The 54,957-nt window shown below is 66.7% G+C and carries 57 protein-coding genes and 1 pseudogene (1 of these 58 only partly in view); 14 read left to right on the top strand and 44 right to left on the bottom strand.

Annotated features, from left to right (window positions below; all coding sequences use genetic code 11):
• On the top strand, positions 1-799 hold the 3' portion of the coding sequence (locus IB228_RS16645) for a class III extradiol ring-cleavage dioxygenase (RefSeq protein ID WP_225562509.1). 11 nt of this gene lie to the left of the window's left edge; 799 of the gene's 810 nt are visible here — the last part of the coding sequence; its start codon lies beyond the left edge, outside the window; the stop codon is at positions 797-799.
• A gap of 33 nt (positions 800-832) precedes the next feature.
• On the opposite strand, the gene IB228_RS16640 is transcribed toward IB228_RS16645, so the two are convergent.
• Positions 833-1,762 carry a LysR family transcriptional regulator gene (locus IB228_RS16640; protein WP_192199256.1) on the bottom strand — a complete coding sequence of 310 codons (930 nt, stop codon included), beginning with the start codon at positions 1,760-1,762 and terminating at the stop codon, positions 833-835.
• Between the two features lie 127 nt (positions 1,763-1,889).
• Here IB228_RS16640 and IB228_RS16635 point away from each other — a divergent pair, with 127 nt between their 5' ends.
• The 4 genes from IB228_RS16635 to IB228_RS16620 are packed head-to-tail and all read left to right on the top strand — an operon-like array spanning position 1,890 to position 5,856.
• On the top strand, positions 1,890-3,086 hold the full coding sequence (locus IB228_RS16635) for an MFS transporter (RefSeq protein ID WP_192199438.1): 1,197 nt from the start codon (positions 1,890-1,892) through the stop codon (positions 3,084-3,086).
• Between the two features lie 46 nt (positions 3,087-3,132).
• Positions 3,133-4,164, top strand: a complete 1,032-nt coding sequence (locus tag IB228_RS16630) for an aldo/keto reductase (protein WP_183638602.1) — start codon at positions 3,133-3,135, stop codon at positions 4,162-4,164.
• Between the two features lie 38 nt (positions 4,165-4,202).
• Complete coding sequence (locus tag IB228_RS16625; protein ID WP_192199255.1) at positions 4,203-5,222, top strand: zinc-binding alcohol dehydrogenase family protein; 1,020 nt, start codon at positions 4,203-4,205, stop codon at positions 5,220-5,222.
• A 4-nt stretch (positions 5,223-5,226) separates the two neighbouring features.
• Positions 5,227-5,856, top strand: a complete 630-nt coding sequence (locus IB228_RS16620; protein WP_192199254.1) for a LysE family translocator — start codon at positions 5,227-5,229, stop codon at positions 5,854-5,856.
• Positions 5,857-5,868: 12 nt separating this feature from the next.
• Here the strand turns inward: IB228_RS16620 and IB228_RS16615 are convergent, their stop codons facing one another.
• Genes IB228_RS16615 through IB228_RS16605 form a run of 3 tightly spaced genes read right to left on the bottom strand, consistent with a single transcriptional unit; the run spans position 5,869 to position 10,797 of the window.
• A complete protein-coding gene (locus IB228_RS16615) occupies positions 5,869-8,676 on the bottom strand; it encodes an AAA family ATPase (protein ID WP_192199253.1) in 2,808 nt (935 codons plus the stop codon).
• Positions 8,669-9,436, bottom strand: a complete 768-nt coding sequence (locus IB228_RS16610; protein WP_192199252.1) for a hypothetical protein — start codon at positions 9,434-9,436, stop codon at positions 8,669-8,671. The genes IB228_RS16615 and IB228_RS16610 overlap by 8 nt, the downstream gene beginning before the upstream one ends.
• The gene (locus IB228_RS16605) at positions 9,433-10,797 is read right to left on the bottom strand and encodes a hypothetical protein (RefSeq protein ID WP_192199251.1); all 1,365 of its coding nucleotides are present in this window, start codon (positions 10,795-10,797) and stop codon (positions 9,433-9,435) included. The genes IB228_RS16610 and IB228_RS16605 overlap by 4 nt, the downstream gene beginning before the upstream one ends.
• 179 nt (positions 10,798-10,976) lie before the next feature.
• On the opposite strand from IB228_RS16605, the gene IB228_RS16600 reads away from it, so the two are divergent.
• From IB228_RS16600 to IB228_RS16590, 3 genes are all read left to right on the top strand, one after another.
• On the top strand, positions 10,977-13,019 hold the full coding sequence (locus tag IB228_RS16600) for an NADPH-dependent 2,4-dienoyl-CoA reductase (RefSeq protein ID WP_192199250.1): 2,043 nt from the start codon (positions 10,977-10,979) through the stop codon (positions 13,017-13,019).
• Positions 13,020-13,469: 450 nt separating this feature from the next.
• Positions 13,470-13,934, top strand: a complete 465-nt coding sequence (locus IB228_RS16595) for a cell wall hydrolase (RefSeq protein ID WP_192199249.1) — start codon at positions 13,470-13,472, stop codon at positions 13,932-13,934.
• Between the two features lie 145 nt (positions 13,935-14,079).
• The gene (locus IB228_RS16590; protein ID WP_183638620.1) at positions 14,080-14,691 is read left to right on the top strand and encodes a glutathione S-transferase N-terminal domain-containing protein; all 612 of its coding nucleotides are present in this window, start codon (positions 14,080-14,082) and stop codon (positions 14,689-14,691) included.
• A gap of 103 nt (positions 14,692-14,794) precedes the next feature.
• Here IB228_RS16590 and prpF read toward each other — a convergent pair whose 3' ends face one another.
• The 5 genes from prpF to prpB form a co-directional block, all read right to left on the bottom strand.
• Positions 14,795-15,988, bottom strand: coding sequence for a 2-methylaconitate cis-trans isomerase PrpF (gene prpF, locus IB228_RS16585; RefSeq protein ID WP_192199248.1), 1,194 nt, complete (start codon positions 15,986-15,988; stop codon positions 14,795-14,797).
• Positions 15,989-16,006: 18 nt separating this feature from the next.
• Positions 16,007-16,465: an SRPBCC family protein gene (locus tag IB228_RS16580; protein WP_225562524.1), complete on the bottom strand. Its 459-nt coding sequence runs from the start codon at positions 16,463-16,465 to the stop codon at positions 16,007-16,009.
• Between the two features lie 58 nt (positions 16,466-16,523).
• Positions 16,524-19,133: a Fe/S-dependent 2-methylisocitrate dehydratase AcnD gene (gene acnD, locus IB228_RS16575; protein ID WP_192199246.1), complete on the bottom strand. Its 2,610-nt coding sequence runs from the start codon at positions 19,131-19,133 to the stop codon at positions 16,524-16,526.
• Positions 19,134-19,229: 96 nt separating this feature from the next.
• Entirely contained in the window at positions 19,230-20,384 is a 1,155-nt protein-coding gene (gene prpC, locus IB228_RS16570; protein ID WP_141455913.1) for a 2-methylcitrate synthase, read from the bottom strand.
• A 91-nt stretch (positions 20,385-20,475) separates the two neighbouring features.
• On the bottom strand, positions 20,476-21,363 hold the full coding sequence (prpB, locus tag IB228_RS16565; RefSeq protein WP_192199245.1) for a methylisocitrate lyase: 888 nt from the start codon (positions 21,361-21,363) through the stop codon (positions 20,476-20,478).
• Between the two features lie 145 nt (positions 21,364-21,508).
• Here prpB and IB228_RS16560 point away from each other — a divergent pair, with 145 nt between their 5' ends.
• Positions 21,509-22,726 carry a citrate synthase family protein gene (locus IB228_RS16560; protein ID WP_192199244.1) on the top strand — a complete coding sequence of 406 codons (1,218 nt, stop codon included), beginning with the start codon at positions 21,509-21,511 and terminating at the stop codon, positions 22,724-22,726.
• Positions 22,727-22,733: 7 nt separating this feature from the next.
• Here the strand turns inward: IB228_RS16560 and prpE are convergent, their stop codons facing one another.
• On the bottom strand, positions 22,734-24,635 hold the full coding sequence (gene prpE, locus IB228_RS16555; RefSeq protein ID WP_192199243.1) for a propionate--CoA ligase: 1,902 nt from the start codon (positions 24,633-24,635) through the stop codon (positions 22,734-22,736).
• Between the two features lie 226 nt (positions 24,636-24,861).
• On the opposite strand from prpE, the gene IB228_RS16550 reads away from it, so the two are divergent.
• A complete protein-coding gene (locus tag IB228_RS16550) occupies positions 24,862-26,325 on the top strand; it encodes a hypothetical protein (protein WP_192199242.1) in 1,464 nt (487 codons plus the stop codon).
• Here IB228_RS16550 and IB228_RS16545 read toward each other — a convergent pair.
• The 4 genes from IB228_RS16545 to IB228_RS16530 form a co-directional block, all read right to left on the bottom strand.
• Positions 26,261-27,205 carry a glycosyltransferase gene (locus IB228_RS16545; protein ID WP_183638641.1) on the bottom strand — a complete coding sequence of 315 codons (945 nt, stop codon included), beginning with the start codon at positions 27,203-27,205 and terminating at the stop codon, positions 26,261-26,263. The genes IB228_RS16550 and IB228_RS16545 overlap by 65 nt on opposite strands.
• Positions 27,206-27,225: 20 nt before the next feature.
• The gene (locus IB228_RS16540; protein ID WP_183638645.1) at positions 27,226-28,212 is read right to left on the bottom strand and encodes a malate dehydrogenase; all 987 of its coding nucleotides are present in this window, start codon (positions 28,210-28,212) and stop codon (positions 27,226-27,228) included.
• Positions 28,213-28,244: 32 nt separating this feature from the next.
• Positions 28,245-29,444, bottom strand: a complete 1,200-nt coding sequence (locus IB228_RS16535; protein WP_192199241.1) for a pyridoxal phosphate-dependent aminotransferase — start codon at positions 29,442-29,444, stop codon at positions 28,245-28,247.
• Positions 29,445-29,616: 172 nt separating this feature from the next.
• Complete coding sequence (locus tag IB228_RS16530; protein WP_183638651.1) at positions 29,617-30,111, bottom strand: peptidylprolyl isomerase; 495 nt, start codon at positions 30,109-30,111, stop codon at positions 29,617-29,619.
• Positions 30,112-30,314: 203 nt separating this feature from the next.
• Here IB228_RS16530 and typA point away from each other — a divergent pair, with 203 nt between their 5' ends.
• From typA to IB228_RS16510, 4 genes are all read left to right on the top strand, one after another.
• Positions 30,315-32,144: a translational GTPase TypA gene (typA, locus tag IB228_RS16525; protein ID WP_192199240.1), complete on the top strand. Its 1,830-nt coding sequence runs from the start codon at positions 30,315-30,317 to the stop codon at positions 32,142-32,144.
• 10 nt (positions 32,145-32,154) lie between these two features.
• The gene (locus IB228_RS16520) at positions 32,155-32,625 is read left to right on the top strand and encodes a DUF2127 domain-containing protein (RefSeq protein WP_192199239.1); all 471 of its coding nucleotides are present in this window, start codon (positions 32,155-32,157) and stop codon (positions 32,623-32,625) included.
• A 53-nt stretch (positions 32,626-32,678) separates the two neighbouring features.
• Positions 32,679-34,292, top strand: a complete 1,614-nt coding sequence (locus IB228_RS16515) for an amidase (RefSeq protein ID WP_192199238.1) — start codon at positions 32,679-32,681, stop codon at positions 34,290-34,292.
• A 91-nt stretch (positions 34,293-34,383) separates the two neighbouring features.
• Positions 34,384-37,914, top strand: coding sequence for an EAL domain-containing protein (locus tag IB228_RS16510; protein WP_192199237.1), 3,531 nt, complete (start codon positions 34,384-34,386; stop codon positions 37,912-37,914).
• Between the two features lie 7 nt (positions 37,915-37,921).
• On the opposite strand, the gene IB228_RS16505 is transcribed toward IB228_RS16510, so the two are convergent.
• The 30 genes and pseudogenes from IB228_RS16505 to IB228_RS16360 all read right to left on the bottom strand — a co-directional run.
• Positions 37,922-39,316 carry a 3-deoxy-7-phosphoheptulonate synthase class II gene (locus tag IB228_RS16505; RefSeq protein WP_192199236.1) on the bottom strand — a complete coding sequence of 465 codons (1,395 nt, stop codon included), beginning with the start codon at positions 39,314-39,316 and terminating at the stop codon, positions 37,922-37,924.
• A gap of 55 nt (positions 39,317-39,371) precedes the next feature.
• On the bottom strand, positions 39,372-39,887 hold the full coding sequence (locus tag IB228_RS16500; protein ID WP_183638666.1) for a disulfide bond formation protein B: 516 nt from the start codon (positions 39,885-39,887) through the stop codon (positions 39,372-39,374).
• A gap of 215 nt (positions 39,888-40,102) precedes the next feature.
• Complete coding sequence (gene rplQ, locus IB228_RS16495; RefSeq protein ID WP_183638668.1) at positions 40,103-40,474, bottom strand: 50S ribosomal protein L17; 372 nt, start codon at positions 40,472-40,474, stop codon at positions 40,103-40,105.
• A gap of 204 nt (positions 40,475-40,678) precedes the next feature.
• The gene (rpoA, locus tag IB228_RS16490) at positions 40,679-41,677 is read right to left on the bottom strand and encodes a DNA-directed RNA polymerase subunit alpha (RefSeq protein WP_141455898.1); all 999 of its coding nucleotides are present in this window, start codon (positions 41,675-41,677) and stop codon (positions 40,679-40,681) included.
• A gap of 54 nt (positions 41,678-41,731) precedes the next feature.
• Positions 41,732-42,358 carry a 30S ribosomal protein S4 gene (gene rpsD, locus IB228_RS16485; protein ID WP_141455897.1) on the bottom strand — a complete coding sequence of 209 codons (627 nt, stop codon included), beginning with the start codon at positions 42,356-42,358 and terminating at the stop codon, positions 41,732-41,734.
• Between the two features lie 14 nt (positions 42,359-42,372).
• On the bottom strand, positions 42,373-42,765 hold the full coding sequence (gene rpsK / locus IB228_RS16480) for a 30S ribosomal protein S11 (protein WP_055941307.1): 393 nt from the start codon (positions 42,763-42,765) through the stop codon (positions 42,373-42,375).
• Between the two features lie 12 nt (positions 42,766-42,777).
• Positions 42,778-43,134, bottom strand: a complete 357-nt coding sequence (gene rpsM / locus IB228_RS16475) for a 30S ribosomal protein S13 (protein WP_055943298.1) — start codon at positions 43,132-43,134, stop codon at positions 42,778-42,780.
• A gap of 354 nt (positions 43,135-43,488) precedes the next feature.
• Positions 43,489-44,841: a preprotein translocase subunit SecY gene (gene secY / locus IB228_RS16470; RefSeq protein WP_183638670.1), complete on the bottom strand. Its 1,353-nt coding sequence runs from the start codon at positions 44,839-44,841 to the stop codon at positions 43,489-43,491.
• A gap of 7 nt (positions 44,842-44,848) precedes the next feature.
• Positions 44,849-45,292 carry a 50S ribosomal protein L15 gene (gene rplO, locus IB228_RS16465; RefSeq protein WP_181444278.1) on the bottom strand — a complete coding sequence of 148 codons (444 nt, stop codon included), beginning with the start codon at positions 45,290-45,292 and terminating at the stop codon, positions 44,849-44,851.
• Positions 45,292-45,483 carry a 50S ribosomal protein L30 gene (rpmD, locus tag IB228_RS16460; protein WP_055941302.1) on the bottom strand — a complete coding sequence of 64 codons (192 nt, stop codon included), beginning with the start codon at positions 45,481-45,483 and terminating at the stop codon, positions 45,292-45,294. The genes rplO and rpmD overlap by 1 nt, the downstream gene beginning before the upstream one ends.
• Positions 45,476-46,018 carry a 30S ribosomal protein S5 gene (gene rpsE / locus IB228_RS16455; RefSeq protein WP_141455894.1) on the bottom strand — a complete coding sequence of 181 codons (543 nt, stop codon included), beginning with the start codon at positions 46,016-46,018 and terminating at the stop codon, positions 45,476-45,478. The genes rpmD and rpsE overlap by 8 nt, the downstream gene beginning before the upstream one ends.
• 153 nt (positions 46,019-46,171) lie before the next feature.
• Positions 46,172-46,528 carry a 50S ribosomal protein L18 gene (gene rplR / locus IB228_RS16450; RefSeq protein ID WP_183638672.1) on the bottom strand — a complete coding sequence of 119 codons (357 nt, stop codon included), beginning with the start codon at positions 46,526-46,528 and terminating at the stop codon, positions 46,172-46,174.
• A gap of 29 nt (positions 46,529-46,557) precedes the next feature.
• On the bottom strand, positions 46,558-47,085 hold the full coding sequence (gene rplF, locus IB228_RS16445) for a 50S ribosomal protein L6 (protein WP_183638674.1): 528 nt from the start codon (positions 47,083-47,085) through the stop codon (positions 46,558-46,560).
• Positions 47,086-47,097: 12 nt separating this feature from the next.
• Positions 47,098-47,496, bottom strand: a complete 399-nt coding sequence (rpsH, locus tag IB228_RS16440) for a 30S ribosomal protein S8 (protein WP_141455891.1) — start codon at positions 47,494-47,496, stop codon at positions 47,098-47,100.
• Between the two features lie 198 nt (positions 47,497-47,694).
• Positions 47,695-48,000 carry a 30S ribosomal protein S14 gene (rpsN, locus tag IB228_RS16435; protein ID WP_183638676.1) on the bottom strand — a complete coding sequence of 102 codons (306 nt, stop codon included), beginning with the start codon at positions 47,998-48,000 and terminating at the stop codon, positions 47,695-47,697.
• 20 nt (positions 48,001-48,020) lie between these two features.
• A complete protein-coding gene (gene rplE, locus IB228_RS16430; RefSeq protein WP_141455889.1) occupies positions 48,021-48,563 on the bottom strand; it encodes a 50S ribosomal protein L5 in 543 nt (180 codons plus the stop codon).
• An 11-nt stretch (positions 48,564-48,574) separates the two neighbouring features.
• Positions 48,575-48,892 carry a 50S ribosomal protein L24 gene (gene rplX / locus IB228_RS16425; RefSeq protein WP_141455888.1) on the bottom strand — a complete coding sequence of 106 codons (318 nt, stop codon included), beginning with the start codon at positions 48,890-48,892 and terminating at the stop codon, positions 48,575-48,577.
• Between the two features lie 15 nt (positions 48,893-48,907).
• Entirely contained in the window at positions 48,908-49,276 is a 369-nt protein-coding gene (rplN, locus tag IB228_RS16420) for a 50S ribosomal protein L14 (RefSeq protein ID WP_013535986.1), read from the bottom strand.
• Positions 49,277-49,291: 15 nt separating this feature from the next.
• Positions 49,292-49,558, bottom strand: coding sequence for a 30S ribosomal protein S17 (gene rpsQ / locus IB228_RS16415; protein ID WP_183638678.1), 267 nt, complete (start codon positions 49,556-49,558; stop codon positions 49,292-49,294).
• A gap of 12 nt (positions 49,559-49,570) precedes the next feature.
• Positions 49,571-49,756, bottom strand: a complete 186-nt coding sequence (gene rpmC, locus IB228_RS16410; protein ID WP_141455886.1) for a 50S ribosomal protein L29 — start codon at positions 49,754-49,756, stop codon at positions 49,571-49,573.
• The gene (gene rplP, locus IB228_RS16405; RefSeq protein WP_183638680.1) at positions 49,756-50,169 is read right to left on the bottom strand and encodes a 50S ribosomal protein L16; all 414 of its coding nucleotides are present in this window, start codon (positions 50,167-50,169) and stop codon (positions 49,756-49,758) included. The genes rpmC and rplP overlap by 1 nt, the downstream gene beginning before the upstream one ends.
• 2 nt (positions 50,170-50,171) lie before the next feature.
• The gene (rpsC, locus tag IB228_RS16400) at positions 50,172-50,906 is read right to left on the bottom strand and encodes a 30S ribosomal protein S3 (RefSeq protein ID WP_141455884.1); all 735 of its coding nucleotides are present in this window, start codon (positions 50,904-50,906) and stop codon (positions 50,172-50,174) included.
• Between the two features lie 2 nt (positions 50,907-50,908).
• Complete coding sequence (gene rplV, locus IB228_RS16395) at positions 50,909-51,244, bottom strand: 50S ribosomal protein L22 (RefSeq protein ID WP_079724420.1); 336 nt, start codon at positions 51,242-51,244, stop codon at positions 50,909-50,911.
• Between the two features lie 12 nt (positions 51,245-51,256).
• The gene (gene rpsS, locus IB228_RS16390; protein ID WP_183638682.1) at positions 51,257-51,532 is read right to left on the bottom strand and encodes a 30S ribosomal protein S19; all 276 of its coding nucleotides are present in this window, start codon (positions 51,530-51,532) and stop codon (positions 51,257-51,259) included.
• 6 nt (positions 51,533-51,538) lie between these two features.
• A complete protein-coding gene (gene rplB / locus IB228_RS16385) occupies positions 51,539-52,366 on the bottom strand; it encodes a 50S ribosomal protein L2 (protein ID WP_141455883.1) in 828 nt (275 codons plus the stop codon).
• An 11-nt stretch (positions 52,367-52,377) separates the two neighbouring features.
• Complete coding sequence (rplW, locus tag IB228_RS16380; RefSeq protein WP_141455882.1) at positions 52,378-52,674, bottom strand: 50S ribosomal protein L23; 297 nt, start codon at positions 52,672-52,674, stop codon at positions 52,378-52,380.
• A complete protein-coding gene (gene rplD / locus IB228_RS16375) occupies positions 52,671-53,276 on the bottom strand; it encodes a 50S ribosomal protein L4 (RefSeq protein ID WP_141455881.1) in 606 nt (201 codons plus the stop codon). The genes rplW and rplD overlap by 4 nt, the downstream gene beginning before the upstream one ends.
• 11 nt (positions 53,277-53,287) lie before the next feature.
• The gene (gene rplC / locus IB228_RS16370; protein ID WP_183638685.1) at positions 53,288-53,941 is read right to left on the bottom strand and encodes a 50S ribosomal protein L3; all 654 of its coding nucleotides are present in this window, start codon (positions 53,939-53,941) and stop codon (positions 53,288-53,290) included.
• A gap of 11 nt (positions 53,942-53,952) precedes the next feature.
• Positions 53,953-54,264 carry a 30S ribosomal protein S10 gene (gene rpsJ, locus IB228_RS16365; protein ID WP_022968186.1) on the bottom strand — a complete coding sequence of 104 codons (312 nt, stop codon included), beginning with the start codon at positions 54,262-54,264 and terminating at the stop codon, positions 53,953-53,955.
• Between the two features lie 566 nt (positions 54,265-54,830).
• Positions 54,831-54,957: pseudogene (locus IB228_RS16360) on the bottom strand (elongation factor Tu); the annotation flags it as partial.

Genomic DNA, 54,957 nt, shown 5'->3' with positions numbered 1-54,957 from the left:
CATGGACACTCCCGCCGCGCTTCCCGCCGTCTTCCTTTCCCACGGTTCGCCGATGCTGGCGGTCGAGGACTCGCCCACCGGCCGGTTCCTGGATCGGCTCGGCGAACTGCTGCCGCGTCCCCGCGCCATCGTGGTGGCGTCGGCGCACTTCATGGCGGCGGTTCCGACCGTCACCGCCACCGGCGCGCCCCGCACCATCCACGACTTCGGCGGCTTTCCCGCGCCGCTGTACGAAATCCGCTATCCGGCGCAGGGCTCGCCGTCGCTGGCCGGCACGGTCTTCGAACTGCTGCGCGAGGCCGGCATCGGCGCGCGCCAGGACGATCAGCACGGCATCGATCACGGCGTCTGGGTGCCGCTGCGGCGCATGTATCCGCAGGCGGACATACCGGTCGTGGCGCTGTCGGTGAATCCGGACGGCGACGCCGAGGAGCACTATCGGGTCGGCCGTGCGCTCGCGCCTCTGCGCGCCGATGGCGTGCTGGTGGTCGGCTCCGGCGGTTTCTCGCACAACCTGCGCGCGCTGGACTGGCGCAACCCCGGAGCCGCCGAGTTCCCGTGGGTCGCCGCGTTCACCGACGCGCTGCGCGCGAAACTGGAGGCGGGTGACACCGCCGGCGCGCTGGACTGGCGCGCGCTGCCCGAAGCATTGCGCAACCATCCGACCCAGGAACACCTGTATCCGCTTTACGTCGCCCTTGGCGCGGGTGGCGACGGCGCGCACGGCCGGCTGCTGCATCGCGACGTGGAGATGGCGGGCCTGGCGCTGGACGCCTTCGCCTTCGACACCTGGACCTGAGGCGGCGCCGACCGGCGCGCCCGAACCGGACGTTCAGCCGACCAGCGAGGGAAGTCCCTGCTCCCAGGGCGGGTTCTCGCCGAATCGTGCGGCCAGCAGGTCGATGAACGCGCGCACCCGCGGCGGCACCAGCCGCCGCTGCGGCATCACCGCACTGATCGCGGTGGTGGCCGGCGGGTACATCGGCAACACGACTTCCAGCCGGCCGGCGCGCAGGTCGTCGGCGACATGCCACAGGGAATGCACGGCAATGCCCTCGCCCGCGACCGCCGCGTCGCGCAGCAGTTCGCCGAAGTTGCTTTCGTAGCGTCCGTTCACCCGCACCGCGACCTCCTTGCCCTGCGGATCCTGCAACCGCCATACATCCTGCCGACCCTGGCTGCCGACCAGCAGCAGACATTCGTGCTGCGCCAGTTGTTCCGGATGCAACGGACGCCCGCGCCGCCGCAGATAGTCCGGCGAGGCGCACAGCAGCCGTCGGTTGGGCGCGATGCGGCGTGCGACCAGCCCCGAGTCCTCGAGCGCGCCGATGCGAATCGCCAGATCGAAGCCCTCGCTGACCAGATCGACCACCTGATCGCTCAGGTGCACGGCCATCCGCAGTTTCGGATGCTCGGCCAGGAACGCGGGCAGCAGCGGCGAGACGTACTGCCGTCCGAAGGTCGCCGACAGGGTCACCCGCAGGGTGCCGGCCACCTCGGTGGCGGCTTCGCGCAGGCCGGCGCCCAGCGACTCCAGATCCTCCACCAGCGCCCGGCCCTGCTGGGCCAGCACCGCGCCTTCCGGGGTGGGGTGCAGGCGACGGGTGGTCCGGTGTAGCAGGCGCACGCCCAGTTCGCGCTCCAGCCGCTTCAGCCGCTGGCTGGCAACCGCCACCGACAGGTCCAGGCTGTGCGCCGCCGCGGTGATGGACCCCAGGTCCAGCACGCGCAGGAACAGGGTCAGGTCGCCGACACGGTCCATGATTATCAAATATTCATTGATAGTGATTCGACATATTCGCGCTTTTTCGCAATCTGTGGAAGGTCCAGAGTGCGCACCTTCTCCACCCGGACCCTTCCCCGTGACCGCTGCCGCCCCCCGCTCCCGCATGCCGATCGCGCTGTACGCCCTGACCGCCGGGGCATTCGGCATCGGCACCACCGAATTCGTCATCATGGGCCTGCTGATGCAGGTCGCCACCGATCTGCATGTCTCCATCGCCGCCGCCGGGCTGCTGATCTCCGGCTACGCGCTGGGCGTGTTCGCCGGGGCGCCGCTGCTGACCGCAGCCACCAGCCGGATGCCGCGCAAGGCGGTGCTGGTGGCGCTGATGATCATCTTCACGCTCGGCAACCTGGCCTGCGCGATCGCGCCGGACTACACCACGCTGATGATCGCGCGGGTGATCACTTCGTTGGCGCATGGCACCTTCTTCGGCGTCGGCGCGGTGGTCGCCACCGGGTTGGTGGCCGAGGACCGCAAGGCGTCGGCGATCTCGATCATGTTCACCGGCCTGACCGTGGCGACGCTGCTCGGCGTGCCCGCCGGCGCCTGGCTGGGTTTGCAGTTCGGCTGGCGCGCGACATTCTGGGCGGTGACCGCAATCGGCGTGATCGCCACCATCGTGATCGCCACGCTGGTGCCCTCCGATCGCGGCGACACCGCGCCGATCGCCTTCCGCGAGGAACTGAAGTCGATCGCGCAGCCGCAGGTGCTGCTGGGCCTGCTGATGACGGTGCTGGGCTTCGGCGGCATGTTCACCGTGTACACCTATATCCAGCCGCTGCTCACCCAGATCACCGGCTTCGCCGACGCGGCGGTGTCGCCCATCCTGCTGGTGTTCGGCGTCGGCATGATTGTCGGCAACCTGCTGGGCGGCCGCTTCGCCGATCGGCGCCTGCAACCGGCGCTGCTCGGCACGCTGATCGCGCTGGCGCTGGTGATGGGGCTGATGAGTTTCGCGCTGCACAGCCGCTGGGCGATGGTGCTGTTCACCGGCCTGCTCGGCGCCGCCGCGTTCGCCACGGTCTCGCCGCTGCAGCTGTGGGTGCTGCAGAAGGCTGGCGCCGCGCAGAGCCTGGCCTCCAGCCTCAACATCGGTGCCTTCAATCTGGGCAATGCGATGGGCGCCTGGCTGGGCGGCCTGGTCATCGCCCACGGCGCCGGCCTGTCCGCGCTGACCTGGGTTGGCGCGCTGGTGCCGCTGTCGGCCTTCGTGGTGGCGCTGTGGAGCATCGCGCTGGAGCGCCGCCAGCTTCGCGACGCCGCCACTCCGGCCGCACTGCGCGCCGGCGAGTGCGCCTGACGCACCTCCTACCTTTCCCCTCCCCTTCTCCCTTCTAGGACATTCCATGGAAACCCGTTTTCTCGGCCGTTCCGGCCTCAAAGTCTCCGCGCTCGGCTTCGGTGCCGGCACCTTCGGCGGCAAGGGCCCGCTGTTCAGCGCCTGGGGCAACACCGATGTCGCCGAAGCACGCCGGATGATCGATCTGTCCATCGAAGCCGGCATCAATTTCTTCGACACCGCCGATGTCTATTCCGACGGCGCGTCCGAATCCATCCTCGGCGAAGCGCTGCGCGGCCGCCGCGACCAGGTGATCCTGTCCAGCAAGACCGGGCTGCGGCTGGGCGACGGCGCCAACGACGCCGGCACCTCGCGGCTGCGCCTGCTCAAGGCGGTGGACGCTTCGCTGAAGCGGTTGGATACCGACTACCTGGATCTGCTGCAACTGCATGCCTTCGATGCGATGACGCCGATCGAGGAGACCCTCTCCACCCTCGATGACCTAGTCCGTGCTGGCAAGGTGCGTTATCTCGGCGTCTCCAACTTCTCCGGCTGGCAACTGATGAAATCGCTGGGCATCGCCGAGCGCCACGGTTGGAGCCGCTACGTCGCCAACCAGGCCTACTACTCGCTGATCGGCCGCGACTACGAATGGGAACTGATGCCGCTGGGCCTCGACCAGGGTGTCGGCGCGGTGGTCTGGAGTCCGCTGGGCTGGGGCCGGCTGACCGGCAAGATCCGCCGCGGCCAGCCGCTGCCGGAAACCAGCCGCCTGCACGACACCGCCGCGATCGGTCCGGCGGTGGATCCCGAACGCCTGTACCGCATCGTCGACGTCCTCGATGAAATCGCCGCCGAGACCGGCAAGGCGGTCCCGCAGATCGCCATCAATTGGCTGCTGCAGCGTCCCACCGTGTCGACCGTATTGATCGGCGCACGCAACGAAGAGCAGCTGAAGCAGAACCTCGGCGCGGTCGGCTGGCAGCTCACGCCGGATCAGATCGCCCGCCTTGACGCCGTGAGCGCGACCGAAACGCCGTATCCGTACTATCCCTACTGGCGCGGGCAGTTCGCCGAGCGCAGCCCGCTTCCCGTCTGAATCACTCGCCCGAATCCTCGTCGCAACCGGAGTCCCCCATGAAAGCCGTCGGCCTTACCCGCTACCTGCCCATCGACGATCCGCAATCCCTGCAGGACATCGAACTGCCCAAGCCAGAACCCACCGGCCACGACATCCTGGTGCGGGTGGAAGCGATCTCGGTCAACCCGGTCGATACCAAGGTGCGCGCGCCCAAGCCGCAGCAGGAAGATCCGCCGCGCGTGCTCGGCTACGACGCGGCCGGCGTGGTCGAAGCGGTTGGCGACCAGGTGACCCTGTTCGCGCCCGGCGACGAGGTCTACTACGCCGGCGACATCACCCGTGCCGGAAGCAACGCGCAGTTCCAACTGGTCGACGAGCGCATCGTCGGCCGCAAGCCGGCGACGCTGGACTTCGCCGAGGCCGCGGCGCTGCCGCTGACCACCATCACCGCCTGGGAGCTGCTGTTCCACCGCATGCCCTATTCGATCGACAACGAATGCAACCGCCGCAGCCTGCTGGTCATCGCCGGCGCCGGTGGCGTAGGGTCGATGGCGATCCAACTGGCGCGCCGCGCCGGCTTCACCGTCATCGCCACCGCCTCGCGTCCGGAAACGATCGAATGGTGCCGTTCGCTGGGCGCGCAGCACGTCATCGATCATCGACAGGATCTGGCGCCGCAACTGGCGGCGATCGGGTTTTCACAGGTTGACGCGGTGCTGAACCTGGCCGACACCGACCGCTACTGGACCGCGATTGGCGAAATCATTGCTCCGCTCGGCCATGTCGGCTTGATCGTCGAACCCAGGGGCGAGCTGCGCATCGGCGATCCCTACAAGGCCAAGTCGGTCGGCATCCACTGGGAAATGATGTTCGCGCGCCCGCGCTTCCAGACACCCGATCTGATCGAACAGCACCGGCTGCTCAGCCGCGCCGCCAGCCTGATCGATGCGGGTGAACTGCGCAGCAACCATCGCGAGACATTGGGGCCGATCAACGCCGCCAACCTGCGCGAGGCGCATCGCCGGCTGGAGTCCGGCACCTCCATCGGCAAGCTGGTGCTGGCGGGCTGGGAGTGACGGCATGAGCGCAGGCGCCTGGTGGCTGTTCTGCACGCTGTCACTGATCACCGCCTTCACGCCGGGACCGGCGGTGCTGCTGGCGGTTTCCAATGCCGCCACGCTGGGCGCGCGGCGGGCGCTGATCGGTTCGCTCGGCAATGCGACCGGCGTGTTCGTCGTCGCGGTCACCGCGTTGCTGGGGCTGGGAGCGTTGTTGCAGGCGTCCTCGACCGCGTTCACCGTGCTCAAGATCGCCGGTGCGATGTATCTGGTCTATCTGGGCATCCGCCAATGGCGCAGCCCGCCGCCGTTCGCGGCAGACGCTTCGCTATCGCCGGCCAATGGCGATGCATGGCGGTTGTTCGGCCGGGGCGTGCTGGTGGCGGCGACCAATCCAAAAAGCATCCTGTTCTTCACCGCGCTGCTGCCGCAGTTCATGCAGCCGCAGGCTTCGCCCTGGCGGCAGGGCCTGCTGCTGACCGTCACCTTCGCCGCCTGCACGGTGCTGTCGCACCTGTGCTACGTCGCCGCCGCGCGCCACCTGCGCCGCTGGCTGGGCGGCGCCCGTGGGCGCTGGTGGCAGCGTCTCAGCGGCACGTTGTTCATCGGGCTGGGACTGGGCCTGCTGCGACTGCGCAGGCAGGCCACCTGACGCCGCGTGGACTCAGGCCGCGGCCGCGTCCTGCCCGCGATCGCGCTTGAGCACCGCCACCGGTTCGGCCCAACTGCTGCCGGCGCGCCGCTTGCTGGTCGCCAGCACCAGGTCCGAGGGTTCGAACACGTTGACGTTGTGGGTGATCGGCGTGGTCAGGATGTACTGGGCGTCGGTCGAGCGCAGGAAGCGGCCGACCTTTTCGATGTTGGCCACGTCCAGGTGCGCGAACGGTTCGTCGATGAAGACGAATCCGCCCGGTTGTTCCTCGTCGCGCAGCAGCGCCACCAGCAACAGCAGCGACTTCATCACCTGCTGGCCGCCGGACGCCTCGCCGTCGTCCAGGCCGATCCAGCCCTTGCGATCGAAATCGAAGCGCACGGTCAGGCCCGCCTGCGCCAGCGCGGTGTCCTCGTTGACCAGTTCCGGCATCTCCACGTCGACGCCGATGCCGGACAGCTCGCCCAGCGCGACCAGGTTCTTGCGGTAGCGGCGGACGGTGGCACGCAGCACGTTGATGTAGGCGCCCCGCGCTTCCTCGGTCAACTTGCGCGCGCGGTGCAGGTGCGCCTCGCGTTTGCCGATGGCGGCTTCCAGCCCGGCGTGGTCGGCGGCGAACTTGTCGCGCAGCGCGACGCAGCCGTCGTCCTCCACGTAGGCGCCGCGCGCCAGCCGCTCGTCGATGCGCTCGACTTCGCGACGCACCGCGTTGGCGCTTTCGTATTCGTCGCGTGCGGCCCGCAACGCGGCCACGCCGCGCCACTCCACCGGCATCTGCGCGCGGCGGCGGCGGAAGTCGACGATCCGCTGCACCAGCGCCATCCGCTCCTGCGCGATCTGGTGTTCGCGCTCGCGCAGTTCATTCTGCAGCGCCTTCAGTTCGCCCGCCCGGCTGGCGGCGGCGATGCTCTCGGCCTTGTCCTCGGCGGCCAGGCGATCGAGCTCGGTGCGCACTTCCATCAATGCGGTGGCCGCCTGCTGCGCGGCCTCGGCCAGTTCCGGCAGGCGTTCGGCCGCATCGGCGAACTCGGCCGCGCGCGTCACCAGTTCGTTGCCCGCGCCCAGTCCGAGCAGGCGCGCCTGGCTGGCGTCGACCTGCTGGCCCAACCCGCTCAGTTCTTCCTCGCGCGCATGCGCGCGCTGCTGGAGGGCCGTCAGTTCCGCGCGCAGTTCGGCCAGTTGCGCCTGGCGGGCACCCGCACCGAAGTGATGCGCGTTGCCGCCGATATGACGACCGCCACGCTGTTCGCGCAGATAGCCCTTGGCGGTAATCCAGTCCTGGCCCTTGGGCAGGCGATGGCCGGCCTGCACGTCCTCCACCCGCTGGATCCGATCCAGCTGGCGCGGCAGCCACGCCGGCGGGTCGTCGAGGAAGCGCACCACTTCCAGCAGCGAACCGCGGGTCGGCTTGTCGGCCGGCGCGCGATCGGCGACCAGGAAGTGGCGGTACTGCATCTGCTCGCCCAGTTGCCACGCCGCGGCGGCGTCCTTCGGCGAATCCAGCACCAGCAGATGGCGGTAGGGCGCGAGCACCGCTTCCACCGCCGTCGCCCATTCCGGCTCTGCAATCTCGACCAGTTCGGTCAGCACCTTGTGGCCGATGCCCTTGGCGTCGAGCGCGGCACGGAAGTCGCGTTCGAACGGCTCGGTGACCCGACCGCCGCCGCTGAGCGCGGCGACCTGGGCGGTTATCTCGGCGGCGCGCTGGCGATCGCGCTGGCCTTCCAGTTTCAGCTCGGCCTGGCGCCGGCGGCCCTCCTCGACTTCCCGGCTCAGCGCCTTGACATCGGCGCCCTTGCGTCCACCCTGCAGGCGATCCAGATCGTCGCGTCGCTTGACCAGCATCTCCGCATCGCGCGCATGGTCGCGGGCATGGGTGAACACCGCTTCGGCCTCAGCCTGGCGCGCGCGCACCTCGGCCAGCGCCTGCTGCAAGGTGGTGCGCTGCGCCTGCGCGCCGGCTTCCTGCGCCAGCAACGCGGCGTGCGCATGCCCGCGTTCGCGCAGCGCGCGGCGCAGGCCGGTGAGGCGCGGCCGCGCGCCTTCGATGGTGGCACGCAGATCCGCCAGTTCCACCTTCGGCACGATCTCGGTATGCAGGCGGTTGCGCTGCGACCGCAGCGACAGGCCGTCTTCGAACGAGCGCACATCGGCGCGCGAGGACTCCAGCCGCAGATGGAGTTCCGCCAGGCCCTGCTGGAGCTGGCCGATTTCCTTCTCCACGTCGAATTGTTCGCTGCGCGCGCGCTGGTAGTCGTCCAGCACCGCCTTGTCCTCGAACACGTCGAACACCAGTTGCAGCAATTCGCGCGGCGAAAGCTGGCAGAGTTTGTCGGTGGCGCCCTGCTCCAGGGTCAGCACGCGGCAGATCGCGCGGCTCAGGCCCGCGCCGGCCAGGCGCACCCGGTAGTCGCGCACGCCCAGCCATTCGCCACCCTGCTCCAGCGTCTCGATCGGCACGTCGCCGGGCACGATCTGGTAGTCGCGGGACCAGTCGCCGCCGCGCTTGCGCACCCGGCAGGCAATCGTGACCTGTTCGTCCATGTACGGGAAGAACGCGCGCTTGCCGCGCCGATCGGCGGGATTGCTGACTACCGCGCGCAGCCAGGCATAGGGCTTGCCGTTGTGGCGCAGGTAGGTCTTGTAGTCGCGCGCCATGTCGCGATCATCGATGGCCAGCAGCGTGCGCAGCGCATCCAGCAGGGTGGTCTTGCCGGAGCCGTTGGGACCGACCACGGTGATGATCGAAGCATCCAGCGGCAGCGTGTAGCGCTGCCAGTAATCCCAGTGGACGACTTCCAGCTGACGGAACTCAAACATCGGCCTGCACCTCTTCGTCCAGCGCGCTCTCGTCGAGTGCGTCCTCGCCGGGCACGTCATCGCCCGGCACATTCCCGAACGCATCCACGCCCGCTTCCTCGCCGCGTTCGCGGGCGGCGGCCTGCGACTGCCGCGCTTCCTCGATGACCTGCGACAGCGCGCCGTCCATCACCCGGCTGGCGATGCGCTCGTAGTCGAACGCCAGGTCCAGCAGCGGGCCCTCGTGGATGCGCTCGCGGCGGCGGACGATGAAACCCTGGCGCTGCAGCGCGCCCAGGTTCATCTGCAATCGCCCCTTGCCGCCCAGCTTGTCGCTGAAGTCGGCCAGCAGGGTGCGTTCGTTGATCGGCTCAATCACTTCCGCGCCCACCGGCACCGGCTTGAGTTCGGCGAACATCTGCTCCTGTTCCTGCGCGCGCTCGCCTTCCTGGCGCGCGATCTGGCGCTGGCGCTTGGGCAGCACCAGCAGCGCCCACAGGACCACCAGCAACGCCAGTGCGTCGCGGCCCAGCGACAGGTTGCTGGCCGCCCACGCCTCGGCGTTGCCGAATACCTCGTTCTCCTGCGCGCATGCCACGCCCACCGCCACATGCGCGGCATAGGGATGTTCGAGCAGGCGCAGGCCGGCGGCGGCGAGGCGGCGATCGAGATCGTCGCGCAGCTCGGCGTCGACCAGGACCTGGCGCATGGCGCGGTCCTCGCGCGGCAGCCAGCGCTCGGCCAGCAGCCGCGCGATCAGGGATGCGATGGGGTCACTCATGCGGTCTGGGTCTTCCGTTTCTTCGGTTTGTCTTGCTTGTCTTGCTTGTCTTGTTTGTCTGGCTTGCGCGTGGCGACGGGCATGGCAGGTGTCGGCGCGGATTGCGGCAGCAACTGGCCGCGGCTCATATAGGCGACGCCGGCGCGCTGGACCTCTTCGAACACCGGTTCGACCCGCCACTGCATCGGCAACTGCGCCAGCGACGCGCCCACACCCTGCCGGTTCTCGGCGCCGGCATCGCCGATCAACCCGAGCAGCGACAGCCGGTACGCGCTGAGCGCAAAGCTTTCCTGCGGCACCCAGTCGGCCAGCGGGGCCTCCTGGTCGAGGCCGGCGAGCTGATCCAGCCATTGTTCGGCATGGGCGTAGTCGTTCTGCGCGACCGGGGCCTGGGTATCGCTGGGCGCCTGCTGCGCCGGCGGCAGCGCGGTGCTTTCCTGGCCTTCGCGTTCGCGCTCGACCAGTTCGTACTCGGCCACGTCCAGGGCGATCGGCCCGAGCACGAAGGCCGGCATCGGCGTGCGCACCAGCACGTCGTCGGCCAGTGCGGCCAGCGCGTCGATGTCGCGGGCGCGCAGGAAGCGGTTGACGTCGGAAGAGGACAGTCCGCTCGCGCCCAGGTGCACGCGGTGGCGGTCGAGCTGGTTCAGCGCGCGCTGGAACACCGACGCCTGGCGCAGCAACGCGCTCTGCGCGCGGCCGATCTGCTGGGCCACCCGATGGGTCGCGGTATCCAGATCGCCGTCGGCGGCGATGTCGCGGATCAGTTCGGTGCCCTTCTCCACCCATTGCCAGACCGACTGCAACGTATCGGCGGCACGCTGGATGCGGTGTTCCGAACCGCTCAGCACGGCCTGGTCGAAGTCCTCGCGCAGTTCGTTGAGCCGCGACAGCAGGTGCTGCAGATCGTCGGCGCCGACCCGGCCCACCGCCTGGCCCGCGGCCAGCTGCGCGGTGACGTAGGCCAGTTCGTCGCCTTCGCGGTTGAACTGCAGCAGCATGCCGATCGCCGCCAGCGCCTGGCGCCCGACCGGACTGATGCGGTAGCGCTGGCTGTGCGCTTCCCATAGCAGCAGGCCGTTCTCGCGCAGGCGTCCCAGCACGGTGTCGAACTTGACCGGATCCAGATACGCGAACTGTTCGCGCAGTTCCTGCGGACTCCAGTCCGGCGCCTGCCCGCGCTCGCCGATCGTGCGCAAGACCAGCAGGCGCACCATGACGTTCTCCTCGCCCCCGTGGAACAGGGTCGAGAAGGCCCGCAACTGATCACGGGCGGCAAGCAGGGGGTGGAGGTCCGGCAGATCCGCGGCGGCGATGCCGTCGCGCAGGTAGTCGTGCAGGGGAGGTGATGCGGCGTCCATGACGTCCCGAAAGCCTTGGTCCCCTATGGTCCCCGAGCCGGCCGGACGGGACAACTCTTGCCAAGCGGGCGCGTTCTGTGCCGTGCTTGGGCTTGTCCCGGAGGTGGCGCCAGCACTTGCGCCGGCGCGCTGCCCGGGGCATCGTGTCGCATCCATACGCCAGCGTATCCATCGCCCGCATGACGTCCAGCGCCGCCGCCCTCCCCGCCGAGCACTATCCGCACCTGTTCGCCCCGCTGGATCTGGGTTTCACCCGGGTCCGCAACCGCATCCTGATGGGTTCGATGCACACCGGCCTGGAGGACCGCGCCCGCGACTTCCCGCGGCTGGCCGCCTATTTCGCCGAACGCGCCGCCGGCGGCGTGGGCCTGATGGTGACCGGCGGCTTCTCGCCCAACCTGGTCGGCTGGCTGAAGCCGTTCGGTGGCAAGCTGTCCTGGCCGTGGGAAGTACGTCCGCACAAGTTCGTCACCCGCGCCGCGCACGAGCACGGGGCGCTGATCTGCCTGCAATTGCTGCATGCCGGCCGCTACGCCTACCACCCGCTCTCGGTGGCGCCATCGAAGCTGAAGGCGCCGATCAATCCGTTCACCCCGCGCGCGATGTCCGCGCGCGCCGTGCAGTCGCAAATCAACGCCTATGCCGGCGCTGCCCGGCGCGCCCGCGATGCCGGTTACGACGGTGTCGAGGTGATGGGCTCGGAAGGCTATCTGATCAACGAGTTCACCGCGCCGCGCACCAATCGCCGCAACGATGCCTGGGGCGGCACACCGGAAAAGCGCATGCGTTTCGCGGTCGAGATCGTCCGCCGCATCCGCGAGGCCTGCGGGCCGGACTTCATCATCATCTACCGGCTGTCGCTGCTGGATCTGGTGGAGGACGGCAACCAGTGGGAGGAGATCCTCGCCCAGGCCCGCGCGGTGGAGGCGGCCGGCGCGACAATCATCAATTCCGGCATCGGCTGGCACGAGGCGCGGGTGCCGACCATCGTCACCTCGGTGCCGCGCGCGGCGTTCGTCGACGTCACCGCCAAGCTCAAGCCGCATGTGTCGGTGCCGGTCGTGGCGACCAACCGCATCAACATGCCGGACGTGGCCGAGGGCATCCTGGCCGCCGGCAAGGCCGACATGGTGTCGCTGGCGCGGCCGCTGCTGGCCGATCCGCAGTGGCCGGAGAAGGCACGCACCGGCCGCGCGCACGCCATCAATACCTGCATCGCCTGCAACCAGGCCTGCCTGGATCATGTGTTCGAGAACAAGACCGCCAGCTGTCTGGTCAATCCGCGCGCCTGCGCGGAAACCGAGCTGACCTATCCGAAGACCTTCGCCGCAAAACGCGTCGCCGTGGTCGGCGCGGGGCCGGCCGGGCTGGCCTGCGCGACCGTGGCCGCCGAACGCGGACACCGGGTCACCCTGTTCGATGCCGAGCCGGAAATCGGCGGGCAGTTCAATTTCGCCAAGCGCATCCCCGGCAAGGAGGAATTCCACGAGACCCTGCGCTACTTCCGCCATCGGCTGGAAGAGACCGGCGTCGAGGTGAAGCTCTCCACGCACGCCGATGCGACGCTGCTGGCCGGCTTCGACGAAGTGGTGCTGGCGACCGGCATCACCCCGCGCCGCGTGGATTTTCCCGGCGCCGATCACCCCAGGGTGATCAGCTATACCGACGTGCTGTCGGGCCGGGTCACGGTCGGCGCCCGCGCGGCGTTGATTGGCGCCGGCGGCATCGGATTCGACGTGGCCGAGTTCCTGGTCCAGGAAGGCCCCTCGTCCAGCCTGGATCCGGCGCGCTGGATGGCCGAATGGGGCGTGGACGCGACCTTCGAGGGCCGCGGCAGCCTGGCCCGCCCGCACCCCGAACCGCCGGCCCGCCAGGTCTGGCTGCTCCAGCGCAGCGCCGGCAAGCCGGGCGCGCGGCTGGGCAAGACCAGCGGCTGGGTCCACCGGGCGACGCTCAAGGCGAAGCAGGTGAAGATGCTGGGCGGGGTCGAGTACCTGGGCGTGGACGACGCCGGCCTGCGCATCCGCGTGGACGATGCCGAACAGGTGCTGCCGGTCGATCACGTGGTGGTCTGCGCCGGCCAGGAGCCACGCCGGGAACTGCAGGCGGCGTTGCTGGCCGCTGGCCGCACCCCTCACCTGATCGGCGGGGCCGACGTGGCCGCCGAACTCGACGCCAAGCGCGCCATCGCACAGGGCAGCCGGCTGGCCGCGGCGCTCTGAACCGACGGGCGGCGAGGCGGTCCCTCGCCGCGCTTGATGACGGCCATCACGGAATCATGCGTGCGCATCGCCGCGCATGCATGCGACCACGGCGCTTTTCCCGGGCTTTTCAGGCGCTTCCCGCCAGCGCGCGACGGTTCTCGGATGCACCGCCAAGCCGCCTCGACCTTGACACGGCTTTCACCAACAAGCATTTCCAATCAAATACTTAGTAGAGCTGTCAACCCGGCGTGTTCAGGGGGGGTTCCGGTTTTCGCCCGTACCTTGCGCCAACTTTTTCGGCCCGCCCCCCAGTTCCGGCAGGCCGCCCCGGCGCCCTCATCATTCAGCCGGGACCCCGGGCAGCCCGTGTGAAGGCTGCCTCCCCATGACGCCCTGCCGCGTCCCTCCCCCGCCGCTTCCAATGGATCGGAACGGTCGGGACCGGCAAAGACGGAGCAAGGAGTTCCCATGAAACTGGCCTGGATTCTCTGGCTGTCGCAGATGTTGCCGCAGCCGGCCGCTGATTCGTTGTGCCTCAGTACCACCGTATACCTGGAAGCCCGCGACCAGACCCTGCGCGGCCAGCAAGCCGTCGCCGAGGTCGCCCTGCGCCGCCGCGACAGCGGCCTGTGGGGTGATTCGGTCTGCGAGGTGGTGACCGCCCGCAAGCAGTTCGCCCCCACCATCGTCGCCCCCGGCACCCGCCTGCAGAATGCGGACGCCTGGGCCAAGTCGGTCAGCGTGGCCCTGAACGCCGAGCGCAACTGGGCCCTCCCGCCCGGCCAGCGCAAGGAAATCGTGCCCGGCGCCAGCCACTTCATGGCCCACCAGATCGCCAGCCCGAGTTGGCGCAACGCCTACCGCGTGGCCACCATCGGCGATCACACCTTCCTGCGCGTGCAGTCGCTCAAGCCGCAGCCACCGCGCTCGTAAACCCGAGCGTCCTGTCGCCGACGCGGCGATTTTCCCCTTCCGGCAAGCGGGCCGTCCGTGACGGTCCGTTACGGCGGTGGCCTTGTGGGCCCTGGACAGGTCTGGGAGAGTTCCCGGATCGCTTTCTAGTACCTGGAGTCCACCCATGAAGCTGTACAGCAAGCCCGGCGCCTGTTCCACCGCCGACCATATCGCCCTGCAATGGACCGGCCAGCCCTTCGAGTTGAAGGTGATGACCGCCGCGGAGATGAAGGCGCCGGAGTACCTGGCGATCAACCCGACCGGCGCGGTCCCGGCGATTGTCGACGGCGACTTCGTCCTGACCCAGAACGCCGCGATCATGGGCTATATCGCCGACCGCTACCCGCAGGCCGGGCTGGGCGGCGACGGTTCCGCGCAGCAGCGGGCCGAGGCGGCGCGCTGGCTGTCCTTCGTCAACTCCGACGTGCATCCGGCTTTCACCCCGCTGTTCGCGCCAGGCAAGTTCATCGCCGACGAATCCGAGTTCGATGCCATCAAGGCCACCGCCCGCAAGCGCCTGCGCGGCCTGTTCGAAAGCGCCAACCAGCGGCTTGAAGGCCGGCAGTGGCTGGCGGGCTTCCGCAGCTTCGCCGATCCCTATCTCTACATCACCCTGCGCTGGGCGGGTAACGTCGGCGTGGATCTGGGCGGCCTGGACAACCTGGCGGCATTCCGCCAGCGCATGGAAGCCGACCCGGGCGTGCAGGCGGCGCTCAAGGCCGAAGGCCTGCACTGAATCAAACGGAAGGGCGGGCCAAGGCCCGCCCTTCTCGTTTCAACAATCGATGCCACCAGCCGACATCCCCATATGTGCGCGGAGACGTCGGCTCCGCGCCGATTCAGAACGCATCGCCGGGAACGCGCACCCAGCCTTCCATCAGGATGCGGGCGCTGCGGCTCATGATGGCCCTGGCGACTTTCCATTCGCCGTTTTCCTGCGTGGCTTCCGCGCCCACCCGCAACGTGCCGGACGGATGACCGAAGCGCACCGCGCTGCGTTCACCACCGCCCGCGGCCAGATTGACCAGCGTGCCCGGCACCGCCGCGGCGGTGCCGATGGCGACGGCGGCGGTGCCCATCATCGCGTGATGCAGCTTGCCCATCGACATCGCGCGCACCAGCAGGTCGATATCACCCGCGCCCACCTGCTTGCCGCTGGAAGTGACGTAGTCCTGCGCCGGCGCCACGAACGCCACCTTCGGCGTGTGCTGGCGGCGCGCGGCCTCCGACACATCGGCGATCAATCCCATCCTTACCGCGCCGTGCGCACGGATCGCCTCGAACATCGCCAGCGCCTTCGGGTCACCGTTGATGGCGTCCTGCAATTCCGCGCCGGTGTAGCCGATGTCGGTGGCGTTGACGAAGATGGTCGGGATGCCGGCATTGATCAGCGTCGCCGGAAACTTGCCGACGCCTGGCACGTCCAGCTCATCGACCAGGTTGCCGGTCGGAAACATCGCGCCGCCGCCCTCGCCTTCGCCCTCGTCGGCCGGATCCAGGAACTCCAGCTGCACCTCGGCTGCCGGGAATGTCACACCGTCCAGTTCGAAGTCCCCGGTTTCCTGCACCTGCCCGCCGGTGATCGGCACGTGTGCGACGATGGTCTTGCCGATGTTCGACTGCCAGATACGCACCGTGCAGACACCGTCCTGAGGGATGCGCGCGGCATCGACCAGTCCACCCGCGATGGCGAACGATCCCACCGCCGCCGACAGGTTGCCGCAGTTGCCGCTCCAGTCGACGAAGGCGCTGTCGATGGACACTTGGCCGAACAGGTAATCGACATCGTGGTCCGGCCGCTCGCTCTTCGCCAGGATCACCGTCTTGCTGGTGCTGGAAGTCGCGCCGCCCATGCCGTCGATCTGCTTGCCGTAGGGATCGGGGCTGCCGATTACCCGCAGCATCAGCGCATCGCGCGCCGCGCCCGGCGCGCGCGCGGGTTCGGGTAGATCCTGCAGCCGGAAGAACACGCCCTTGCTGGTGCCTCCGCGCATGTAGGTGGCGGGGATTCGAATCTGGGGCACGTGCGGCATGGAGGTCTCGGTGTTCGGTCAGGGGTTGTCGGGAATCTGGGGTTCGACCACGTTGGCCAGCAGGGTCAACGACTCCTGCCAGCCGAGGTAACAGAACTCCGCCGGAATCATCGCGGGAATGCCTTCCTGCACGATGCTGATCTCGGTGCCGCAGGCCACCGCCTTGAGCGAGACGCTGACCTGCATGGTGCCCGGCAACGCCGGGTTCTCGAACTGATCGTCGTAGCGGATGCGCTCACCCGGCACCAGTTCGCGATAGGTGCCGCCGAAGGCATGGCTGGAGCCGGTGCCGAAGTTGGTGAACGACATCCGGTAGGTCCCGCCGACCACCGGATCGATGTGGTGGACCTTGCCGGTGAAGCCGTGTGGCGGTAGCCACTTCACCATGGCCTCCGGATCCAGGAAGGCGCGGTAGACGCGCTCGGGCGGAGCGCGCAGGACGCGGTGCAGGCGGACGGTTCCGGTCTCGTTCGACATGGTCATGACCTCTCGGGGATGGTCCGTCCCACTCTAGCGTGGCGGGCGCAAGACGGCGTCACGCCGCCTGCGCCGACTCCAGGAAGTCCTGGGCGAAGCGCTGGAGCACGCCGCCGGCTTCGTAGATCGAGACTTCCTCGTCGCTGTCCAGGCGGCACGTCACCGGTACCTCGATGCGCTCGCCGTCGCGGCGATGGATCACCAGGGTCAGTGTCGCGCGTGGCCTGCGTTCACCGACGACGTCGAAGGTCTCGGTGCCGTCGATGCCCAGGGTCAGGCGGGTGGTGCCGGGCTGGAACTCCAGCGGCAGCACGCCCATGCCGATCAGGTTGGTGCGGTGGATGCGTTCGAAGCCCTCGGCGACGATCGCCTCGACGCCCGCCAGGCGCACGCCCTTGGCCGCCCAATCGCGCGACGAACCCTGTCCGTAGTCGGCACCGGCGATGATGATCAGCGGCTGCTTGCGCTCCATGTAGATCTCGATCGCTTCCCACATGCGCATCACCTGGCCTTCCGGCTCGACCCGCGCCAGCGAGCCCTGCTTCACGCCGCCGTCGGGGTTGCGCACCATCTCGTTGAACAGCTTCGGATTGGCGAAGGTCGCGCGCTGCGCGGTCAGGTGGTCACCGCGGTGGGTGGCATAGGAATTGAAGTCCTCTTCCGGCAGGCCCATCTTCGCCAGATACTCGCCGGCCGCGCTGTCCAGCAGGATCGCGTTGGACGGTGACAGGTGATCGGTGGTGATGTTGTCCGGCAGCACCGCCAGCGGGCGCATGCCGCGCAGCGAGCGTTCGCCGGCCAGCGCGCCCTCCCAGTACGGTGGGCGGCGGATGTAAGTGCTCATCGGGCGCCAGTCGTACAGCGGGCTGGCGCGTTCGCCGTGTTCGACCCGCACGTTGAACATCGGGCCGTACACGCGGCGGAACTGTTCCGGCTTCACCGAGGCGCGCACCACCGCGTCGATTTCCTCGTCGCTCGGCCACAGGTCCTTCAGCCGGATCTCGCGCCCCTCGAACGTGCCCAGCACGTCCTTCTCGATATCGAAACGCACGGTGCCGGCGATCGCGTAGGCCACCACCAGCGGCGGCGAGGCCAGGAAGGCCTGCTTGGCGTAGGGATGGATGCGGCCGTCGAAGTTGCGGTTGCCGGACAGCACGGCGGTCGCATACAGATCGCGATCGACGATTTCCTGCTGGATCTTCGGATCCAGCGCGCCGGACATGCCGTTGCAGGTGGTGCAGGCGAAGGCGACCACTCCGAAGCCGAGCTTTTCCAGTTCCGGGGTCAGTCCGGCCTCGTCCAGGTACAGCGCGACCGCCTTGGAACCGGGTGCCAGCGACGACTTCACCCATGGCTTGCGGGTCAGGCCGACCCGGTTGGCGTTGCGTGCCAGCAGCGCGGCGGCGATCACGTTGCGCGGGTTGCTGGTGTTGGTGCAGCTGGTGATGGCGGCGATGATCACCGCGCCATCCGGCATCAGGCCCTCGGCCTCCTGCGCGCGTGCCTGCGCCAGATCGCCGGCGATGCCCTTCTCCGCCAGATCGGCGGTGGCGACGCGGGCATGCGGATTGGACGGACCTGCCATGTTGCGGACGACACTGGAAAGATCGAACGCCAGCGTCCGTTCGTATTCGGCGTTGCCCAGGCTGTCGGCCCACAGGCCGGCGGTCTTCGCGTAGGTTTCGACCAGGCGGACCTGCTCTTCCTCGCGGCCGGTCAGGCGCAGGTAGTCCAGGGTCTGGCCGTCGATGAAGAACATCGCCGCGGTGGCGCCGTACTCCGGCGCCATGTTGGAGATGGTCGCGCGGTCGCCCAGGGTGAGCGCGGCGGCGCCTTCACCGCGGAACTCCAGATAGGCGCCGACCACCTTCTGCTTGCGCAGGAACTCGGTCAGCGCCAGCACGATGTCGGTGGCGGTGATGCCGGGCTGCGGGCGGCCGGTCAGCTCGACGCCGACGATGTCGGGCAGGCGCATCCAGGAGGCGCGCCCCAGCATCACGTTCTCCGCTTCCAGGCCGCCGACCCCGATCGCGATCACGCCCAGCGCATCGACATGCGGGGTGTGGCTGTCGGTGCCCACGCAGGTATCCGGGAAGGCCACGCCGCCACGCACCTGGATCACCGGCGACATCTTCTCCAGGTTGATCTGGTGCATGATGCCGTTCCCCGGCGGGATGACGTCGACGTTCTCGAACGCATGCCGCGTCCATTCGATGAAGTGGAAGCGATCCTCGTTGCGGCGATCCTCGATGGCGCGGTTCTTGGAAAACGCGTCCGGATCGTAGCCGCCGCATTCCACCGCCAGCGAGTGATCCACGATCAGCTGTACCGGCACCACCGGATTGACCTTGGCCGGATCCCCGCCCTTGTCGGCGATGGCGTCGCGCAGGCCGGCCAGATCGACCAGCGCGGTCTGGCCGAGGATGTCGTGGCAGACCACGCGCGCCGGGAACCACGGAAAGTCGAGATCGCGGCGACGTTCGATCAGCTGCTTCAGCGAATCGGTCAGCGCTGCCGGTTCGCAGCGGCGTACCAGGTTTTCCGCCAGCACACGCGAGGTGTACGGCAGCCGGTCGTAGGCGCCGGGCGCGATCGCGTCGACCGCGGCGCGCGCGTCGAAGTAGTCCAGTGAGGTGCCCGGCAGGGCCTTGCGGTATTCGGTGTTCATGGCTTCGCGGTCGGCGTGACTTTGCGGCGGTCGGGATTCCAGGCCATCGATGGCGGCTCCGCGCGTTCCCGGACGGAAACGCGCGGGCACGGCGAATCAACGCTGGTCGATTGGGACGAACTTCAGGTTTTCGGGGCCGGTGTAGTTGGCGCTGGGGCGGATGATCTTGCCGTCGATGCGCTGCTCGATGACGTGCGCGCTCCAGCCGCTGGTGCGGGCGATGACGAACAGCGGGGTGAACATCGCGGTCGGCACGCCCATCATGTGGTAGCTCACCGCGCTGAACCAGTCCAGGTTGGGGAACATCTTCTTGATGTCCCACATCACCGCTTCCAGGCGCTCGGCGATGGCGTACATCTTGGTGCTCTGCTGTTCCTCGGACAGATCCTTCGCCACCTGCTTGATCACGTCGTTGCGCGGATCGCCGACGGTGTAGACCGGATGGCCGAAACCGATGACCACTTCCTTGCGTTCGACCCGCGCCTTGATGTCGGCCTCGGCCTCGTCCGGTGTCTCATAGCGCTTCTGTACCTCGAACGCGACTTCGTTGGCGCCGCCGTGCTTGGGTCCGCGCAGCGCGCCGATGGCGCCGGTGATGCATGAGTGCATGTCGCTGCCGGTGCCGGCGATCACGCGCGCGGTGAAGGTCGAGGCGTTGAACTCATGCTCGGCGTACAGGATCAGCGAGGTGTGCATCGCGCGCACCCACGAGTCGCGCGGCTTCTCGCCATGCAGCAGGTGCAGGAAGTGGCCGCCGATCGAGTCGTCGTCGGTCTCCACGTCGATGCGCTTTCCGTTGTGACTGTAGTGGTACCAGTACAGCAGCATCGAACCCAGCGAGGCCATCAGCTTATCGGCGATGTCGCGCGCGCCCGGGTGGTTGTGGTCGTCCTTCTCCGGCGACACGCAGCCCAGCACCGACACGCCGGTGCGCATCACGTCCATCGGGTGCGCCGACGGCGGCAGCTGTTCCAGCGCGGTCTTGACCGAGGCCGGGATGCCGCGCAGCGACTTCAGCTTGGCCTTGTAGCCGGCCAGTTCGGCGCGGTTGGGCAGCTTGCCGTGGACCAGCAGGTAGGCGACTTCCTCGAACTCGCTGGTAGTGGCGATGTCGAGGATGTCATAGCCGCGGTAGTGCAGGTCGTTGCCGCTGCGGCCGACCGTGCACAGCGCGGTGTTGCCGGCGGCGGTGCCGCTGAGGGCGACGGACTTCTTCGGCTTGAAGCCGGTGGCTGGGGTGGGTTCACTCATTGCTGCCTCCCGATGGTGTGGCGGTGCGGCGGAAGCTGCTCCACCGCGCTGGAATGACCGGGGACGGACCGAACCGCCCCCCGGGCTGATGTCAGGCGTCGCCCTTCTTCGCGAACAGGGCGTCGAGCTTGTCTTCGTAGGCGTGGTAGCCCAGGTAGTCGTACAGGTCCGCGCGCGACTGCAGGGTATCGATGATGTTCTTCTGGGTGCCTTCGCGGCGCACGGTCTCGTAGAAGTTCAACGCCGCCTTGTTCATGGCGCGATAGGCGCCGCAGCAGTACAGCGCGATGTCCACGCCGGCCGTGCGCAGTTCGTCGACGGTGAAGAACGGGGTGGAGCCGAACTCGGTCAGGTTGGCCAGGATCGGCACCTTCACCGCGTCCTTGAAACGGCGGTAGTCCTCCAGCGTCTTCATCGCCTCGGGGAAGATCATGTCCGCGCCCGCCTCGACATAGGCCACCGCGCGTTCGATCGCCGAATCGATGCCCTCGACGGCGGCGGCGTCGGTGCGCGCCATGATCACGAAGCCTTCATCGCCACGCGCGTCCACCGCGGCCTTGACCCGATCGACCATCTCGTCCTTCGACACCACTTCCTTGCCGGGGCGATGGCCGCAGCGTTTCTGGCCGACCTGGTCCTCCATGTGCACGGCGGCAACGCCGACGCGCTCGAACGAACGGATGGTGCGCGCGATGTTGAACGCGCCGCCCCAGCCGGTGTCGATGTCGACCAGCAGCGGCAAACCGGTGGCGTCGACGATGCGGCGCGCGTCGGTCAGCACGTCTTCCATCGTGCTGATGCCCAGATCGGGCATGCCCAGCGAGTTGGCGGCGACGCCGCCGCCGGACAGGTACAGCGCCTTGTAGCCGACGCGGCGGGCCATCAGGCCGGCATAGGCGGTGATGGCGCCCATCACCTGCAGCGGGGATTCCTCGGCGATCGCGGCGCGGAAGCGCGCGCCTGCAGATGCGTTGCTCATGCATGTCTCCTGCGGAAGCGGATGGCGCCCGTTCCTCGGCGGAGCGGGCCGGGGGTGCGCGCAAGGGTACGCGCACCGGCGGCGCACAATCTGGCACCATCGCTCGGGTTGATCAATCTTGATCAAATCAATCAATCTATCGGCCATGGACACCGACCTGCTCTCCGCCCAGGACACCTGCCGACTGCTCGGCATCAGCCAGGCCACCCTGTATGCGTATGTCAGCCGTGGCCTGATCGAGTCGCGCCCCGGCCCGGACCACCGCAGCCGGCTGTACCTGCGTCGCGACGTCGACCGGCTGGCCCAGCGAAAGCGCGCCGGTCGCGGCGCCGCCCGTGGCGCCGCGCAGAGCCTGGATCGCGGCCTGCCGGTGCTGGAGACGCGGATTTCGCTGATCCGACCGGAGGGCCCCTACTACCGCGGGCGTTCAGCGGTCGCCGCGGTGCGCGAAGGCGCCACCCTGGAAGACGCCGCCCGGCTGCTGTGGGACTGCGGCGACCAGGATCCCTTCACGGCGACGCTGGAGACGCAATGGCCGGCGCACGTCGCCCGCATCGCCGGCGACGCCGGCCTGCCGCCGCTGGCGCGCGCCATGTCGGCGATTCCGTTGCTGGCGCTGGACGTGCGCCAGCCCATGGGCGTGACCGCCCTGGTCCGCCACGAAATCGCGGCCACCCTGCTGCGCCACAACGCCGCGTTGCTGGTGGCGCGCCCACCTTCCGCGGGGCCGGTCCATCGGCTGCTGGCGGATGCGTGGAAACCGGGCGACGAAGGTTTCGCAGATACGGTGCGCGCGGCGCTGGTGCTGTGCGCCGAGCACGAACTCAACGTCTCCGCGTTCGCCGCGCGCGTGGTCGCCTCGACCGGCGCGCACCTGCACGCGACAGTATGCAGCGGCCTGGCGGCGTTGTCCGGCCCGCGCCACGGCGGCGCCACCGCACGCGCCTATTCGCTGATAGAAGCCGCCTGCGCGGCGGACTCGCCCCGTGATTTCATCGCCGCACGCTGGCAGCAAGGCGAGGATCTGCCCGGCTTTGGCCATGCGCTCTATCCGCATGGCGATCCCCGCGCGACGGAATTGCTGGCGCGGCTGCGCCGGCTACACGCGGATACGCCGGTGATGCAGCGGATGGAGGCGGTGATCAGCGCCACCGAGGACATCAACGGACTGCGCCCCAACGTCGATTTCACCCTGGCGGCGATCTGCCACGCCAACGCCCTGCCCGCCACGCCGGCATTGGTGATGTTCGCGGCGGCGCGACTGGCAGGCTGGCTCGCGCATGCGCTGGAACAGCAGGCCCAGGGCCGGCTGATCCGTCCCCGCGCCAGCTACGCCGGCGTGCCACCCGTCACGGCGGAATGACTCGGCATCAGTTGCCGGCCTCCGGCCCGCGTTGCAGCGCCTTCCTCACTTCCTCCAGCGCGTTCGGATCATCCAGGGTGGAAAGGTCGCCGGGATCCGCGCCCTGCGCCAGCGCCTGCAACGAACGCCGCAGCAGCTTGCCGGAACGGGTCTTGGGCAACGCATTGACGATGTACACGCGCGCCGGCCGCGCCACCGCGCCCAGGCTCTGTTCCACGGTACGGCGCATGCCTTCGGCCGCACGCACGCGTTCGTGCGGTTCCTCGGTCGCCTGCCGCAGCGTCGCGAATACCACCGGTACCTGCCCTTTCAGTTCGTCGTTGACACCAATCACCGCAGCCTCGGCCACGGCGGGAAAGCCGGACACCGATTCCTCGATCTCGCGCGTGCCCAGACGATGGCCGGCGACATTGATTACGTCGTCGGTGCGGCCGAGGATGAAGGTGTAGCCCTGCTCGTCGCGGATGGCCCAGTCCAGCGAGCTGTACAGCAGTTCCTTGAAGTGGCTGAAATAGCTGGACAGGAAGCGGGCGTCGTCATTCCAGATGGTGGTCATGCAACCCGGCGGCAGCGGCGGCTGGATGACCAGCACGCCCTTCTCGCCCGGCCCGACTTCCGCGCCGGTGCCTTCGTCGATGACCTTCATCCGGTACCCGAGATTGGGAAAACCGGGCGAGCCGAACTTCACCGGCTTCATGTCCAGGCCCGGCAGCAGCGTCAGCGCCGGCCAGCCGGTCTCGGTCTGCCAGTAGTTGTCGATGACCGGCTTGCCCAGCGCGTCGTTGATCCAGTGCGCGGTCGGTTCGTCCAGCGGCTCGCCGGCCAGGAACAGGTATCGCAGCTTCGACAGATCATGCCGGCGGATGAAATCGACATCGTGCTTCTTCAGGACCCGGATCGCGGTCGGCGAAGAGAACATGGTGCGCACGCCGTACTTCTCGCACAGCGACCACCAGATGCCGGCATCCGGGTGGAATGGCAGGCCTTCGTACAACACCGAAGTGGCGCCGACGATCAGCGGCCCATAGACGTTGTACGAGTGTCCGACCGCCCAGCCGACGTCGGAGGTGGAGAACATCACCTGCCCCGGCGCGACGTCGAATACCGTGCGCATCGACAGCGCCAGCGCGACCGCGTAGCCGCCGACATCGCGCTGCACGCCCTTGGGCTTGCCGGTGGTGCCGGAGGTATACAGCAGGTAGCTGGGCTCGTTGGATTCCAGCCATGCCACGTCCACCTGCTCGTCGCCGACCGCCTGGCGCAGCGTGGCGTAGTCCTCGTCGCGCCCCGCCATCCTCGGTTCGGCCGGATCCAGTCCGCGCGAGACAATCAGCACCTTGGGCGGCGGCGTGGCCGCCTTCGCGCAGGCTTCGTCGACCAGCGGCTTGTACGGGATGACCTTGCCGCCGCGCATGCCGGCATCGGCGGCGATCAACAGCCTGGGTTGGGCATCGTCGATGCGCAGCGCGAGGTTGTGCGCGGCGAAACCGCCGAAGACCACCGAATGGATGGCTCCGATGCGCGCGCAGGCGAGCATCGCGAACACCGCCTCGGCCATGTTGGGCATGTAGATGACCACCCGATCGCCACGCCCCACGCCCAGGCGCTGGAGGATGGCGGCGAAAGCGTTCACCTCGCGATGCAGTTCGCGGTAGCTGATCTCGCGCGTGGTGCCGGTTTCGGAGGACACCGCCACCAGCGCCAGCTGATCGGCGCGTTCGGGCAGATGCCGGTCCACCGCGTTGTAGCAGAGATTGGTCTGGCCACCCACGAACCAGCGCCGGAACGGCGGCTTCGAATAGTCCAGCACCTGCCGCGGCGGCACATGCCAGTGGATGGCGCGCGCCTCCTCACCCCAGAAGGCTTCCGGCTCGTCGATCGACCGGCGATAGACGTCTTCGTACCCCATGCGGCGATCTCCTGTCCGATTGCCCGCAGCATAGTCCCGCCGACACCATCCCACCTTCCGACTTTGGTCAAATGCTCACCGGGGACGCCACACTCCCAGGTCATGGGCCGCGTGACGCCTCCCAGGTACCGCCCGAGGCCACCAGCGGGCGGTCTGTCGCTGTCGTTGCATCCCGATCAGCGGTCTGTTGATAGCGGTTCGCATGTGAAAACGGCAGAATGAGAAGATGAGCGATCCACTGTCCACGCACCCGCCCGCACTCCTTCGCCATCGCAGGGAATGGCTTGCTGCAGCAATTCTAGTACTGCTGATCAAGGGCGGCTGGCTCCTGGTTGACCATACCTTGCGCCTCTACATGGGCGATTCGATGGTCTATCTGCAGACAGGCGCTTGGCTGAGTCCAAGCCCGGGACGTTCGTTCCTGTATGGCGTATTGCTGCATTTCTCGGCCTTCCCCTTGCACTCGCCCATTGCGATTCTGGCACTGCAGACCGCTCTGTCCGCCGCCACTGCACTACTCCTTTTCCATTTCCTGCGCCATATCCTCGCGCTGCGCTTCTGGATTTGTCTGCTTGCCACCGTGTTCTATGCTGCCGAACCGGCACAGATCTTCTTCGAGCGGATGGTGATGGCGGAAACGGCGGGGCAGTTCGCCCTAGTCCTGACCGTGTTGGCGCTTTCCCGTTTTCTCACTGTGGGGAAACTCCGCTGGTACCTGTTCAGTTGCATGCTTGGTCTGCTCGCCGCGAATTTCCGCACTAGCCTGCTACCCGTCGTACTCGGCCTTGGTCTGGTCGTTCCCTGGGTCAAGTACTGGCTCGTCGACAAGCACGAGAAACCCCAGAAGGCGTGGCGTCAGCGACTGGGGTCACTTGCTATTGCGCTGGGAACGTTGGCCGCGTCGCATGTGGCGTATACCCAGATCTATGGCATCGCCTTCAAGTGTCCGCCCGGTTACCTCGCCCTCACCGGGATGATGCGAATCGGCCTGGTTGCACCGCTCATCCAATCTGAGCATTTCGAAGGCACCGGAGTATCCGGGGATATCCTCAAGCGGGTCCAACTTCCACTGTCGGATCACTGGCAGCGCGGCAATCACATCTGGTCCAGCCAAGGACTCTGGCACGAATTGGAGAACGACAGTCCCAACCCCGAGCTGGTCGCCCGCACGATTACGCGGCGGGCCATGCTTTCCAATCCCCTCGGCTTGCTGGAGATCAACCTGGAGACCTTGGGTGGCTACTTCGACATGACCCGTGTCTACTGGCGAATGCAAGACGACATCGGCGCGATAGCCCCGGATGAACGTGCGCTGGAACTTGTGCAAGGTTGGCTGGAGTGGGACGCCAGGGGAATCAATACGCTCGAGACCCCTGCCCGCCGCTTTTTCGCGGCTTCATATCGATGGCTGGTATTTTGCCTGTTCGGCTTGGTACCCATTGCGCTCCTTGCGCTCGTCGCCGGCTGGCGCACGCCACGGCGGCCTCAGTTCTTCCTGCTTGGGCTGGCATCAGTCGGTCTTGTCGCTTCCCACCTGCTGTTCGCCCATATCGTCTCTTTCCGCTATATCCATCCACTGCCGTGGTTCATGCTTGCCAACATCGCGGTATTAATTGATGCAGCGTTCAATTCCCGATATCGGACCGTTTCTCGGCTGGAGACGGCCAGCGCAGGTAAGCCAGCGCCCTGAGTTCGCGGCGCCCCCTTGCCACTGCATCCAGCACCAGCCCTGCAACCATGGCCAGCATAGAGACCACGGCCAAAGCAGTCACGAGGATGGCGGTCGGAATGCGCGGCACCAATCCTGTTTCAAGGTAAGTCAGTAGCAGCGGCAATCCCAGCAAGAACCCGAGCAGCGCCGTGGACAGGCTGAGCGCACCGTAGAAGGCAATGGGTCGTTCCGTACTGAACAACTTCAACATCGTGCGCACGATGCGGAATCCGTCGCGCCAGGTGCTCAGCTTGCTTACCGAGCCTTCGGGCCGCTCCTTGTATGGTGTGGGAACTTCACCGATCGACATGTGCAATTCAAGCGCATGAACTGTCAGTTCCGTTTCTATTTCGAACCCGCCAGACTGCGCCGGAAAACTTTTGACGAATCGGCGCGAGAAAGCACGGTATCCGGACAGGATGTCCCGACATGGCCGGCCGAACAGCCAGCCCAGGAATCCCGTCAGCAGGCTGTTTCCGAACGCGTGCCCCGCCCGATAGGCCAAGACGCCTGTCGCTTCGCGCACGCCCACCACCATGTCGTGCCCCTCCCGCAGGCGTCCAATCAAACGGGGGGCACAGGCAGCCGAATAGGTATCGTCACCGTCCACCAACACGTAGATATCAGCATCGATATCAGCGAAGAGACGACGAACAACATGTCCCTTACCGCGCAACCTGACGTGCCCGACACGAGCCCCCGCCGCTTGAGCTCGCTCCGCGGTGTCGTCCTCCGAATCATTGTCAAAGACATACACCACGGCTTCCGGAAGTGCTTTCCGGAAATCGGCGACGACCCGCTCAATCGTGATGGCTTCGTTGTAACACGGCACGAGTACTGCAACGCGGGGGGAACCCATACTTCTTCCTTATTGATGACTCAGCCCAGCAGGTGCGCCACGCCGGCGCGCTCTTCTTCCAGCTCGGCCAGGGTCTTGTCCATCGCGGCGCGGCTGAACGCGTCGACTTCCAGGCCTTCCACGCGGGTGTATTCGCCGTTGGCGGTGATCACCGGCACGCCGTAGATCACGCCTTCCGGAACGCCGTAGCTGCCGTCGGACGGCACGCCCATGGTCACCCACTTGCCGTTGCTGCCCAGCACCCAGTCGCGGATGTGGTCGATGGCGGCGTTGGCGGCGGAAGCGGCCGAGGACAGGCCGCGCGCCTCGATGATCGCGGCGCCGCGCTTGCCGACCTGCGGGATGAAGGTGTTGGCGTTCCAGTCGGCGTCGTTGATCTTGTCCTTCAGCGACACGCCGTTGGCGGTGGCGAAACGGTAGTCCGGGTACATGGTCGGGCTATGGTTGCCCCACACCACCAGCTTCTCGATGTCGCCCACGGCCACGCCGGCCTTGTTGGCCAGCTGGCTCAGCGCGCGGTTGTGGTCCAGGCGCAGCATCGCGGTGAAGTTCCTGGCCGGCAGGTCCGGCGCCGACTTCATGGCGATGTAGGCATTGGTGTTGGCCGGGTTGCCGACCACCAGCACCTTGACGTCGCGGCTGGCGACCTTGTTCAGCGCGGCGCCCTGGGCGGTGAAGATCTTGGCGTTCTCCAGCAGCAGGTCCTTGCGCTCCATGCCCGGGCCGCGCGGACGCGCGCCGACCAGCAGGGCCACGTCGGCGTCCTTGAACGCCACTTCCGGGTCGTCGGTGCCGACCATGCCGGCCAGCAGCGGGAACGCGCAGTCTTCCAGCTCCATCATCACGCCCTTCAGCGCGGCCTGGGCCTTGTCGATCGGCAGCTCCAGCAACTGCAGGATGACCGGCTGGTCCTTGCCAAGCATTTCACCGGAGGCGATGCGGAACAGCAGGGCATAACCGATCTGGCCGGCGGCGCCGGTGACTGCAACACGGACGGGGGTCTTCATGGGGTTGTCTCCGAGGGAAAGGAAAGCCGGACTCACGCGAGTTCGGCGAAGAAGGCCTGGATGCGCGACAGGCCTTCATCCAGCTGGGCGTCGGCACAGGTGTAGGAAATGCGCAGCGCGCGCGGTTCGCCGAAGGCCGAACCCGGCACGCAGGCCACGCCCTTGGCTTCCAGCAGGGCGTTGCAGAAGTCCACGTCGTTGTGGATGACCACGCCATCATGGGTCTTGCCGAACGCGACCGAGATGTCCGGGAACGCATAGAACGCGCCTTCCGGACGCGGGCACACCACGCCCGGAATCCCGGCCAGCGCCGCCAGCACGCGATCCCGCTTGGCGGCGAATTCGGCGCACTTGCGCTGCGGAATGTCCTGCGGGCCGGTCAACGCGGCGACCGCCGCGGCGGTGACCACTTCCGGCAAGTTGGTGATGTGGTTGGAGTTGAGCGCCACCAGCGCCTGGGCGACGTTCTCCGGCGCGGCGATCAGGCCGACCCTCCAGCCCGGCATGCCGTAGGTCTTGGACAGCGAGTCGATGACGACGGTGCGTTCGCGCAGTTCCGGACGGAAATGCAGGAAGTTGTGGTAGCCCACGCCATCGAACACCAGGCGGTTGTAGATGTCGTCCAGCAGGATCCAGGTGTCCGGATGGCGCGCCACCACCTCGGCCAGCGCCGCGACCTCGTCCTTCGAATAGACCATGCCGGTCGGGTTGGACGGGTTGTTGAACAGGAACACCTTGGGCTTCTGCGCCAGCGCGGCGTCCAGTTGTTCCGGGGTGAGCTTGTAGTTCTGCTCGGGCGGGCACGGCAGCTTCAGCGACACCGCGCCGACGATGTCGGCGATGTCCTGGTAGGTGGTCCAGTACGGGGTCGGATAGGCGATGGTGTCACCCTCGTCCAGCAGCGCCTCGGCCAGGTTGTACAGCACGTGCTTGGCGCCGACGCCGGCGACGATGTTGCGGCGGGTGTAGCCGGTCAGCCCGCTGCCTTCAAGATGATGCAGGAAGGCATCCAGCAGCGCGTCGGTACCGCGGTTGGAACCGTACTGGCCGGAATCCTTGTCCAGCGATTTGCGCGCGGCCTCGTAGACATGCTCGCCGGGCAGGAAATTCGGTACGCCGATCGAGAAGCTGATGATGTCGCGGCCTTCGGCCTTGAGCTTCTTCGCCTTTTCCGCGACCGCCATGATCGCGCTGGGCTTGGCGCGACCGGTGCGCCGGGCAAGCTGGGGCATTGCATTACCTCGCAGGGGATGTTTCGCGGGAGGAACGTGCGTGCGCCGTTTTTTGCGGCGCGGAATTTTACCACGCCGCCCCGGTCCGGCCGGGGTGGATCGGAGGGTCCGGCCTCCTCCCTTGGTCGTAGCCGAGGCTCCCCCGACCGGGGGAGCGCACGGCCGGCGCGGGTCAGGCGCTCAGGTAACGGTTCCACTCGGCCACGCGGTCGGCCTTGGCGGCCAACACGGCGTCGGCGTCACCCTCGATGGTGAGGCGGTTGATCAGGTCGCCCTGCTGGACCGCGTCGACCACGTCCAGGCCCTCCAGGACCTTGCCGAACACGGTGTGCTTGCCATCCAGCCAGGGGGTCGCCACGTGGGTGATGAAGAACTGGCTGCCATTGGTGTTGGGGCCGGCATTGGCCATCGACAGCACGCCGCGGTCGTGGCGCACGCCGTTGTTGGTCTCGTCCTCGAACCGGTAGCCCGGGCCGCCGCGGCCGGACCCCTCGGGGCAGCCGCCCTGGATCATGAAATCGGCAATCACCCGGTGGAAGTTCAGGCCGTCATAGAAGCCGCGCTTGGCCAGGTTGACGAAGTTGGCGACCGTCAGCGGGGCCTTGTCGGGGTACAGCTCGACCTTGATGGGGCCGCGGGAGGTGTCGAAAGTGGCGATGAGGGACATCGGGAGCTCCAGATACGGGACAGGGGTTCAGGGGGCCGGGGGTCCGGAAACCGGGCCTGGCCCGAATCTGGGGGCCGTTGGCACCGTTTCCAGCCCCGGCCCGTTCAGCCAGGACGCCCGGACGCTAATTGCGGGGACGTAACCCGTTATAATACGCCCCATTCCTCCACAGCCCCTGCGCGCACACTGGCGCGCTTTTCCGCATGTCCATCCAGAATCTCCGCAACATCGCCATCGTCGCCCACGTCGACCACGGCAAGACCACTCTCGTCGACTGCCTGCTGAAGCAGTCCGGCACCCTGTCCGAGCGCACGGTGCTTGCCGAGCGGGTGATGGACAGCAACGACCAGGAAAAGGAACGCGGCATCACCATCCTGGCCAAGAACACCGCCATCACCTGGCAGGGCAACCGCATCAACATCGTCGACACCCCCGGGCACGCCGACTTCGGCGGCGAAGTGGAGCGCGTGCTGTCGATGGTCGACTCGGTGCTGATCCTGGTCGACGCGATGGACGGCCCGATGCCGCAGACCCGCTTCGTCACCCAGAAGGCGTTCGCGATGGGCTTCAAGCCGATCGTCGTGGTCAACAAGATCGACCGCCCCGGCGCGCGTCCGGACTGGGTCATCGACCAGGTGTTCGATCTGTTCGACAAGCTGGGCGCCACCAACGAACAGTTGGACTTCCCGATCGTCTACGCCTCGGCGCTGCACGGCTACGCCAGCCTCGACGACACCACCCGCGACGGCGACATGACCCCGCTGTACGAAGCGATCATGAAGCACGTCCCGGCGCCGTCGGTGGATCCGGAAGGCGCGTTCCAGATGCGCATCAGCCAGCTGGACTACAACAATTTCGTCGGCCTGATCGGCATCGGCCGGATCCAGCGCGGCAAGGTCAAGAAGAACCAGCCGGTCAGCGTGGTCGATCGCGAAGGCAAGAAGCGCCAGGGCAAGATCGTGCAGGTGCTGGGCTTCATGGGCCTGGAGCGCATCGAGGTCGAGGAAGCCGAGGCCGGCGACATCGTCGCCATCGCCGGCATCCAGGACCTGAGCATCTCCGATACCGTGTGCGCGCTGGACACCCCGGAAGCGCTGCCGGCACTGACCGTGGACGAGCCGACCATCAGCATGACCTTCCAGGTCAACAACTCGCCGTTCGCCGGCCACAAGGATTTCTCCGGCGGCAAGTTCATCACCAGCCGCCAGCTGCGTGAACGCCTCGAGCGCGAAACCCTGCACAACGTCGCGTTGAAGGTCGAGGAGACCGCCGACGCCGACAAGTTCCTGGTCTCCGGCCGCGGCGAACTGCACCTGTCGGTGCTGATCGAAACCATGCGCCGCGAAGGTTTCGAGCTGGCGGTGTCGCGCCCGGAAGTCATCATCAAGGAAATCGACGGCCAGTTGATGGAGCCGGTCGAGCAATTGGTGGTCGACATCGAGGAAGTGCACCAGGGCGGCGTGATGGAAAAGCTGGGCACCCGCAAGGCGCAGCTGAAGAACATGGAGTCGGATGGCAAGGGCCGCGTGCGCCTGGACTACACGATTCCGGCGCGCGGCCTGATCGGGTTCCAGAACGAGTTCAGGACCCTCACCCAGGGTTCGGGCCTGCTGTTCCACGTGTTCGACCACTACGGTCCGAAGGAAACCGGCCCGATCGCCAAGCGCCAGAACGGCGTGATGATCGCCAATGCCCCCGGCGTCACCCCGGCCTACTCGCTGGGACCGCTGGAAGAGCGCGGCCGCCTGTTCGCCGCCGAAGGCGACAACGTCTACGAAGGCCAGCTGGTCGGCATCCATTCCAAGGACAACGATCTGACCGTCAACGTGATCAAGCCCAAGCCGCTGACCAACATGCGCGCCTCGGGCAAGGACGACGCGATCAAGCTGACCCCCGCGCTGAAGTACTCGCTGGAACAGGCCCTGGATTTCATCGAGGACGACGAACTGGTGGAAGTCACCCCGAAGGAAATCCGCCTGCGCAAGAAGATGCTGACCGAAAGCGATCGCAAGCGCGCCTCGCGCGCCGCCTGATCGCCCACGGATGGTCGAGGCCCCCTACAACCCGGATCCCAAGGCGCATCCGGGCCTGCACGTCATCGCCCTGTTCGAGGGGTTGAAGGGGGTACTGGCGCTGGCCGCCGCGACCGGGCTGGCGCTGCTGGGACCGCAGCCGCTGCGGCACTGGGTGGAGGCGATGATCGCCCGCTTCCACCTCGATACCGAGCACGGCACCCTGCCGTCGCTGCTCAACGCCATCAATCCCGAAGCGGTCCACCTGGCCGTCCTGGTGGTCGTGCTGTACGCGATCATGCGACTGGCTGAAGCCTGGGGCCTGTGGCGCGCCCGGGCGTGGGCTTCCTGGCTGGGCTGCATCGGCTCGGCGCTGTACCTGCCTCTGGATCTGTACGCGCTGTACCACCATCCCGGCTGGCACACCTGGGCGGTACTGCTGATCAATCTGGCCGTGGTCTACATACTCGGCCGCGACCTGCACAGGCGCCGCAGGGTTTGAAAGGACCTCCCGGCCTGCTAGCCTCACGCTAGCTCACCGGGGGAATCCGCCACATGCGTTCGCGAACGCTGCTGTTCTCAGCCGCCCTGATGCTGGCCGCCTGCCAGCGCCAGCCCGCCGCCGTCACCAACGCGCCCGCCGACGCGCCGACGGACTTCGCCTACGCCGAACTGGACATCGACGACCTGCAGGGACGCATGCAGCGCGGCGAACTCGACAGCCGCACCCTCACCCGCGCCTACCTGGACCGCATCGCCGCGATCGACAAGGCCGGGCCGCAACTGAACTCGGTCATCGAAATCAACGCCGACGCCATGAAGGAAGCCGCCCTGCGCGATCTCGAGCGCAAGGACAACGCGGTGCGCGGCCCGCTGCACGGCATCCCGATCCTGCTCAAGGACAACATCGACGCCACCCCGATGGTCAACTCGGCCGGTTCGCTGGCGCTGAAGGATTTCCGGCCCGCCAGCGACGCCTTCCTGGTCAAGCGCCTGCGCGAGGCCGGCGCGGTCATCCTGGGCAAGACCAACCTGAGCGAATGGGCGAACTTCCGTTCCACCCATTCCACTTCCGGATGGAGCGCCCGCGGCGGCCAGACCCGCAATCCCTACGTGCTGGATCGCAATCCCTGCGGCTCCAGTTCCGGCAGCGCGGTCGCCGTTTCGGCCAACCTCGCCGCCGCCAGCATCGGCACCGAAACCGACGGCAGCATCATCTGCCCGGCCGCGGTCAGCGGCGTGGTCGGGCTGAAGCCGACGGTCGGCCTGATCAGCCGCGACGGCATCATCCCGATCTCGTTCAGCCAGGACACCGCCGGACCGATGACCCGCAGCGTGGCGGACGCGGCGCTGCTGCTGACGGCACTGGCCGGTCGCGACGCCGCCGATCCGGCCACCACCAACGCGGCCTGGAACATCACCCTCGACTATCACGCGCGGCTGAAACCGGACGGATTGAAGGGCGCGCGCATCGGCGTGCTGCGCAGCAAGCTCGCGATCCACCCGGACGCCGCCGCCGCGATGGAAGGCGCGATCAAGGTGATGCGCGAGGCCGGCGCGACGATCGTCGATGCCGAAATCCCGACCGATGGCCAATGGGACGAGGCCGAACTGGAATTGATGCTGTACGAGTTCAAGGCCGGGCTGGAGCGCTACCTCGCCGGCCACGGCGCGCCGGTGAAAACCCTGTCGCAGCTGATCGGCTACAACCAGCAGTACCGCGTCTCGGAGATGCCGTATTTCGGGCAGGAGCTGTTCGAGATGGCCAACGCCAAGGGTGGCCTCGGCGAAAGCGACTACATCAGCGCGCGCAGTCGCGCGCGCCGGCTGGCCGGTCCGGAGGGCATCGATGCGGCGCTCAAGGCGCAGCGGCTCGATGCGCTGATCGCGCCAGCCACCGGTCCGGCATGGCTGACCGACCACAAGGCCGGCGATCACTTCCCGGGTGCGGGCTACGGCGCCGCCGCGGTCGCGGGTTATCCCAGCCTGACGGTGCCGATGGGCCACAGCGATGGCCTGCCGCTGGGCATCGTCTTCATGGGAACCGCCTGGAGCGAGGGCCGCCTGATCGAACTCGGCTACGCCTACGAGCAACTGACCCGTGCCCGCAATCCCCCCGAGTACTGGCCAACCCTGGATACCCGCGGGTCGCAGGCGGTCCGCCGCTGAACGCTCCACTCCCTTCCCGGTTCTGGCGACCATCCGGGAGCCGGCGTAGCATGGCCCCAACTGTCCGCGCGGCCACCCGACCAGAACGCTGATGGAGCTCGATCCGCAACGCGCCTCGGAACTGCGTGCCCTGGGCAGCTCCCGCTTCGCCGCCGCAGAGCGCCGGCGGCGCCTGGACCGGCTGGCATGGGGCGTGCTGGTGCTGTCCTTCCTGCTGTCGCTGTGGTTCGGGGTGATGGCCTGGCAGCAGGCGCGGGCCGGCGCCGGCGCGCGCTTCCATGCGCGGGCCGAAGCCATGGCCACCGCGCTGGCCACCCACATGAATGCCTACGAGGACACGGTGCGCGCCGCCGCGGCCGTGCTGGAGGCGCAGCCGGGTCTGGATCGCGCCGGCTTCCAGACCTTCGCCCGCCGGTTGCGGATTCCCAACCAGCCCACCGGCGTGCATGGCCTGGGCTTCGCGCGCCGGGTGGCGGCGGCCGAGCTACCCGCCTATCTGGCCCGCCAGCGCGAAATCCACGGGCCGGCATTCCGTCTGCATCCCGACGGCGCGCGCGACGAATACGTGGTGCTCGACCTGGTCTACCCCGAACGGGACGGCATGCTGCCGCTGCTGGGCAAGGACGTGTTCGCCGAACCTGACCGGCGCGTGGCCATGCAGCGGGCCCGTGACAGCGGACAACTGAGCATCGCCCCACGGATCGCCCTGGCCGACAGTTCGCGCGGCGATTCCGGACGTCCCGGCTTCCTGCTTTATTCGCCGGTCTACGACGCCGCGATGCCGCTGGAGGCCGATGCGGCATTGCGCCGCGCGCACCTGCGCGGCTTTGCGACGGCGGGATTCGGCTGGGCCCAGGTGATGCAGGAAGTCGCGGGCGAAACCGGCGGCGGAGATCCGCTCGATCTGCGCCTGCTCGTCCGCGCGCCCGGCGCCCCTCCGATGCTGGTGTTCGAACGCGCCAATCTGCGCGCGCGGTACGGCACCGACATGGAGCCGGCTTTCCACTACACCCGCAACCTGGATTTCCTCGGCGGCGCCTGGGAACTGACCTTGTTTTCGGCCCCCGCGCGCGTCGCCATTCCCGGCCTGCTGCCCATTGCGGCACTGACGCTCTGCGGCCTGGCCTTCGGCGTGCTGATGTTCCTCCTGCTGCGCAGCCTGGCACGCGCGGAGCACCGCAGCCGCGCCTTGCTCGATGCGGTCGCCGATCACCTGCCGGCGCTGATCGCCTACGTGGGCCGGGATCGCCGCTACGGCTTCACCAACCGGGCCACCCGCGACTGGTTCGGCGACCAGGCGCCCTGGACGGATCGCACCATCGAGGAAGTCCATGCCGGCAATCCCGCGTTCCTGGCCGATCTGCGCCGGGCGCTGGAGGAAAGCACTCCGGATCACGGCGCGGTGTGGGAGACCCGCATCGGCGACCCGGAACGCCCGGTCCAGGCTTATCTGGTGCCGGACGTGGACCCCGACCGGACCATCGCCGGCTGGTACCTGATGGCCACCGACACCAGCGAGCAGAAGCGCGCGCAGCGCGAAATTTCGCTCGCCCGCGATCATCTGCAGCGCATCACCGACAAGCTGCCGGCGATGATCGCCCAGTACGATCGCCAGGAACGCACGGTGTTCTTCAACCGCGCCTGCCAGGAGCTGCCGATCTGGCAACGCCCGTACTCGCCGGGCGTGCCGATTCGCGAGATGCTGGGTGAAGAGCACTACGCGCGCCGCAAGCCCTACATCGACGCCGTGCTCTCCGGCCGCGATGTCGACTTCGAGACATCCTTCACCCTGCCCTCCGGCCCGCGCCGGATGCACGTCTACTACACACCCGACATCGGCGACGACGGCGCGGTGAACGGTTTCCTGGTGATGGTGATCGACATCACCGACAAGGCACAGCTGGAAAGCGCGCTGCACGACGCCACCGAGCGCGCCGAGGTCACCCTGTCCTCGATCAGCGAGGCGGTGGTCACGGTCGATACCGAAGGCCGCGTCACCTACATGAACCCCGCGGCGGAAGCGATCGGTGGCTGGACGCTGCAGGAGGCCGTCGGCCTCGCGCTGGAGAAAGTGCTGCCATTGCGGTCCGTCGCCGAATCCGCGGAAGAAGGCGAAACCGGTGCGCCGGTTTCAGTGCCGGGTGATCTGGAACTGGCTCGGCGGGACGGCCGACGGATGCTGGTGAAGCGCTCCGTCTCGCCCCTGCATGGGCACGACGACAGCCTGATGGGATCGGTCATGGTCCTGCGCGACATCACCGAGGAGCGCACGCTCAGCGCGCGCATGGCCTATCTGGCGCATCACGACTCGCTGACCACCCTGCCCAACCGCCTCCAGCTCAACGAGGCGCTGGCGCAGTCGATCGCCAACGCCACCCATCGCGGCACCAGTGTCGCGGTGCTGTTCATCGATCTGGATCTGTTCAAGCACGTCAACGACGCGCTGGGCCACCACATCGGCGATCAACTGCTGCAGCAGGTGGCCAAGCGGATCCAGCGTAACATCGGCAACCTGGGCACGGTCTACCGGACCGGCGGCGACGAGTTCGTCGTGCTGCTGGACAACATGGTCAACCGCGACGGCGTCGCGCTGATCGCAGAGCGATTGCTGGCGATCGGCGGCACGCCCTACACGGTGGCCTCGCACGAGTTGCACCAGGCCTTCAGCATCGGCGTCAGCCTGTTCCCCGAGGATGGCTACGATGCGCCCACCCTGATGATGCGTTCCGACGCGGCGATGTACCTGGCCAAGCGCAACGGCCGCAATGCGTTCCGTTTCTACACCCGCGAACTGGCGTCGAGCGTGGACGCGCGCATCGAGCTGGAAAGCAGCCTGCGCCGCAGTCTGCGCAACGGCGACCTGACCCTCTACTACCAGCCGCAGATCGACCGCCGCACCGGCCGCATCGTCGGCGTCGAAGGACTGGTGCGCTGGAAGCGCGGCGAGCGGCTGATGCTGCCCGGCGAATTCCTGCCGATCGCCGAGGAAACCAACCTCATCGTCGATCTGGACCAATGGGCCATCCGCGCCGCCTGCCGACAGAGCCGGCAGTGGCAGCAGATGGGCCTGCCGCCGATCCGGGTTTCGGTGAATGTCGCCGCCGCCAACTTCGACACCGATACGCTGGTGGACACCGTCGTCTCCGCGCTCGGGGAAAGCGGCCTGCCCGCCGAGTACCTGGAACTGGAAGTCACCGAAACCACGCTGATGCGCGACGTGCAGCGCACCGACCGCGTCCTGCGCGCGCTCAAGGCGCTGGGCGTGCGCATCGCCATCGATGATTTCGGCACCGGCTTCTCCAGCCTGAGTTACCTGGGCAACTACGGCTTCAACGTGCTCAAGATCGACCAGTCGTTCGTGCGCGACGTCACCGAGGCCAACCAGGGCGCGATCACCCGCGCCATCATCGGCCTCGCCGGTCAGCTCCAGTGCCGCACGGTCGCCGAGGGCGTCGAGACCCAGGCACAGCTGGCGTGGCTGGTGGCCAACGGATGCGACGAATTGCAGGGCAACCTGTTCAGCCCTCCGGTTCCGGCGGCCGATTTCGCCCGCCTGTTCGCAGGCGAGCCTTCATGGTTCATTCCGCAACCGGCGCGCGGGATGCACGCGCACTGGTCCTGAGTCGGGCTCAGCGCTCGGCCGGCGACGCCAGCTGGTTCTGCTTGCGCACGATCGACATCGCGATTTCCAGCGATTGCTCGTAGTTCAGACGTGGATCCACGGTCGAGCGATATGCGCGCTCCAGGTCGGCGTCGGTCAGTTCGCGCGCGCCACCGGTGCATTCGGTGACGTCCTCGCCGGTCAGTTCCAGGTGCACGCCTCCCAGCCGGGTTCCGGCCGCGGCGTGCAGATCGAATGACTGCTCGACCTCGCCCCGGATGTTGTCGAACCGACGGGTCTTGTAGCCGTTGGAAGTGCTCTCGGTATTGCCGTGCATCGGATCGCAGACCCACAGCACGCGCCGGCCGTCGCGGCGGACCGCTTCCAGCAACGGCGGCAGCTTCTCGGCGATCTGGGTCGCGCCCATGCGGTGGATGAAGGTCAAGCGGCCTGGCTCGTCTTCCGGATTCAGCACATCGATCAGGCGCAGCAGTTGATCGGGCGAGACCGACGGCCCCACCTTGATGGCGATCGGATTGCGTACGCCGCGCAGGTACTCCACATGCGCGCCGTCGACCGCCGCGGTGCGCATGCCAATCCACGGGAAGTGCGTGCTCAGGTTGAACCAGCCCCACTGGCGCGGCACTTCACGGGTCAACGCTTCCTCGTACGGCAGCAGCAGCGCTTCGTGCGAGGTATAGAAATCGATGCGATTGAGATTGTGGACTTCGGATCCGGACAGGGTCTCCATGAAGCGCACGGCGTCACCAATCGAGCGCACCATGTCCTGGTACTCGGCCGCCAGCGGCGAGTAGCCCACCCAGCTCAGGTTCCAGTATTCCGGATGGTGCAGGTCGGCGAAACCGCCGTCGATCAGCGCGCGCACGAAATTCATCGTCATCGCCGAACGCGCATGCGCCTTGATCATCCGGCGCGGATCCGGGATCCGCGCCTCCGCGGTGAACTCCGGCCGGTTGACCAGATCGCCGCGGTAGCTGGGCAGCGTGGTCCCGTCGCGGGTCTCGTTGTCGGCCGAACGTGGCTTGGCGTACTGGCCGGCGAACCGTCCCACCCGCACCACCGGCAGGCGCAGGCCATGCACCAGCACCAGGCTCATCTGCAGCAGGACTTTCAACCGGTTGGAGATGAGTCCCGATTCGCAGTCGCTGAAACTCTCGGCGCAGTCACCACCCTGCAACAGGAAGCGTTTGCCTTCCTGCGCCTCGGCCAGCTGCTTCTTCAGCGCGAAGATTTCCCACGACGTCACCAGCGGCGGCAACTGCCGAAGTTCGGCCAGCGCCGACGCGAGCTCCGCGGCGTCGGGATAGGTCGGCATCTGCACCGCCGGCCGTTCGCGCCAACTGTCGGGCGCCCAGTTCGCGGGCAGGCTGACGGCGCGGAGATTGCGATCGGGGGAACTCATGGGGGATTCCTCGTGCGGTCCACCATGGTGACAGAATGGTGCGCCGCGTCAAACCTCAGTAGTAGCGCGACTTGCGCCGCTTGAACGCGGCGAACAGCGCCCACAGGGCCAGCAGCACGAACCAGACCAACGCCCAGCCCGGCATCGACAGGCCCAGGAAGGCCCAGTCGACCTTGGCGCATTCGCCGGAGCCGGTCAGGACCTGCCTCAGCACGTCGCCCATCGGGAAGGCTTCCATCATGTAGGCCAGATCCGGGCCACAGGCCGGCACCTGATCCGGCGGCAGGCCCTGCAGCCAGACGTGACGTCCGGCGATACCGATGCCCAGCCCGGCCGCCGCCAGTCCGAGGATGCCGTAGAAGCCGCGCCCGCCCGCCGCCTTCGGCGAGTGCAGGCCACCCAGCAGGAACACCAGCGCCAGCAGCGCGAACGCACCGCGCTGGAAGGTGCACAGCGGACAGGGAATCAGCCCCTGGACATGCTCCAGATACAGCGCATAGCCCAACAGGCCGGCGCAGATGACGAAGCCAAGGAGAAACTGCGCGCGGAACGACCAGCGGAACGGGTTCATGAAAGCTCGCTGCGGACGGGTAAGGCGCATTATCGCCGTGTGAAGGCCAAAAACAAATTCCACCTGGTTACCAGCGATTCCCTTCGCGGCCTCCTCCCCAAGGACGGCACGCCGGCGGGGAATCCGCATTCCGTTCCCATCGCCGGGGCCGGATCCTCCGGACACAAAAAACCCCGGCATCGCCGGGGTCTTTCGGGGTCCTGCGGGACGGCGGATTACTCGGCCGCTTCCGGACGGTCCACGAGTTCCACGTAGGCCATCGGCGCATTGTCGCCAGCGCGGAAACCGCACTTGAGGATACGCAGGTAACCGCCCGGACGGGACTGGTAGCGCGGGCCGAGGGTGGTGAACAGGGTACCGACGGCTTCCTTGTCGCGCAGGCGCGAGAAGGCGAGGCGGCGGTTGGCGACGCCGTCGACCTTGGCCAGGGTGATCAGCGGCTCGGCGACGCGGCGCAGTTCCTTGGCCTTGGGCAGGGTGGTACGGATGAGGCCGTGCTTGATCAGCGAGGCAGCCATGTTGCTGAACATCGCTTCGCGATGGGCGCTGGTGCGGCTGAACTTGCGGCCGGCTTTCTGGTGGCGCATGGTTTTGATTCCTGATGATGAATGTTGAAGCTGTTGGACGTCGTTGTCGCCTTCCTGGCGTTGGAACTTGGACTGCGGATGGCCCGAACCGGCCTGTGCTCCCTGGCCGGAAACCGTCGCGAACCTTCAGGCCCGTCGACGTTGTTGCTCTGGTGAAACCACCCGCGCCCGGAGGCGCGGGGTATTGCGATGACTGCGTGCGGCTTAGCCGAGCATGCCGTGCTGGGCGACGCCGGCCGGCGGCCAGTTCTCCAGCTTCATGCCCAGGGACAGGCCACGCTGCGCCAGGACTTCCTTGATCTCGGTCAGCGACTTCTTGCCGAGGTTCGGGGTCTTGAGCAGCTCCACTTCGGTCTTCTGGATCAGGTCGCCGATGTAGTAGATGCTCTCGGCCTTGAGGCAGTTGGCCGAACGCACGGTCAGCTCCAGATCGTCGATCGGACGCAGCAGCACCGGATCCACGCCGCTGCTGGCCGGCTTGGCCGCGCCGCGGTCGCGGTGGGTGAAGTCGCCGAACACCGACAGTTGGTCGCTGAGGATGTCGGCGGCGGTGCGCACGGCTTCCTCGGCGTCGATCGTGCCGTTGGTCTCGATGTCCAGGACCAGCTTGTCCAGGTCGGTACGCTGCTCCACGCGCGCGGCTTCCACGGCGTAGGCGACGCGGCGGACCGGCGAGAACGAGGCGTCCAGCACCAGGCGACCGATGCTGCGGGTCTCTTCATCCGGACGACGGCGGGCAGCCGCCGGCTGGTAGCCGAAACCGCGCTCGATCTTCAGGCGCATGTTGATCGCGGTGTCCTTGGTCAGGTTGCAGATGACCAGGTCCGGATTGAGGATTTCGACGTTGTGATCGGTCTTGATGTCGGCGGCGGTCACCACGCCCGGACCCTGCTTGCTCAGGGTCAGGGTCGAGGAATCACCGGTGTGGATGCGGATGGCCACATCCTTGAGGTTCAGCAGGACTTCCAGCACGTCTTCCTGCAGGCCTTCGATGGTGCTGTATTCGTGCAGCACGCCGTCGATCTCGACTTCGGTGATCGCGAAGCCGGGAATCGAGGAGAGCAGCACGCGGCGCAGCGCATTGCCGAGCGTATGGCCGTAACCACGCTCCAGCGGTTCGATGACCACTTTGGCGCGGTTGTCGGTCAGACGCTCGATCTGCGGGCCGCGGGGGCGCAGCACTTGCTGAGTGATACCCGTCATGTTGCTTTGTCTCCTGCAAACCCCCGACGGGGGCATCGGGGGTGCGTGAATGAATTACTTCGAGTACAACTCGACGATCAGCGCTTCGTTGATGTCCGCAGGCAGGTCGGAACGTTCCGGCACGGCCTTGAACACGCCGCTGAACTTCTTCGCGTCGACTTCGATCCAGGACGGGCTCAGGTCGAGCTGTTCGGACAGGGTCAGCGACTCCTGCACGCGCAGCTGCTTCTGGGCACGCTCCGACAGGGCGATCGCGTCACCGGCCTTGACCTGGTAGGACGGCAGGTTGACCGGCTTGCCGTTGACCAGCACGCCGCGGTGCGAGACCAGCTGGCGGGCGGCCGGACGGGTCACGGCGAAGCCCATGCGGTAGATCACGTTGTCCAGGCGGGTTTCCAGCAACTGCAGCAGGTTCTCGCCGGTGTTGCCCTTCTTGGTCGAGGCCTTCTTGTAGTAGTTGCGGAACTGGCGCTCCAGCAGACCGTAGATACGCTTGACCTTCTGCTTTTCGCGCAGCTGGGTGGCGTAGTCGGACAGCTTGCCCTTGCGGGCGGCACCGTGCTGGCCGGGCTTCTGCTCCAGCTTGCACTTGGAGTCCAGCGCGCGGGCCGGGCTCTTCAGGGACAGGTCGGCGCCTTCGCGGCGCGCGAGCTTACAGGTAGGACCGATATAACGAGCCATTTCTTATCGCCCCCTTAGACGCGACGCTTCTTCGGCGGACGGCACCCGTTGTGCGGGATTGGCGTCACGTCGATGATGTTGGTGATCTTGTAGCCGACGTTGTTCAACGAACGAACGGCCGACTCACGGCCCGGACCCGGGCCTTTGATGCGGACTTCCAGCGACTTCACGCCGTAATCCAGTGCGGCTCGGCCGGCCTTCTCGGCGGCGACCTGTGCAGCGAACGGGGTCGACTTGCGCGAACCACGGAAACCGGCACCACCGGAGGTCGCCCAGGAAAGCGCATTGCCCTGGCGATCGGTGATGGTGACGATGGTGTTGTTGAAAGAAGCGTGGACGTGGGCGACGCCGTCGGTGATGACGCGCTTGATCTTCTTCTTGACTTTGGCAGCAGCTGGCTTGGCCATGATGGTCGCCCCTTACTTCTTGATGGCTTTGCGCGGACCCTTGCGGGTACGGGCGTTGGTGCGGGTGCGCTGGCCGCGCAGCGGCAGGCCGCGGCGATGGCGCAGACCGCGATAGCAGCCCAGATCCATCAGGCGCTTGATCGCGATGCCGACTTCACGGCGCAGGTCGCCCTCGACCACGTACTTGCCGACTTCGGCGCGCAGGCGCTCGACTTCCGGCTCCGACAGGTCGCGGATCTTGGTGGTCGATGCGACGCCAGCGGCTTCGCAGACCTTCTTGGAACGGGTACGGCCAATGCCGTAGATGCTTTGCAAACCGACCCAGACATGCTTCTGGGCAGGCAGGTTGACACCTGCAATACGCGCCATGACGCGGTCTCCAACTGTGTTTGATGGCCCGGCAGGCCGCCTTCCGGCAAGGAAAACGGGCAGACGGACGGAGTGAACTGGAAATTTTAGCAAGATCTCGGGTTACTGGGAAGCCCGCGCCGACCAGGGGTCGGCACGAAGCCCGGCATGGGGAGTGTGCCCATGCTCCGGCGCCGGAAGCTGCCTGGTGCCGGGCTTCCGGGGTTTCCCCCGGGGCCCTGCCCCGCCCGCGCTACTCTGGCGCGGGACCGGCGGCTTCACACCCGTGCGCGAGATCGCCGCCCGGGCCGCCCTTTTGGTTGGTCCGGTCCTCTCGGGCCGGCCGCGCGGAAGGCTTCCGCGCCAGGGGAGCGATTATCCGCGCGAAAGTCCGCCGCGGGAACCACCCTTCAAATTTGCCTTCTTCAACAGGCTTTCGTACTGGTGCGACATCAGGTGCGCCTGGACCTGCGCGATGAAGTCCATCACCACCACCACCACGATCAGCAGCGAGGTGCCGCCGAAGTAGAACGAAGTGCCCAGTTGGGTCCGCATCACTTCCGGCAGCAGGCAGACCGCCACCAGGTACAGCGAGCCGGCCGCGGTCAGGCGGGTCAGTACACCGTCGACGTAATCCGCCGTCGCCTTGCCCGGACGGATGCCCGGAATCAGCGCGCCCGACTTCTTCAGGTTTTCGGCGGTTTCCTGCGAGTTGAACACCAGCGCCGTGTAGAAGAACGCGAAGCCGATGATCATCGCCGCGAACACGATCATGTGCAGCGGTTCGCCCGGCGCCAGCGCCTGCGAGATGCGCTGCAACCAGGTGGTCGCGCCGTTCTGGCCGGACCACATCGCCAGCGTGGCCGGGAAGGCCAGGATGCTGGAGGCGAAGATCGGCGGGATGACGCCGGACATGTTGAGCTTCAGCGGCAGGAACGAGGTCTGGTTCATGTACGCGCTGCGGCCACCCTGGCGGCGTGCGTAATTCACCGTGATGCGGCGCTGGCCGCGTTCCACGAACACCACGAAGAAGGTGAAGCCGAAGACCACCAGCACGATGATGATCAGCGAGATGGCGCTGAGCGTACCGGCCTGGAAGGCTTCCAGGGTGGTCAGCACGGCGCCCGGCAGGCCCGCGACGATGCCGGCGAAGATGATCAACGACACGCCGTTGCCGACGCCGCGCTCGGTCACCTGCTCGCCCAGCCACATCAGGAAGATGGTGCCGGCGGTCAGTGCCACCACGGCGGTCAGGACGAAGCCGAGGCCCGGTGCATACACCACCGGCACGCCGCCCGGAGCGACCTGGTTCTGCAGCGCGACGGCGATGCTGCCGCCCTGCACGACCGCCAGCAGCACCGCGCCGATGCGCGAGTACTGGGTGATCTTGCGGCGGCCGGACTCGCCTTCCTTCTGCATCGCCTTCAGGCTGGGGAAGATGTGCACGCCCAGCTGCATCACGATCGACGCCGAGATGTACGGCATCACGTTCAGCGCGAAGATGCTGAAGCGATGCAGGGCGCCACCCGAGAACATGTTGAACATGTCCACGATGCCGCCCTGGTTCTGCATCATCGCGAGCATGGCGTCGGGATTGACGCCCGGCACCGGCACGTAGCAGCCGATGCGATAGACGATCAAGGCACCCAGCACGAACAGCAGGCGCTGGCGGAGTTCGGTGAACTTGCCTGCGCCTGCCAGCGCGCTGGCGGCATTACCCTGCGCCATGCGTCACTTACTCCTGCACGCTGCCGCCGGCGGCTTCGATAGCCGCCTTGGCACCTGCGGTGGCCAGCACGCCCTTCAGCACGAACTTCTTGGTCAGTTCGCCCTTCTTGACGATCTTGGCGCGCTTGGCGGTGCTGGGGACCAGCTTGGCGGCACGCAGCGCGGCGAAGTCGATCTCGCCGGCTTCCAGCTTGTCCAGCTGGTAGGACAGCACTTCCGCGGTGTCCTGCTTGAGCTTGGAGCGGAAACCGACCTTCGGCAGACGCTTGATCAGCGGCATCTGGCCGCCTTCGAACTTCGCCTTGATCTTGCCCTTGCCCGCACGGGCGAAGGAACCCTTGTGACCGCGACCGGCGGTCTTGCCCAGGCCGGAACCGATACCGCGGCCAACGCGGGTGCGTTCGGCGCGGGCGCCCTCGGCGGGCTTCAACGTATTCAGACGCATGATGATTACTCCTCGACCTTGACGAGGTAGTGGACCTTGGCGATCAGGCCGCGAACCTGCGGGCTGTCCTTGAGTTCACGCACATCGTTCAGCTTGTTCAGGCCCAGCGCCTTCACCGACAGGCGGTGGCGGGACTGGGAGCCACGCAGGCCGCGCACCAGGCGGACCTTGACGGTCTTGTTGGACTCGTTAGCCATTGAGGAGTTCCTCCACCTTCTTGCCGCGCTTGGCCGCGATGCGGGTGGGCGACTGCATATCGTTCAGGCCCTTCAGGGTGGCACGCACCAGATTGATCGGGTTGCGCGAACCGACAGCCTTGGCCAGCACGTTCTTCACGCCGACCGCTTCCAGCACGGCGCGCATCGCGCCGCCGGCGATCACGCCGGTACCTTCCGACGCCGGTTGCATGAACACGCGCGCCGCGCCGTGACCGGCCTTGACCGGGTGCCACAGGGTGCCGTTGTTCAGGTCGACGTTGGACATGTTCTTGCGGGCATACTCCATCGACTTCTGGATGGCGACCGGCACTTCGCGCGCCTTGCCGTAGCCGAAACCAATCTTGCCGGCGCCGTCGCCCACCACCGTCAGCGCGGTGAAGGTGAACTGGCGGCCGCCCTTGACGGTCTTGCTGACGCGGTTGACCGCGACCAGCTTCTCGATCATGCCGTCGTCGACTTTCTCTTCGCGGTTGCGGTCGCGATCACGACCCCGCGGTTCACGTTGTTCTGCCATTTCGAAATCCTTGGTTGATGTGGATTTGTGGCTTGGCCACTTATGGTTGTGGAGTACTTCGTTGCCACGCTTCCGGTCACACAAGGACCGGGGCGCCCGGCGCAGCCCGCGCCGGCAGGTCAAGGCATGGGGTCGCCCCCATGCCTTTCAAGATTAGAACTGCAGGCCGCCTTCGCGGGCCGCGTCGGCCAGGGCCTTGATGCGGCCATGGAAGCGGTAACCGGAACGGTCGAAGGCCACCTTCTCGATGCCCGCGGCCTTGGCGCGCTCGGCGATCAGCTTGCCGACCTTGGCGGCGGCGTCGCTGTTCTTGCCGTTCTTCAGGCCATCCTTCACGTCGGACTGCAGGGTGTTCGCCGAAGCGATGACCTTGGCGCCGTCGGCGGTGAACAGCTGGGCGTAGATGTGCTGGCCGGTACGCAGGACGGACAGGCGCGGCACACCCAGTTCGCGGATGTGCGCACGGGTCGACTTGGCGCGGCGCAGGCGGGCGGTGTTCTTGATGCTCATGATCTGGTTCCTCGAAGCCGAAGGCGTGCTTACGCCTTCTTCGCTTCCTTACGGATGATGGTCTCGTCGGAGTACTTCACGCCCTTGCCCTTGTAGGGCTCCGGCGGACGGAAACCGCGGATCTTGGCGGCGACTTCGCCCACGCGCTGCTTGTCCGCGCCCTGGACCAGGATTTCGGTCTGGGTCGGGGTGGCGATGGTGATGCCTTCCGGCGCCTTGAACACGACCGGGTGCGAGAAGCCGAGCGACAGGCTCAGATCCTTGCCCTGCATCGCGGCACGGTAACCCACGCCGACCAGTTCCAGCTTGCGCTCGAAACCTTCGGACACGCCCTTCACCATGTTGGCGAGGATGGCGCGGATGGTACCGGTGATGGCGTCGTGCTCGATGGCTTCCGGCGCCAGGTTGGCAACGCCGTTCTCGATCTTCACTTCGACGCCGGCGGGCTTGGTGATCGCCAGGGTGCCCTTCGGGCCCTTGACGGTCAGCGTTTCCGCCTGGAGATTGATTTCAACGCCCTTGGGCAGGGCAATCGGCTTTTTGGCTACACGGGACATTGGCTTACTCCGTTAGGCCACGAAGCACAGGACTTCACCGCCGACGCCCTGCTGGCGCGCCTGCGCATCGGTCATGATGCCCTTGGAAGTGGAAATGATGGCGACGCCCAGGCCGCCGAGGACCTTCGGCAGCTCGGCCTTGCCACGGTACTGGCGCAGGCCCGAACGGGACACGCGCGACAGCTTCTCGATGACCGGCTTGCCTTCGAAGTACTTCAGGACGATTTCCAGCTCGGCCTTGTTGTTTTCCGTCTTCGTCACGCGCGCGTCGGCGATGTAGCCTTCCGACTTCAGGACGTTGGCGATCGAGGCCTTGATCTTGGAGGACGGCATCTTCACCGTCTGCTTGCCGACCGCGGCCGCATTCTTGATGCGGACCAGCATGTCGGCGATGGGATCAGTCATGCTCATAAGTAAATGCCTTTTGAGTAGCACCGATATCCGCTTTCGCGAAAATCTTGGGTTGTGCCTGGAAGCCCCAGGTGGCGGCCCCGACGGGGCCCCGGTCCGCGGCGGGCCGCGGGAACCGGCAATTGTACAGCAACAAGTCCGGCATGTGCCGGACTTGGATTCTGGCCATCCCGGGGCGTGCCCGGGAGGCCGGATGGCTTACCAGCTGGCCTTGCGCAGGCCCGGCACGTCGCCACGCATGGTGGCTTCGCGCAGCTTGTTGCGGCCGAGGCCGAACTTGCGGTAGACGCCGCGCGAACGGCCGGACAGCTCGCAGCGGTTGCGCTCGCGGCACGGCGACGAGTCGCGCGGCAGCTTCTGCAGCTTGGTCACGGCTTCCATCTTTTCTTCATAGGAAGCGGTGGTGCCCGAGATGATCTTCTTCAGCGCTTCGCGCTTGGTGGCGTACTTCTTCGCCAGCTTGGCCCGCTTGATATCGCGGTTCACCATTGAGGTCTTGGCCATGTGTGGTATTCCTCGCGATATCAGTTGCGGAACGGGAACTTGAACGCTTCCAGCAGCGCCTTGGCTTCGGCGTCGCTCTTGGCGGTCGTGGTGATGGCGATATCCATGCCGCGGAGCGCGTCGACCTGGTCGAAGTCGATTTCCGGGAAGATGATCTGTTCCTTCACGCCCATGTTGTAGTTGCCGCGGCCGTCAAACGAACGACCCGACACGCCGCGGAAGTCACGCACGCGCGGCAGCGAGATGTTGATCAGGCGGTCCAGGAACTCGTACATCTTGGCGCGACGCAGAGTCACCTTGCAGCCGATCGGCCAGCCGTCGCGGATCTTGAACGAAGCCACCGAAATGCGGGACTTGGTCGTGATCGGCTTCTGGCCGCTGATCTTGGCCAGGTCGGCCACGGCGTTTTCCAGGATCTTCTTGTTGGTCGCCGCTTCACCCACACCCATGTTGATGGTGATCTTGGTGATCTTCGGGACTTCCATCGGATTGGTGTAACCGAACTTCTTCATCAGAGCCGGCGCCACTTCTTCCTTGTAAATTTTTTCGAGACGGGTGGTCATGACCTCATTCCTCAGGCGTCGAGCGCCTCACCACTGGAGCGGAACACACGCAGTTTGCGTCCATCCTCCAGGACCTTGAAACCGATACGCTCGCCCTTGCCGGTGGCCGGGTTGAACAGCGCGACGTTCGAAATGTGGATCGAGGATTCACGCTCGACCACGCCGCCGGCGATGCCCGCCTGCGGATTCGGCTTGGTGTGGCGCTTGACGACGTTGACGTTGGAGACGACCACGCGGTCACCGTCCACGCGCACCACGTCGCCCTTCTTGCCCTTGTCCTTGCCGGCGATGACGACCACCTGGTCGCCCTTCTTGATACGGTTTGCCATTTCTATGTCCTCCGCTCAGAGCACTTCAGGCGCGAGCGAAACGATCTTCATGAACTTCTCGGAACGCAGCTCGCGGGTCACGGGCCCGAAGATGCGGGTACCGATCGGCTCCTGCTTGTTGTTGAGCAGCACGGCGGCGTTGCCGTCGAAGCGGATCAGCGAACCGTCCGGGCGACGAACGCCCTTGCGGGTGCGCACGACCACGGCATCGTAGACTTCGCCCTTCTTGACCTTGCCACGCGGGATGGCGTCCTTGACGGTCACCTTGATGATGTCGCCGATGCCGGCGTAACGGCGCTTGGAGCCGCCCAGCACCTTGATGCACATCAGTTCCTTGGCGCCGGAGTTGTCGGCCGCGTCAAGGTAGCTCTGCATCTGGATCATGATTCAGATCTCCTCTTATTCAGCCGCGCGGGTGATGATTTCCACCACGCGCCAGTTCTTGGTCTTGGACATCGGGGCGATTTCGGTCACCCGCACCACGTCGCCTTCCTTGCAGCTGTTGTCCGCGTCGTGCGCGTGCAGCTTGGTGGAACGACGAATGTACTTGCCGTACAGGGCATGCTTGACCTGACGCTCCACCAGCACGGTGACGGTCTTGTCCATCTTGTTGCTGACGACGCGGCCTTCGATGGTGCGTTGCGCTTTGTCTTTGTTATCGCTCATCTCGGGCGCTCCTTACTTCTTGCCGCCAAGCAGGGTCTTGACGCGAGCGATCTCGCGGCGAACCCGGCGGGTTTCATGGGTCTTCGGCAGCTGGCCGGTGACCTTCTGCATGCGCAGGGAGAACTGCTCCTTGCGCAGATCGGTCAGGTGGGCCTTCAGTTCGTCAGCCGACTTCTCGCGGAGTTGCTTGAGTTCCATTAGCGCACCGTCCGGGTCACGAATTGGGTGGTGACGGACAGCTTGGCCGCGGCCAGGCGGAACGCCTCGCGCGCGATTTCCTCGCTGACGCCTTCGATTTCATAAATCATGCGGCCGGGCTGGATCTGGGCGACCCAGTACTCCACGTTGCCCTTACCGGAGCCCATTCGGACTTCGATCGGCTTCTTGGTGATCGGCTTGTCGGGGAACACGCGGATCCACATCTTGCCGCCACGCTTGACGTAACGGCTGATGGAGCGGCGGGCCGCCTCGATCTGGCGCGCGGTCAGCTGACCGTGCGCCGTGGCCTTCAGGCCGTACTCGCCGAAGCTGACGAGGTTGCCGTTCCAGCTCAGGCCGTCGTTACGGCCCTTGTGCATCTTGCGGAATTTGGTTCGCTTGGGTTGCAACATGATTATTCCCTCGCCTCGCGATCACGGCGCGGTCCACGCGGACGGTCGCTGCGCTCATTGCGTTCGGCGCGCGGCGTGTCGTCCTGCTTTTCCTGGCCCACCTGGCTGAAATCGAAGATTTCGCCCTTGTAGACCCACACCTTGATGCCGATGATGCCGTAGGTGGTCTTGGCTTCAGCAAAGCCGTAGTCGATGTCCGCACGCAGGGTGTGCAGCGGCACGCGACCTTCGCGGTACCACTCCGAACGGGCGATTTCGGCGCCGTTCAAGCGGCCAGCGACATTGACCTTGATGCCCAGGGCGCCCAGGCGCATCGCGTTGCCGACCGCACGCTTCATGGCGCGGCGGAACATGATGCGGCGCTCCAGCTGCTGGGCGATCGACTCGGCCACCAGCTGCGCGTCCAGTTCCGGCTTGCGGACTTCGGTGACGTTGATGTGCGCCGGAACGCCCATCAGGTCGCTGACTTCCTTGCGCAGCTTCTCGATGTCCTCACCACGCTTGCCGATCACCACGCCCGGACGGGCGGTGTGGATGGTCACGCGGGCGGTCTTGGCCGGACGCTCGATCAGGATCTTGGAGATGCCCGCCTGCGCCAGCTTCTTGCGCAGCATTTCGCGCACCTTGAGGTCGGCGGCCAGGTAGTCGGCGTAGTCGCGCTTGTTGGCGAACCACTTGGAATTCCAGTCCTTGGCGATGCCCAGGCGGATTCCGGTCGGATGAACTTTGTGACCCATACTTATTTGCCCTCGCCCACGACCACGGTGATGTGGCTGGTGCGCTTAAGAATGCGGGTACCACGGCCCTTGGCACGGGCCATGAAACGCTTCAGCACCGGACCTTCGTCGACCATGATGGTCTTGACCTTCAGCTCGTCGACGTCGGCACCCTGGTTGTTCTCGGCGTTGGCGATAGCGGACTCGACCACCTTCTTGATCAGGTGGGCGGCCTTCTTGTCCGAGAACTTCAGCAGGTTGACGGCGCGTTCGGCCGACAGGCCACGCACCTGGTCAGCAACCAGGCGGGCCTTCTGCGGGGAGATGCGCGCGGTGCGCAGGATGGCTTTCGCTTCCATGGTCATCTCTCCTTACTTCTTCCCGCCGGCTTTCTTGTCGCCACCGTGGCCCTTGAAGGTACGGGTGACGGCAAATTCGCCGAGCTTGTGGCCAACCATGTTCTCGTTGACGAGCACCGGAACGTGGTTCTTGCCGTTGTGGATGGCGATCGTGAAGCCCACCATTTCCGGCAGGATCATCGAGCGGCGCGACCAGGTCTTGATCGGCTTCTTGCTGCCGCCCGCGGCCTCCACCTTCTTGATGAGGTGGTGATCGACGAACGGGCCCTTCTTGAGTGAACGTGCCATGGTCGATTAGCCCCTACGATCGCGGACGATGAATTGCTGAGTGCGCTTGTTCTTGCGCGTCTTGTAACCCTTGGTCGGCACACCCCAGGGGGTGACCGGATGGGGGTTGCCCTGGCCGGCCTTGGCCTCACCACCACCGTGCGGGTGGTCAACCGGGTTCATGGCCGCACCGCGGACGGTCGGCTTGACGCCGCGCCAGCGCTTGGCACCGGCCTTGCCCAGCTTTTCCAGGCTGTGCTCGTCGTTGCCGACTTCGCCGACGGTGGCGCGGCACTCGACCTGCACCTTGCGCATTTCGCCCGAGCGCAGGCGCAGCGTGGCGAAGCCCTGCTCGCGGGCAACCAGCTGCACGGCAGCACCGGCGGCGCGGGCGATCTGGGCGCCCTTGCCCGGCTTCAGCTCGATGCCGTGCACGGTGGTACCGACCGGGATGTTGCGCAGCGGCAGCGTGTTGCCGACCTTGATCGGCGCGTCGCTGCCGGCGATGACCTGGTCACCGGCCTTCAGGCCCTTCGGGGCGATGATGTAGCGGCGCTCGCCATCGACGTAGCACAGCAGCGCGATGTGCGCGGTGCGGTTCGGATCGTATTCGATCCGCTCAACGCGCGCCGGGATGCCTTCCTTGTCGCGCTTGAAGTCGATGATGCGGTAATGCTGCTTGTGGCCACCGCCGATGTGGCGGGTGGTGATGCGGCCGTGGTGGTTGCGACCGCCGGTCTTGCTCTGCTTTTCAAGCAGCGCAGCATGCGGGGCACCCTTGTGCAGGTCCGGCGTCACCACGCGGACCGCGGAACGGCGGCCGGCGGAGGTTGGCTTGAATTTCATCAATGGCATGTGGGTCTACCTCAGGCCTTGGCCGTTACGTCGATAGCCTGGCCCTCGGCCAGACGCACGTACGCCTTGCGCCAGTCGCCGCGACGGCCGTTGCGGAAACGGAAGGACTTGTTCTTGCCCTTCACGTTGACCACATTGACTGCCTCGACCTTGACGTCGAACAACTTTTCCACGGCGGCCTTCACATCGGCCTTGGTGGCGTCGTTCGAAACTTCAAAGACGTATTGGTTGGAAACTTCCTGCAGGCGCGCCGTCTTCTCGGAGACACGCGGAGCACGCAGCACGCTGAAGATTTTCTCGTTGCTCATGCCAGCCACTCCTCGATCTTCTTGACGGCATCGGCGGTGACGACGACGCTGTCGGCGCCCACCAGGGCGACCGGATCCAGGCCCTGCACGTCGCGCACTTCCACATACGGCAGGTTGCGGGCGGACAGGTACAGATGCTCGGAGGCGTCTTCGGTGACGATCAGCGGACGCTGACCGACTTCCAGACCCTTCAGCTTTTCGATCAGCGTCTTGGTCTTGGTGGTGTCGAGGTCGAACGCATCCACCACCATCAGGCGGTTCTGGCGGTTCAGCTCCGACAGGATCGCGCAGATGGCCGCGCGGTACATCTTGCGGTTGACCTTCTGGTCGAAGCTGCGGGGCTTCGCTGCGAAGGTCACGCCGCCGCCGACGAAGATCGGCGCAGTCAGCGCACCGTGACGGGCACCACCGCCCTTCTGCTTCTTCGACTTCTTGGTGGTGCCGTTGACTTCGGCGCGGGTCTTCTGCGCCTTGGTACCGGCACGACCGGCATTGCGATAGGCAACGACGACCTGGTGGACCAGATCTTCGCTGAATTCACGACCGAACACGGCGTCGGAAACCGACAGCTTGTTGGCGCTACCTGTAATGGCTAGTTCCATTGTCGTTCTCCTTAAGCCTTGCTAGCCGGACGCACGATCACGTCGCCACCGGCAGCACCCGGAACGGCGCCGCGGACAGCGATCAGGCCGCGCTCGGCATCGACGCGAACCACTTCAAGGTTCTGGGTGCTCTGCTGCACCGCGCCCATGTGACCGGACATCTTCTTGCCCGGGAAAACGCGACCCGGGGTCTGGCGCTGGCCCAGCGAACCCGGCGCGCGATGCGACAGCGAGTTACCGTGGGTGGCGTCGCCCATGGTGAAGTTCCAGCGCTTGATGGTGCCCTGGAAGCCCTTGCCCTTGGTCACGCCCTGGACGTCGACCTTCTGGCCCACTTCGAAAATGTCGGCCTTGATTTCGCCGCCGACGGTGAAGTCGCCCAGCTTGTCGGCTTCGACGCGCAGTTCCCACAGGCCACGACCGGCTTCGACCTTGGCCTTGGCCAGGTGGCCAGCGACCGGCTTGGTGACCAGCGACGCACGGCGGGTGCCGACGGCAACCTGCACAGCGCTGTAGCCGTCGGTTTCCTGGGTCTTGATCTGGGTGATGCGGTTGGGGGTGGCTTCAATCAGCGTCACCGGAATGGACTTGCCGTCCTCGGTGAACACGCGGGTCATGCCGGCCTTGCGGCCGACGATTCCCAACGAATACTTCTTCGCGGTCATGGTCGTTGGCCTCAGGTCAGCTTGATCTGGACGTCGACGCCGGCCGCGAGTTCGAGCTTCATCAGCGCGTCCACGGTCTTGTCGTTGGGGTCGACGATATCGAGCACACGCTTGTGCGTGCGGGTTTCGTACTGGTCGCGGGCGTCCTTGTCGACGTGCGGGGAAACCAGGACGGTGTAGCGTTCGATCTTGGTCGGCAGCGGGATCGGGCCGCGCACTTGCGCGCCGGTTCGCTTGGCCGTCTCAACGATCTCGCTGGCCGAGCGGTCGATCAAGCGATGATCGTACGCCTTGAGCCGGATTCGGATCTTTTGGTCCGCCATGACGGAATTTCCTTCGTTAAAGAGCGACGGGCGCGGCTTCTGGGATGCCTTGCCCCGGTAGGGTCCAGACGTTCAGCCCCGTTCCGGAACCGCCGGAAAGCGCGGTCACGGTGAGCCTGAGCGGCCTGGGGTTTCATCCTGAAAAACTGGGCAGGCCGGTAAACCGGCCCGCCCAGACAGAAAAGTATAGGACGCATGACTGGCCCCGTCAATAGCGGGGCGTCCACCCCTGAAACCGGGCGGCAGGCACGCGACTCTCCTTGTCTGGCGAACACGAAGCACTCCCTGCGCTTCTTTTCGCGGTAGCGCCGGCATACCTCCCAGGGGGAACCGGCGCGGGTATTGCGATATCCCGGGATGGCTGGGCCATCTGGGGGCGCGCATTATAGCGATGTTTTTGCTGGTTTGCAGCAAATCCGGCGAATTTTTATTACCGGAGACCGGCGGAGGCTGGAATCCCTGCCCCGCCGGGGTACTTCTGGCCTTGCCGGTTCAATGGCCCCGGCTTTCGCCAGGAAAAGAACCGACAAAACGGGGCGGGCCTTTCGGCCCGCCCCGTCGATTCATTACTTGATGATCTTGGCCACGACGCCGGCGCCGACGGTACGACCGCCTTCGCGAATGGCGAAACGCAGACCTTCGTCCATCGCCACCGGGTTGATGAGCTGCACGGTCATCTTGATGTTGTCGCCC

It is taken from the genome of Pseudoxanthomonas sp. PXM04 (assembly GCF_014851695.1).
Lineage (GTDB): Bacteria > Pseudomonadota > Gammaproteobacteria > Xanthomonadales > Xanthomonadaceae > Pseudoxanthomonas_A > Pseudoxanthomonas_A beigongshangi.
This window is presented reverse-complemented; position numbering and strand designations above follow the sequence as displayed.

Excerpts from the sequence above, each read along its gene's own strand:
- IB228_RS16640 (WP_192199256.1), bottom strand. The coding sequence starts at position 1,762 with ATGGACCGTGTCGGCGACCTGACCCTGTTCCTGCGCGTGCTGGACCTG.
- IB228_RS16635 (WP_192199438.1), top strand. The coding sequence starts at position 1,890 with ATGCCGATCGCGCTGTACGCCCTGACCGCCGGGGCATTCGGCATCGGC.
- IB228_RS16630 (WP_183638602.1), top strand. The coding sequence starts at position 3,133 with ATGGAAACCCGTTTTCTCGGCCGTTCCGGCCTCAAAGTCTCCGCGCTC.
- IB228_RS16625 (WP_192199255.1), top strand. The coding sequence starts at position 4,203 with ATGAAAGCCGTCGGCCTTACCCGCTACCTGCCCATCGACGATCCGCAA.
- IB228_RS16620 (WP_192199254.1), top strand. The coding sequence starts at position 5,227 with ATGAGCGCAGGCGCCTGGTGGCTGTTCTGCACGCTGTCACTGATCACC.
- IB228_RS16615 (WP_192199253.1), bottom strand. The coding sequence starts at position 8,676 with ATGTTTGAGTTCCGTCAGCTGGAAGTCGTCCACTGGGATTACTGGCAG.
- IB228_RS16610 (WP_192199252.1), bottom strand. The coding sequence starts at position 9,436 with ATGAGTGACCCCATCGCATCCCTGATCGCGCGGCTGCTGGCCGAGCGC.
- IB228_RS16605 (WP_192199251.1), bottom strand. The coding sequence starts at position 10,797 with ATGGACGCCGCATCACCTCCCCTGCACGACTACCTGCGCGACGGCATC.
- IB228_RS16600 (WP_192199250.1), top strand. The coding sequence starts at position 10,977 with ATGACGTCCAGCGCCGCCGCCCTCCCCGCCGAGCACTATCCGCACCTG.
- IB228_RS16595 (WP_192199249.1), top strand. The coding sequence starts at position 13,470 with ATGAAACTGGCCTGGATTCTCTGGCTGTCGCAGATGTTGCCGCAGCCG.
- IB228_RS16590 (WP_183638620.1), top strand. The coding sequence starts at position 14,080 with ATGAAGCTGTACAGCAAGCCCGGCGCCTGTTCCACCGCCGACCATATC.
- prpF (WP_192199248.1), bottom strand. The coding sequence starts at position 15,988 with ATGCCGCACGTGCCCCAGATTCGAATCCCCGCCACCTACATGCGCGGA.
- IB228_RS16580 (WP_225562524.1), bottom strand. The coding sequence starts at position 16,465 with ATGTCGAACGAGACCGGAACCGTCCGCCTGCACCGCGTCCTGCGCGCT.
- acnD (WP_192199246.1), bottom strand. The coding sequence starts at position 19,133 with ATGAACACCGAATACCGCAAGGCCCTGCCGGGCACCTCACTGGACTAC.
- prpC (WP_141455913.1), bottom strand. The coding sequence starts at position 20,384 with ATGAGTGAACCCACCCCAGCCACCGGCTTCAAGCCGAAGAAGTCCGTC.
- prpB (WP_192199245.1), bottom strand. The coding sequence starts at position 21,363 with ATGAGCAACGCATCTGCAGGCGCGCGCTTCCGCGCCGCGATCGCCGAG.
- IB228_RS16560 (WP_192199244.1), top strand. The coding sequence starts at position 21,509 with ATGGACACCGACCTGCTCTCCGCCCAGGACACCTGCCGACTGCTCGGC.
- prpE (WP_192199243.1), bottom strand. The coding sequence starts at position 24,635 with ATGGGGTACGAAGACGTCTATCGCCGGTCGATCGACGAGCCGGAAGCC.
- IB228_RS16550 (WP_192199242.1), top strand. The coding sequence starts at position 24,862 with ATGAGCGATCCACTGTCCACGCACCCGCCCGCACTCCTTCGCCATCGC.
- IB228_RS16545 (WP_183638641.1), bottom strand. The coding sequence starts at position 27,205 with ATGGGTTCCCCCCGCGTTGCAGTACTCGTGCCGTGTTACAACGAAGCC.
- IB228_RS16540 (WP_183638645.1), bottom strand. The coding sequence starts at position 28,212 with ATGAAGACCCCCGTCCGTGTTGCAGTCACCGGCGCCGCCGGCCAGATC.
- IB228_RS16535 (WP_192199241.1), bottom strand. The coding sequence starts at position 29,444 with ATGCCCCAGCTTGCCCGGCGCACCGGTCGCGCCAAGCCCAGCGCGATC.
- IB228_RS16530 (WP_183638651.1), bottom strand. The coding sequence starts at position 30,111 with ATGTCCCTCATCGCCACTTTCGACACCTCCCGCGGCCCCATCAAGGTC.
- typA (WP_192199240.1), top strand. The coding sequence starts at position 30,315 with ATGTCCATCCAGAATCTCCGCAACATCGCCATCGTCGCCCACGTCGAC.
- IB228_RS16520 (WP_192199239.1), top strand. The coding sequence starts at position 32,155 with ATGGTCGAGGCCCCCTACAACCCGGATCCCAAGGCGCATCCGGGCCTG.
- IB228_RS16515 (WP_192199238.1), top strand. The coding sequence starts at position 32,679 with ATGCGTTCGCGAACGCTGCTGTTCTCAGCCGCCCTGATGCTGGCCGCC.
- IB228_RS16510 (WP_192199237.1), top strand. The coding sequence starts at position 34,384 with ATGGAGCTCGATCCGCAACGCGCCTCGGAACTGCGTGCCCTGGGCAGC.
- IB228_RS16505 (WP_192199236.1), bottom strand. The coding sequence starts at position 39,316 with ATGAGTTCCCCCGATCGCAATCTCCGCGCCGTCAGCCTGCCCGCGAAC.
- IB228_RS16500 (WP_183638666.1), bottom strand. The coding sequence starts at position 39,887 with ATGAACCCGTTCCGCTGGTCGTTCCGCGCGCAGTTTCTCCTTGGCTTC.
- rplQ (WP_183638668.1), bottom strand. The coding sequence starts at position 40,474 with ATGCGCCACCAGAAAGCCGGCCGCAAGTTCAGCCGCACCAGCGCCCAT.
- rpoA (WP_141455898.1), bottom strand. The coding sequence starts at position 41,677 with ATGACGGGTATCACTCAGCAAGTGCTGCGCCCCCGCGGCCCGCAGATC.
- rpsD (WP_141455897.1), bottom strand. The coding sequence starts at position 42,358 with ATGGCTCGTTATATCGGTCCTACCTGTAAGCTCGCGCGCCGCGAAGGC.
- rpsK (WP_055941307.1), bottom strand. The coding sequence starts at position 42,765 with ATGGCCAAGCCAGCTGCTGCCAAAGTCAAGAAGAAGATCAAGCGCGTC.
- rpsM (WP_055943298.1), bottom strand. The coding sequence starts at position 43,134 with ATGGCGCGTATTGCAGGTGTCAACCTGCCTGCCCAGAAGCATGTCTGG.
- secY (WP_183638670.1), bottom strand. The coding sequence starts at position 44,841 with ATGGCGCAGGGTAATGCCGCCAGCGCGCTGGCAGGCGCAGGCAAGTTC.
- rpmD (WP_055941302.1), bottom strand. The coding sequence starts at position 45,483 with ATGGCTAACGAGTCCAACAAGACCGTCAAGGTCCGCCTGGTGCGCGGC.
- rpsE (WP_141455894.1), bottom strand. The coding sequence starts at position 46,018 with ATGGCAGAACAACGTGAACCGCGGGGTCGTGATCGCGACCGCAACCGC.
- rplR (WP_183638672.1), bottom strand. The coding sequence starts at position 46,528 with ATGAGCATCAAGAACACCGCCCGCCTGCGCCGCGCCAAGTCGACCCGT.
- rplF (WP_183638674.1), bottom strand. The coding sequence starts at position 47,085 with ATGTCCCGTGTAGCCAAAAAGCCGATTGCCCTGCCCAAGGGCGTTGAA.
- rpsH (WP_141455891.1), bottom strand. The coding sequence starts at position 47,496 with ATGAGCATGACTGATCCCATCGCCGACATGCTGGTCCGCATCAAGAAT.
- rpsN (WP_183638676.1), bottom strand. The coding sequence starts at position 48,000 with ATGGCCAAGACCTCAATGGTGAACCGCGATATCAAGCGGGCCAAGCTG.
- rplE (WP_141455889.1), bottom strand. The coding sequence starts at position 48,563 with ATGACCACCCGTCTCGAAAAAATTTACAAGGAAGAAGTGGCGCCGGCT.
- rplX (WP_141455888.1), bottom strand. The coding sequence starts at position 48,892 with ATGGCAAACCGTATCAAGAAGGGCGACCAGGTGGTCGTCATCGCCGGC.
- rplN (WP_013535986.1), bottom strand. The coding sequence starts at position 49,276 with ATGATCCAGATGCAGAGCTACCTTGACGCGGCCGACAACTCCGGCGCC.
- rpsQ (WP_183638678.1), bottom strand. The coding sequence starts at position 49,558 with ATGAGCGATAACAAAGACAAAGCGCAACGCACCATCGAAGGCCGCGTC.
- rpmC (WP_141455886.1), bottom strand. The coding sequence starts at position 49,756 with ATGGAACTCAAGCAACTCCGCGAGAAGTCGGCTGACGAACTGAAGGCC.
- rplP (WP_183638680.1), bottom strand. The coding sequence starts at position 50,169 with ATGTTGCAACCCAAGCGAACCAAATTCCGCAAGATGCACAAGGGCCGT.
- rpsC (WP_141455884.1), bottom strand. The coding sequence starts at position 50,906 with ATGGGTCACAAAGTTCATCCGACCGGAATCCGCCTGGGCATCGCCAAG.
- rplV (WP_079724420.1), bottom strand. The coding sequence starts at position 51,244 with ATGGAAGCGAAAGCCATCCTGCGCACCGCGCGCATCTCCCCGCAGAAG.
- rpsS (WP_183638682.1), bottom strand. The coding sequence starts at position 51,532 with ATGGCACGTTCACTCAAGAAGGGCCCGTTCGTCGATCACCACCTCATC.
- rplB (WP_141455883.1), bottom strand. The coding sequence starts at position 52,366 with ATGCCATTGATGAAATTCAAGCCAACCTCCGCCGGCCGCCGTTCCGCG.
- rplW (WP_141455882.1), bottom strand. The coding sequence starts at position 52,674 with ATGAGCAACGAGAAAATCTTCAGCGTGCTGCGTGCTCCGCGTGTCTCC.
- rplD (WP_141455881.1), bottom strand. The coding sequence starts at position 53,276 with ATGGAACTAGCCATTACAGGTAGCGCCAACAAGCTGTCGGTTTCCGAC.
- rplC (WP_183638685.1), bottom strand. The coding sequence starts at position 53,941 with ATGACCGCGAAGAAGTATTCGTTGGGAATCGTCGGCCGCAAGGCCGGC.
- rpsJ (WP_022968186.1), bottom strand. The coding sequence starts at position 54,264 with ATGGCGGACCAAAAGATCCGAATCCGGCTCAAGGCGTACGATCATCGC.